We start from the raw sequence: 53,918 nt of genomic DNA on the forward strand, positions 1-53,918 counted from the left end.
AACGCTTATCCCCGGAACGGTGCTTATCTTCGTGTTTCCTAAGACCAGCAGGAAGAGGCTCTTCATGACATCACCGCTGGAGTTTTTATCCAAGGATTTATATGTCCTTCGGCCAACTCCGAACAGTGGGAGAATGGGAGAGTCGTTGATGGTACTCGGGACCTCATCCGGTGCCGGCAAGTCACTCCTCGTTACTGCCCTATGCAGGATTTTCTCGAACCTCGGCTATGACGTCGTTCCTTTCAAGAGCCAGAACATGAGCCTGAACTCCGCGCCGAGCATCGAAGGCGGTGAGATAAGCAGGGCGCAGTATTTACAGGCGATAGCTTGCAGGAAAAGGCCGAGCGTGAGGTTCAACCCGATTCTGCTCAAGCCGGAGGGAAACATGAGAAGCCAGGTCGTCTTCATGGGGAAGCCTATTGGGAGCGTTTCGGCAAGGGACTACATGCTATCGAGGAAGGAGGAGCTCTTCAGGAAGGCGATGACTGTTCTGGACGAACTTAAGGAGAAGCACGACTTGGTTATAATCGAGGGCGCGGGAAGTCCGGTTGAGATTAACCTGAAGGACTACGACATAGCCAACACGAGGGTCATGCTTTACGCCGGAGCCAAGGGGATCCTCGTTACCGACATATACCGTGGTGGAAGCTTCGCGAGCATAGTCGGCACGATGGAGCTCTTGAAGCCAGAGGAGAGGGAAGCGATAATCGGCTTCGTCTTCAACAAGTTCCGTGGAGACCCGTCTCTCCTCGGACCGGGCTTTGAGTATCTGGAAGAGCGTTACGAAAAGCCGACCCTCGGCGTTATCCCCTACGTGGAGCACCGTTTACCCGAAGAGGATTCACTCACGGAATTCCCCAAGGTTAGGGGAGAGCTTCACATCCAGATAATCAGGCTTCCCCACATCAGCAACTTCACAGACTTTGAGCCCCTCCACTGGGCAAACGGCGTTGATTACGTGACAAGAGCCGAGGAGATCAAGGGCGACGTGGTGATAATACCCGGGAGCAAGAACACGGTCGAGGATTTGCTCTGGTTGCGTGAGAACGGCTTTGAGGATGCCATCCTCGAAGCACACAGAGACGGCTCTTTCATCGTTGGACTCTGCGGCGGCTTCCAGATGCTCGGTGAGAAAATCCTTGACACCGTCGAGTCCAAACGCGGAATCGTTAAGGGAATCGGCCTCCTGCCAGCTAAGACAGTTTTCGAGAGGGTTAAGCGGACGAACCACCTCCGGGCGGAGGTCCTCTGGGAGCCAGCTCGCGGAATGGCCGTTGAGGGCTACGAGATACGCTTTGGCCGGAGCGTATCGGAGAGACCGTTCTCCGTTATACGGGCGATTAATAGCGCCAAAGCTTTCGAGCCTGAGGGGGCCGTTGGTGAGAGGGCTTTCGGCACGTACCTCCACGGCATCTTCCACAACTTCGCCTTCACCGAGCGCTTCCTCAACCTCCTGAGGGAAGAAAGGGGGCTCGAACCAATATCCATTGAGGACTGGAGCATCGAGGAGGAGATAGAGGGGTTCGCGAAGGTCGTTGAGAAGAACCTCGACGTGGAGAGGATTTTAGCGAAGCTGGGGATTTAAAAATAATCCTCTGGACTCTCAAGCTCCTTAGGGGGATGCTTCTTCCTCCACCATCCCTTAACGGCACCCACTATGAGGAGGATTATTATTAGCGGGATTAAGACCACCAGGAAAGCGGCCGCGAAGAGGAAGAACCCCAGTATTATTATCACGCCGATTATTGCCAGTATTATGAACATCACGAAGCCGCCTAGGGAAGAGCCCGCATCCTCCATCAGACCACCACCCTTGAGTTTTCCAGACGGCTTAAATCATTTTTCCACAAGCCTCGCTATCTTCTCCGCGAGCTTTAACTCTTCCGGCGTGTTCACGTTCAAAGCCAGAAGAGGGTTGCTCAGCTCGAATAACCGCTCACCTTCGGTCCCAACGGCGTTCAGGCCAACTATCGCGTATCCCCGATACACGGTGGGGTTCAGGTCTTGTGGGATTTTTTCGAGGGACAGAACCCCGGTCAGACTCGTTCTCCCATCGAAGGCCTTCTCTATAATTTGAAAATCGCTCGCCTTTATGAAGGGCAAATCCGCGGAGACACTGATGAATGGCCCAAACTCCCTCAGGAGCCATTGAATATCCTCAACGTAGCCCCTTCCGGGCGTTTCAACGGAGGGAATCCCCTCGCGCAGGCAGAGCTCCTTCGTTCTGGGGGTATTCCTTGAGAGGGCCACCACGACATCGTCCACGACCTTCGCCTGCCCGTAAACCCGGAGAAGCATTGGTTTTCCACCCACCCTGATGACGGGCTTCTCAACACCCATCCGCCTAGAACGGCCTCCTGCCATGATGACTATCATTGGCTCACCTCACCAAGGCCAGTGTGAGGAGCGTCCCTGCCCGTGTGATCTCCGCTACAGCCCCAATGCAGTCGCCATTAAGACCCCCGAAGTTTCTCAGCGAGAGGTAGATGACGTAAGCCCCGGTAAGTAGCCCAAGGAGAGACACGAGCGAGCGCGGTTCGATGAAAACTATAGGCAGGAGCAGGAGAACGTAGAGGGCCGTTCCAATAACCAACTGCCCTTCCTTCATTCCTCCCATGAAGTACGCCCCGAGACCATCTCCCAGCGGCCTCTTCGTCGCCAGGGCGAGGAGCATGGCGAACTTGGAGTTCAGCTCCGCCAGGAAGAGGGCATAGAAAGGAACGAGCTGAAGGGAATAGACCTGGAGGAAAAGAACTATCACGACCGCAAAAACTCCGGCTATACCGGTGTTGAGGTCCTTCATTGCCTTTACCTTCCTCTCCCGGTCGCCCTTGACCATCATCCCGTCCGCCCAGTCCGCCAAGCCATCAAGATGAAGGAGCCCTATCGTGAAGTAGAGCGCAAGAACCGCTAAAACATTCCCGAGGGGAAGGTTAAGGTAGAGAACTGCGGTTGGAAGGGCCGAGCTTAGGAGGGCAACCAGCGGAAGTGCCCAGAGCTCTCCTCTGGCCTTCTCGAAGTCTCCCTCAACCGGCAGGCGGGTAAAAAAGGGAAGGATGTTTTTCATGGCATCTCCCCCGTCCCCTGGAAGAGCCTCGTCATGCAGCCGGCTATGAAGCCGCCTATCGCATCGTCGAGGAACGGCGGAAGCTCGGCTAAAATGCCGGGCTTTCTCGTGTCGTAGTAGAAGAAGTTGAAGAGCCCCATCTTGCCGCCGATGTATTCGGCGAGGTTTATTCCGATCAGCTCATCGGCAACTAAGTTGACGGGGTCGCCCTCGACCTCAAAGTTCTCTTCGAGAAGGAAGGCCGCCATCAAGAGGGCTCCGACGTTGATGTCCTCAAGGTAGTGGAGCATGAGCTTATGCAGTTCTTCCTTGACCTTCTCGCGATCTTCTCCTATGTAGAGCTCCAGCGCTGTGTCGAGCATGGAGTCGAAGGTTATCCCTTTAGATTCGAGTAGCTGAGGGATGTCCGCTCCCCTCATATTCCCACCAGCCCGAACCTGAGCCAGTAATAGGCTTCGCTCTCCTCCTCGGAAGTGACATCAATATTGAACCTCCCCTTAAACAGCGGTGAAGCCAAGACTACCGTATGGAACTCGGCAAACTCACCAAGGGGATCAACGCTGGGATTTTCATCGAGGAAGAACTCCAAATCGTCTATTGAAGCGAAAGTGTAGCCGAGCCACTCCCGGCCGAGCTTCTCTTTATTCACCGCGATTATCGCGTACTCGAAGCCCGCCTTTAGAATTTCCTCCGCGAGCTTTCTCGTATCCCTTCCCCAGAGGGGCTCGAGGGGCTTGAGCCCGGCTTCATCCGCAAGGCGCTCAATCCACTTCAAGTGATCTTCCAGCAGAACGTCTCCGGCTATGAGGTAGTCCACATCGAGCGAGGAGATGAACTCCCCCAGCGCCTCACTGCCCTTGGCCATATCGAATGTGAGAAGTTCTTTCCCCATAGCTCTGGCGAGAGTTTTTAAAGCCCCGAAATTCTCCCAGTGGGGCGAGAGGCCTATCGTCGTTTTCAACGTTAGCAGGTAGGGAATATTGATCCCACTCTTTTCCGCCAGATAAACGGCATAGAGACCGTCCTTGCCCCCGGAGAAGAATGCAACACCTCTCACACCTTTCCCTCCGTTCTGAGTACTTCAAACTCCTCCCGCAGAATCGAGAGCTTGGTTTTGCTTACATAAGGTATTAAGGCTCCGCAATCGAGACAGAGCCACACCCTGCCGTACACAGCCTTGTTAAGTATTCCAGTGACTTTGCTTTTCCAGGGTGGGACCCAGAAGTACGTCGAGTATCCATACCTTTCAACTTTACTCGGCACCATCGTGCCCCCGCAGAGGGGACACTTCTTCGTCTCAACCATGGGAACCACCAAACCTATAAACCCCCTGGACTTTTTATCCATTATGCTCTTAAACCTGGAGAACCTCAAAAGGGTGGGCGAGCTCTACATAAACCCGGCCAACTTCAAGGTCGTCCCGTTGGTCCTCCGTGACTGGAGGGACTTCCTGAGCCTGGACGAGAGGACCTACGGAATCTACGCAAGGACGATATACAACCCCGGTGAGCGCTTCCTCGTCGTGAACGAGGGGGATGAGAGAACCGCCCGGGAGCTTGAAAATCTCTATCTCGAGCTTCTCAAAGACCCCCTGAGGTTCTGCCGCGAGGAGTACCACCGCTATCAGCTCCAGGTGGGCGAGTTCGAGGGACTGCCCTTCGCCAATGGCTGGGCTGGCTCAGGGATTGTTCTCGTCGGGGAGGCTCCGGGGAGAAAGGGCTGCGGAAAGACGGGAATATGCTTCTACCGCGACGCCTCGGGTACCTTGCTTAGGAAGACGCTCTTCACCTTAGGCATCAATCCGGACTTCGTCTACATGACTAACGTCGTGAAGTGCAACCCGCCCGATAACAGGCTGAGGGGCTTCGGTGAGGGTGAGCTTGAGCTTCTCGGGAGGGAGCTTGAGGTTGTGAAGCCGAGGAGTATCTTCGCCATCGGCAGAACGGCCGAGAAGGCCCTGAGACGGCTCGGCTTTGAGTTCATATACCTCAGACACCCGGCATGGTACGTGCGGAGGGGGCTGAGGGAACCGAACGAGGAGATGCTGGAGGAGTACTCGGCGATAAAGGAGGCCTTTGGGAAATGGACGTTCTGACGGTCTTTCTCCTCGCCCTGCTCTGGGACATACTCTTTGGGGAGCCACCGGCATTAGTCCATCCAGTGGTGTGGTTCGGAAGGATAGCGGGCTTTCTCGACGGGAGATGGGCGAGAAAAGGTCCCCTCCCCGATTTCCTCGCGGGAACTCTAACGGCCCTGCTCGTGGTTGCCTTTGCATTGGTCCTCTCGCTCATACCTTCTTGCCTTCCATTCCCGCTGAACTACGCTCTGATGGTTTATCTCCTCAAAAGCTCCTTCGCCATAAGAAGTCTCCATGAGCACGTCGCGAGGACGGTAACTGAGGACATCGAGGAGAAGAGGAAGGCCGCCTCTATGATAGTGAGCAGAAACACCGACCCCCTCGATGAGGCCCATCTAAATTCCGCCTCGGTAGAGAGCCTCGCCGAGAACCTCAACGACTCCGTAATCGCTCCTCTGTTTTACTTCCTCCTCTTCGGCCTCCCCGGGGCTTTAATCTACCGCGCGGTGAACACGCTCGACGCGATGCTCGGCTACAGGAACGAGCGATACGAATTCTTCGGCAAGTTTTCGGCGAGGCTTGATGATGTCCTCAACTTCATACCTGCTCGCTTAACGGTTCTCCTGTACCTCCCGTTCGGAGGGAGGAAGGTTCTCAGACACTGCCGCCTCGCGAGGTTCAAGCTCAACTCGGACAAGCCGATAGCCGCGATGAGCGCCGTCCTTGGCGTCTGGCTTGAGAAACCCGGCGTTTACCGCTTTCCCGGCAGGGCTCCGGGGAACGAGGATATAAGGCGAGCGTTGAGGGTTTACTGGCTTGTGGTTGTCGAATGGGTGGGAGTTGTCACCGTGCTCCTGCTGACGGGGGTGGTTCCATGCTTGAGCCCGTGAAGTTCTCAACCTATCACGGTGGTGCGAGGGAAGAGGGATTGCTCGACTTCTCGGCGTCTCTCAACCCCTATCCCCCGGAGTGGCTTGACGAGATGCTTGAACGTGCCAAAGAGATAAGCAACCGGTATCCCTACTACGGGGGGCTTGAGGAGGAACTGGCCGAGCTAGTCGGTGAACCGCTGACGGTAACGGCCGGCATCACCGAGGCGCTCTACCTTCTCGGAATCCTCGCGCTTCGCGGGAGGAATGTCGTAGTCCCTCGCCACACCTACGGCGAGTACGAGAGGGTCGCGCGGATTTTTGGCGCGAGAGTAATTAAAGGCCCAAACGAACCGGCGAAGCTGGCCGAACTCGTTGAAAGGGGCTCGGTCGTGTTTTTCTGCAACCCCAACAACCCGGATGGGAGGTTTTACCGCCTCAAGGAACTCAAACCCCTCCTCGACGCGGTGGAGGACAAAAACGCCCTCTTAATCCTCGATGAGGCCTTCATAGACTTTGTGGAGAGACCAGAAAGCCCGGAAGGGGAGAACATCGTAAAGCTCAGAACCCTCACCAAGAGCTATGGACTGCCGGGGATAAGGGTCGGCTACGTCCTCGGCTTTGAAGATGCCTTCAGGAGCGTTAGAATGCCCTGGAGCATCGGCTCGACGGGGATTGCCTTCCTCGAGTTTCTCCTCAAAGATGACTTCGAGCACCTCAGGAAGACGATGCCCCTCATCTGGCGCGAGAAGGAGAGGGTTGAGAAGGCTTTGGGCGTTAAGAGCGACGCCAACTTCTTCATCAAGCGCGTTGGGAATCCGGGAGAGTTCGTTGAGGCCCTCAAAAAGCATGGAATCCTCGTGAGGGACTGCACGAGCTTTGGACTGCCTGAGTACGTCCGCTTCTCCGTGAGAAAGCCCGAGGAGAACAGCGTTCTGATCAGGGCCTTCAAGGAGCTGGGAGAAGGGTTTTAAATCTGAAGCCCACTTCATTTTTGGTGATACCATGCATGAGCTCTACACGGCCCTGGCTGAGTACTACGATGCAATTTATAGGAGAAGGGCCGAGCGGGTTTCCCGTGAGATAGACTTCGTGGAGGAGCTCTTCAAGAATGAAGCCGAGCGAGAGGTAAGGAGAATCTTAGATCTCGCCTGCGGAACTGGGATTCCGACGCTCGAACTCGCGAGGCGCGGGTATCAGGTTACCGGCCTTGACCTTCATGAAGAGATGCTCGCGGTCGCGAGAAGAAAGGCCGAAGGGAAAGGGCTTAACATCGAGTTCATCCAAGGAAACGCGCTCGAAATTGATTTTGATAAGGAATTTGACGCCGTAACGATGTTTTTCTCGTCCATTATGTATTTCGATGATTCGGCAATTCAGGAATTATTTAATTCGGTAAACCAAGCACTGAAACAGGGTGGGGTTTTCATAGCCGACTTTCCTTGCTGGGACTACTCGTACTACTATAAAGGGCAAAACAACGTTGTCTGGGACGAGCGGAAGGGCGATGAGCGGCTGGTTATAACGGACTGGCGCGAGGTGGAGCCGGCGACACAGAAACTCCACTTCAAGAGACTCGTGCAGATAGTGAAGCCCGACGGGAGCGTTAGGGCCTTCATGGTGGACGACGAACTGAACATTTACACCGTAAGAGAGATGAGGCTCTTGGCCGAGAAGCACTTCAGGCGGATCAAAATCTACGGGGACCTCCACGAGCTGAGGCCCAGCGACAGGAGATACTGGCTGGTGGCGGTGAAGTAACCCCAAACTTTTTAAACCTCGGGCTCATTTCTATACCCTGGTGGTGCCTATCGTCCACCGTAACGCTGATTTCAACCTTTGAATCCCATGCGTTCCGCGCTTCTTGGTTAGCCCTTACTCCGGCACCACCGGCGTTGCTAAGATTTTTAAGTCGCCCTTCTGAGGGTAACCCATCTTCAAAAAACCGAAAAGGTGATGCCCATGCTTCCTAAGACCTACGACCCGAACGAGATTGAACCGAAGTGGCAGAAGTTCTGGCTGGATGAGAAAATCTACAAGTACGAGCTCGACGAGAAGAGACCGAGCTACGCGATAGACACCCCGCCCCCGTTCACGAGCGGAACGCTCCACCTAGGTCACGTGCTCAGTCACACCTGGATCGACATCATAGCGCGCTACAAGAGAATGACCGGTTACAACGTGCTCTTCCCGCAGGGCTTCGACAACCACGGTCTGCCGACCGAGCTCAAGGTGGAGAAGGAGTTCGGAATAAGCAAAGACCAGCCCGAGCTCTTCCTCAAGAAATGCGTTGAGTGGACCTGGCAGGCCATCGAGGCCATGCGCAACCAGTTCATAAGGATAGGCTACTCAGCCGACTGGGACTTGGAGTACCACACGATGGACGACTGGTACAAAGCTGCCGTGCAGAAGTCCCTCCTTGAGTTCTACGAGAAGGGCATGCTCTACCGCGACAAGCACCCGGTCTACTGGTGCCCGCGCTGCAGAACGAGCCTCGCTAAAGCCGAGGTTGGCTACGTTGAGGAGGACGGCTTCCTCTACTACATCAAGCTCCCGCTGGCGGATGGAAGCGGCTACGTCCCCATAGCCACCACGAGGCCCGAGCTTATGCCCGCCTGTGTTGCCGTCTTCGTCCACCCGGAGGACGAGCGCTACAAGGACGTTGTGGGTAAGAAGGTTAAGCTCCCGATATTCGAGAGGGAAGTGCCGGTTATAGCTGATGAAGACGTTGACCCAGAATTTGGAACCGGTGCGGTCTACAACTGTACCTACGGTGACGAGCAGGACGTCGTCTGGCAGAAGCGCTACAACCTGCCGGTTATTATCGCAATCAACGAGGACGGCACGATGAACGAAAACGCCGGGCCATACAAGGGACTGAAGACCGAGGAGGCGAGGAAGGCGATAGCCGAGGACCTCGAAAAGATGGGCCTGCTCTATGACAAGAAGAAGGTCCACCACCGCGTGCTGAGGCACACCGAGAGGAGCTCCTGTATGGCCCCAATCGAGCTGCTCCCCAAGACCCAGTGGTTCATCAAGGTGAAGGACTTCACGGACGAGATAGTGAAGGTGGCTAAGGAGATAAACTGGTACCCCGAGGACATGTTCCTCCGCCTGAAGGACTGGGCGGACTCAATGGACTGGGACTGGGTTATAAGCAGGCAGAGGGTCTTTGGAACGACGCTCCCGTTCTGGGTCTGCAAGAACGGTCATGTGGTTCCTGCTAAGGAGGAAGACCTGCCTGTCGACCCGCGCTTCGACAAGCCGCCCGTGGAGAAGTGCCCGGTCTGCGGTGCCGAGCTCGAGCCCGTAACGGACGTCCTCGACTGCTGGATAGACTCCAGCATAACCCCGCTCATCATAACCCGGTGGCACGAGGCCATCGAGGGCGACGAGGAAGCGAAGCGCTGGTTTGAGCACAACTTCCCCACCGCGCTCAGGCCGCAGGGAACGGACATCATAAGGACGTGGGCATTCTACACGATATTCAGAACTTACGTTCTCACCGGCGAGAAGCCCTGGGACGATGTCCTCATCAACGGAATGGTGGCCGGGCCGGACGGCAGGAAGATGAGCAAGAGCTACGGCAACGTCGTAGCTCCGGACGAGGTTATTCCGAAGTACGGCGCCGATGCGCTCCGCCTCTGGACTGCCCTCGCTCCGCCCGGAGAGGACCACCCGTTCAAGTGGGAGACCGTCGACTACAACTACCGCTTCCTCCAGAAGGTCTGGAACATCTACCGCTTCGCCGAGAGGCACCTAAGCGATTTCGACCCGAGCAGCGCTCTGGGGGAGCTTGAGCCGATCGACAGGTGGATACTCTCAAGGCTGCACCGCGTCATCAAGTTCGCCACAGAGGAGATGGAGCGCTACCGCTTCAACCTGCTCACCAGGGAGCTGATGACCTTCATCTGGCACGAGGTGGCCGACGACTACATCGAGATGATCAAGTACCGCCTCTACGGCGACGACGAGGAGAGCAAGCTCAAGGCTAAGGCCGCCCTCTACGAGCTGCTCTACAACGTCATGCTCCTGCTCGCTCCGTTAGCTCCGCACATAACCGAGGAGCTCTATCAGGAGATGTTCAAGGGCCACGTCGGTGTCAAGAGCGTGCACCTCCTCGAGTGGCCGAAGTACGACGAGGGCAGGATAAGCGAGGAGGCTGAGAGGCTCGGCGAGCTCGCCCGCGAGATAGTCGGTGTCATGAGGCGCTACAAGAACAGCCACGGCCTTGCCCTCAACGCCAAGCTCAAGCACGTGGCCATCTACGCCACCGACTCCTATGAAGCCCTGAAGGCCATCGAGAAGGACATCGCGGGAACGATGAACATCGAGAGGCTGGAGATAATCCAGGGTGAGCCCGAGCTCGAAGAGCGCATCACCGAGATAAAGCCCAACTTTAGAACGGTCGGGCCGAGATACGGCAAACTCGTGCCGAAGATCGCTGCCTACCTCAAGGAGAACGCGGAAGAGGTTGCAAGGACCCTCAAGGAGGCCGGAAAGGTCGAGTTTGAGGTGGAAGGCCAGAAGGTCGAGCTGAACAAGGAGGACATAGTGCTCAGGAAGGCCGTGTTCAGCGAGGGTGAAGAGGTCGAGACGGCAGTTGTTGGAGATGCAGTGGTAGTGTTCTTCTGACCCCCTTTCTTTTCATTCTCCGATTTCTACACAGGATAAAAGAAAGCCTCAGCAGTTATAGCACAGCATCGCGGCCTTCTTGAGGAGAATTACCCTGTAGAGCTTTCCGTTTATTATCCTCGCGTTGGAGATCTTGTTGAGGTGGTGTATCCTCTTCCTTTCAAGCGCTATCAGGTCAAGCTCCCGCAGCACCTTCACGAAGTCCTCCCAGCGGATTTTTAGCCATTTAGAGTACTCATCGAACAGCTCCTTCTCAACCACCCTGTAGGTCTTGCCGTTCACTTTGTATCTGATCGCGCGCTTGGGGAGCTCCTTCCTCAGGCGCCAGCGGGCGTGTAGCGGCTCCTGAAACTCGTAAACCGCTTCATCCATGGACTTCCCTTCCACCATCATCTTGAGGATTATGCCAAGGATGCGGTTTATCCTGTCGGGGACGCCAACGATGTCGCCTTTGAGAACGATCTTCCTTCTGCGTACCCTTATTCCGGCCCTCTCAAGCTCCTCGCCTATTTTGGGCGTAGTCTTCTTCTTGTTCCCGCCGGTGTCCACGATACCGCCGATTATAAAGGCCCCGACGTCGAAATCCTTCTCACCCAGAACTTCCTCCGCCCAAGGGTCGAGGAGAACAACCTCTTCAATGCCGTTTTCCCTTAAAAATTCCGCCGTCGGCCCGGCGTAGGTCGTTATTCTCTCGATGGGCCCGTTGAACATTCTCTCAAACTCATCGCTAGCCCACGTTACGGCAAGCTCTCTCCCAGTGAAATAGTCCCTCAGCAGGCCGTAGCTCTGGCTCACCTGCAGGCAGACCTTGCCCTTCTCCTTCTGGGTGTGCTTGTCCCAGTGGTATAGGTCTATTATGAAGTAGGGCCACTCTGGGAGCTTTGAGCGGAGCTCTTCGGGCGTCAGAACCGGCTCGAACTTCTCCTTCATGCACAGCGGGGCGTAGGCGTAGTAAGAGCCCTCGACGCGGTTGCCGTTTAAGTCCCACGCAACGGCGGTTTTTTCGGGAACGCGAAATATTGCCCCTTTTCCGTTGATTATCTCCACCGCTACGTCCTGGAGCTTGTTCTTTGACTTCCTAAAGCGCTTTGAGAGCACCCCGAAGCTCTCGATCCCCTTCTCCCTCAGCGCTTCCCTGAAAACATCGGCGAGCGTCTTCATGGCCATCGGTTGAGGGTCGGGATGGGAGTTAAAAGGTTTTCGCGGAGGACGGAGGAAAAATTAAATACCCGAAAGTGTACATGAGACTGCCACTGCGTAGCTTATTGGGGGCAAACTCATGAACAGAGGGCTGCTTTATGCCATATTCTCTGTCCTTTTGACCATGGCTTTTGTGGGTAGTCTGAAGTCTATTCCAGGCCCCCCGTACGGGGGCGATCTGTATTTCCACAACGGCATCGCCGAGGCGATATTTCACGGCACTTCCGTCTTTAGGGACCCAACGAACTATGAAGGCTACGCTTTTTACCCTTGGCTCTACCATTCCATCGTTGCACTCTTCGGGCATGTTGCCGGAGGTGTAATACCCGTAACAGTCTATGTAATGCCTGTTTTCATACTTCTACTGTCTATGATCACGGTGTACTTTCTCGTAGGTGAGCTGACAACAGAAAGCGTGGCGATGCTGGCTCCTCTCCTCCCCCTCGCGCTTCATTTTCCAGATCCCCATCCCCATACCCTCATGCTGATGGTATTTATCCCCCTCTTCTATTTCGCGCTTGTTCGTTATTTAAAGGCTCCATCAACCAGAAACGGGATCTTTCTGGGCATCTCCTGGGCCCTTGCGGGCCTAACTCATGTTCTAGGAACTTTCGGGATTGGGGCAGTGATTCTTTCGAACGTGGCTTGGGACGTTGGTCGGAACAGAGAGCTATCGGCAGTGAAGAGATGGATTACACCGTTCCTTGTTGCCATTCCACTGTTGCTCCTCTACTGGGGCCCACTTCTATTTGTTTACCATGCTCGAACCCCAAATCCCTATCAGAGCTTAGTCTGGGCCCATTATACAATCGTCAGCTTCACGGCTGATATGATAACATTTTTTGTCTCTTATTCCTGGAGGGGGATGCTTTCCCTTCTCGCCCTTGCTGGCCTGTATGTCGTTGTAAAAAGCAGACCGTATCCTGCGTTTAGAATTGTTATATCATCGCTCCTGGGTATGTACGCAGCGGGAATCGTGTTCATACTGCTCGGAAATCCCCTGATTGCAAAGAAACTGAGCCTGTATTTCTTCACGCTGGATGTTATACTGGTCTCCCTAGGGATCACATATCTCATCTCTAAATTCCCCCAAAGGAAGTCACTGGCCGTAGTGACTGCTATACTCCTGGTGTTCTCTGGGGTCACTGTGGTGGGGTTTGCGTCCAGCCCATGGGTCCAGGTCGGTTTCCACGAGTTTCCCTTCTCAAGTCTTCAGGCATGGCTCCTCGAGAACACGAACGTTAACGATGTCATTCTCAGCAACTACGAGGCCTCTTTCATGCTGTTCTCAATATCGGGCAGAAAAACCGTACTATTTAGAAGAACTCACGCGTCGCCCTTTGTTGACTACGATAAGAGAAGCGCCGATATAATGGTGGCACTGTTGGGGAACAACAGCACAAAAGCGCTTCAAATCCTGGAGAAATACCATGTAAAGTATATCTACGTGGATAAAACCGCTTCGATTGATCCCCTCTGGGTTCCGGTTTCCTACAAGGACTACCTTGAGGGCAATGGTGTCCCCTGCCACGTTGAGTGGGTGAGATACGACCCTGCCGACCCCAGTAGTGTAAAGATTGAAGCATGCGTTGCACAGTTTAACATCTCCCAGTTGACCCCGTACCTCCGAGAGACGTTTAAGAAAGGAAACTCCGTACTTTTCAGGGTATGTTATCCCGATGAATTTGGAGAATCATGAACTATTAGATTTCTGTAGTAGAATTCTGGTGCCCCGGCCGGGATTTGAACCCGGGGCGCGGGCTCGAAAGGCCCGCATGTTTGACCGGGCTACACCACCGGGGCCCGATACTAGGGAAGGGCGAGCGTTTAAAAATCTTTCGTCGGGGCAATTCTTTTTAACCCCACAGTCCATCTTCCCCCGATGCTCGCCGTAAAAGTCCCCAAGCGAGAGGCCGAAAAAATCCGCAGGAGATTAATTGAACTCGGCGTTCTGGCCAGAGGATATGTCCCCAAGCGGGAGGGCGAGTTCGTACTCTTCCCTGTCACAGAGCCAGTAGAGGGCTTCGAGCTCGTTGAAACAGACTTTGAGAGGCTTGAGAGAAGGCCCCACAGCTATCGTGAGGTCGTCGAGGTTCCGGACGAGGTTAGACCGCTCCTCCCGAGCTCCTTCGACATAATCGGTGACATTGCTATAATCGAGCTTCCCGAGGAGCTGATGCCCTACGGAGAAGCAATCGGAGGGGCCATCCTCAGGGTTCACCGGCACATAAAGGCCGTCTTTGCCAAGGGGAGCAAGGTCTCCGGGGAATACCGTGTAAGGGAGCTAATTCACCTCGCCGGCGAGAGTAGGACTGAGACCATCCACCGCGAGAACGGAATAAGGCTGAAGCTCGACGTTGCTAAAGTCTACTTCTCCCCCCGCCTTGCAACGGAAAGGATGAGGGTTTTCAAGAAGACTCAACCAGGAGAGGTCGTCTTTGACATGTTCGCCGGCGTCGGGCCGTACGCGGTGCTTCTGGCCAAGAAGGCAAAGCTCGTCTTCGCCTGCGACATCAACCCCTGGGCGATTCGCTACCTTGAGGAGAACATCGGGCTGAACAAGGTTAACAACGTCGTGCCTATCCTTGGAGATGTTAGGAAGGTCGCTGGAAAGCTCGAAGCCGACAGGGTGATAATGAATCTCCCCAAGTTCGCTGACCGCTTTCTTAAGGAGGCCATGCTGAGCGTCAGGGACGGTGGCGTGGTCCATTACTACGGCTTCGGTCCGGAGGAGAACCTGTTCTCCGAGCACGAAGCGAAAATAAAGGCGGTCTCAAAAGAGCTCGGTTTCAAAGTTGAGTTCCTGGAGGAAAGGAAAGTCCGCCCCTACGCGCCGAGGCAGTTCAACATCGCGATTGACTTCCGGGTTCTAAAGTAGTGTTTCGTGGGGAGAACAGGCTTTAAAAAGAAGTTATTTCCCCCGGTAAAACACCCAAAAGGTTAGAAAAAGGAAAATCACTTCCCCGCTATCTTCACGTTCTCGAACTTCACGAAGGGCGTTATGATGGTCGTCATGAAGGGCATTACGATTTGCTCCTTCGAAACTTCACTCGCCTGCTTTAGCAGTTCATAGACGTTGCCCGCAACGAGGAAGACGCTCGCCCCTTTGACCTCTCCGTCCTCGATGAGGAAAGCCGGGTTTGCAGTTACCGCGAAGTTTCCGTTGTCCGGGTTGCTCGAGTGTGCACCCTGGAAGCCGTCCACGAAGTAGCCGTGCTCGATTTCCGCTATGATGTCCTCCAGCGAGCGCTTTCCGTTCTCGATTACCATGCTGTGGAATCCGATGTTTATGCCGCCACTTCTGAGGTCGCGCTTCCCGTTTCCGGTGCTCTCGGTGCCATAAACTTTGGCCCAGTAGTTGTCCCACACGAAGCCCCTGAAGGTTCCGTTCTCGATGAGGACGTTCTTTCTCGTTGGAACCCCCTCTCCGTCGGCTATAATGGGCTCGATGGCCAACTCGTGGAACGGGTCGTCGTATATCGTGAGCACGTCGCTGGCTATCTTCTCCCCCACCTTTCCTGCAAGAGGCGTCGTCTCCTTGACCAAGCGCTCACCGCTGAAGGCTGGGAAGAGTGCATAGCTGAAGAGACCCGCTATCGCCCATGGGCCGAGTATTATCGGAACCTCCTCGTTTTTGCTTGCCTTGACGTCGTACGCCCACTTGACCTTCTGAACCGCTCTCTCGACGACCCCGTCAACGTCCAGTTTGAGGTCCCTTCTGGCATCGAAGTCGAAGATTCCGGGGGTAACGGTGCCCTCCTTCCTTCCCACCAGCTCGAGGAAGAAAAATGCAGCACCGCCTTCCTGGAAGACGTCTATTCCGTGGGAGTTGACGATGTGGCGCTCCTCCCACGAAACGCCGCCCTCTCCTCCTGCCACGATGACGTTCTCATCCTTCTCGCGGGCGAGCTTTATGCCGCGGACGAGCATCTCAACGAGCTGATCTGGGGAGGCCTCCTTCAGCTCGTAGTTGGGCTTCGGCTTCTCCCTGTATTTACCCGGCTCGGGAAGAGAGACCCACTTCTCGTCCCTGCTGTTCAGCTTTGCCATCTTCGCCGCCTGCTCTATGGCCTCCCTTATCCTGGCGGGTTCATCGCTGTCTATTATGGCCAGCCCGAGGCGCTTGTCCTTTATTCCGCGTAGTATCGTGACCGCCCCGCTCCTCGCGGATGCCATTGAAATCTCGTTGAGCTCGACGTTGGCGCTCACATCCTTGGAGCGGTAAACGGCAATCTCAAGCTCGTCGAAAAACTTCTCGCCGTATCTTATGAGTTCCTCCATCTTCACCACCTCACCCGATGAGGATTCCTCCGTCAAAGCGCATGTGCGGTCCACCGGAGCTAACATAGGCAGTCTGTCCCTTTCCGCAGAAGCCGACCTCAAGGCCGAAGTCTTTGCCGACCGCGCTTATCTTCTTCAGTGCCTCGATGGCAACGCCGGTAATCGATGTGTCCCTTATTGACTCGGCTATCTCGCCGTTTCTAATCACGTAGCCCTCCTGAACGCCGACCTGGAAGGCGCTGTTGAGCTGGGCCTGGCCGCCGCGGAAGTCAACGACGTAGTAGCCGAACTTGATGTCCTCGATGAGCTCCTCGAAGCTGTGGTCGCCGGGCTCGAAAATCGTGTTCCTCATCCTGATTATCGGTGGGTGGCGGTAGCTCTCGGCCCTCGCGTGGCCGTTCGGCTCCATGCCCCACTTTGCGGCGTACTCGCGGTTGAGCATTATCTCCTTGAGAATGCCGTTCTCGATGATGCGTATGTCCCTCACCGGAACACCCTCGTCGTCGTACTTGTCATTTCCAAAGCCGCCCTCGACGTAGCGCTCGCTCATCGTGACGTACTCCGGGGCTATCTGCTTGCCGATGAGGTCCTTGAAGGGCGAATTTATGGTTAAGTCAGCCTCCGCGAGGTGGCCCAAAGCTTCGTGGGCGATTATGCCGACGACTATCGGCCCTGCAACGATGGGGAACTCGCCGCGCTTCGGGGCAACGCCCTTGAGCTGGCTGTGCATCTTTCTCAGCAGTCTTTCAGTGACCTTCTCGTTTGGTTCGTGCTCCGTCATGAGCTCCCAGCCGTAGTCCACAGCGCCTATGCTGTCCCTGGCCATGGCCAGCTTTCCATCGGCCTTTCCGGTGACGTAGGTCCCCTGGTAGAGGTAGTTGTAGTCCCACTCTATGCGCGTTCCCTCATTGGTGAGGAGGATTTTTTGCCCACCGCCATCCTCGTAGCGAACCTGGACGCTCTTAACGGCCTCGTCCTCTTTGAGGAGCCTCTCCAGCTCCCTGAGGTGTGCGACCTTCTCCTCTATGTCGACCTCCCTCGGTTTGACCCTCATCCTGCTCTTCACGAAGTCCTCAACGGGTTTTATCTCTGCCAGCTCTATCTTCTCCCTCTTGGTCTTGGCGGCTGCCTTCGCCAGCTTGTAGGCGCCCTCGATGGCCTTCTCGAGGTTGTTGAGGTCACTCGTTGAAGAGAATCCCCAGGCGCCATCAGCCAGGACCCTTATCGCAACGCCCTGGTGAAGTTTCCCAGTGAAGCTGGTAAAAACGCCGTCCTTGAGGGCAAGTGTTGTTTTCTTCAGATCCTCATAGCGAAGCTCTACATAGTCCGCTTTCAGGTTCTCCTCCGCCCATCGGAGGGCCTTTTCCAGTTTCTCCATAGCCATCACCGCCTGTAGTTGTCCATCAGTGTCTGGGTTCCGGAACTATAAAAGTCTTTTGAACATTTCGATGGAAGTCGAAAGGATAAAGCTTTTCAACTTTGGGTACCATCTATCCGGGGGATGGGGCATGAAGGCCGAAATCAAAAACCTCATAGACAGGGGCACCTACCGGAAGCTTCCGCTCTTCGAAGGCGAACTGCCCGAAGGCTCGTACGTCCAGATAGTGGAGGTCAAGCCCGGACAGACCGTCGGGAAGCACTATCATCTTCACCAGTACGAGCTGTTCTACATAATGGACGGAGAGGCAAGGCTCGGCATCGGTGAGACCGAGTACCCCGCGAGGCCCGGCGACATATTCCTCGTCAAGCCCAAAACCGTCCACTGGGTGGTCAACGAGCGTGATGAACCCTTCAGGCTCTTCGTGGTGAAGCTGAACTACCGCGGGGATGACTCCGTATGGCTGGAGGAGTGAGGGAGAGAACCATCGGCATCCTCGGCGGCATGGGGCCCCTGGCGACCGCCGACCTCTTCAGAAGGATAGTCGAAAAGACTCCTGCGAAGAGGGACCAGGACCATCCCAGGATAATCATCTACAACGACCCCAAAATTCCGGACAGAACGGCGTTCATCCTGGGGAACGGGGAAGACCCGAGACCTGCCCTTATAGAGGGGGCGAGAAAGCTCGAGAGCTGGGGGGCGGACTTCATAATAATGCCCTGCAACACCGCGCACTTCTTCGCCGAGACCATCCAGAGAGCGGTAAAGATTCCGCTCGTCAGCATGATCGAGGCGACGGCGGATGAGATAGAGCGCCTCGGCCTGCGCAGGGTCGGCCTCCTCGCAACGGACGGCACCATAAAGGGGCTCGTCTACCACCGCGCGCTCCTCGACAGGGGCGTCGGGATAGCCGTCCCAGGAAAGAACGACCAGGAGAAAGTTATGCGGGCGATCTACGGGGGCGTGAAGGCGGGGAACATCGAGCTGGGAAGGAGGCTCCTCCTGGAGGTTGCTAGGAAACTCGAACGCAGGGTGGATGGAATAATAGCCGGCTGCACCGAGGTCAGCGTTGCCCTTAGGGCGGAGGACCTGAAGGTTCAGCTGATCGACCCCCTCGACGTGATAGCCGAAAAGGCCGTGAGGCTCGCCCTCGGCCTTGAGGAGCTCTAAATCCACCCCTTCTTTCGGAAGTACGCGAGCATTCCCATGGCTATTGCCAGCATCGCAAGGAGTGATGCAGGATATCCATAGCGCCAGTAGAGCTCGGGCATGTAACGGAAGTTCATTCCGTAGAGGCCGGTGATGAAGGTCAGTGGAATGAATATCGTCGAGACGACCGTTAGTATGCGGATTATGTCGTTGGTCTTCATCGAGATCGTTGAGTAGTAGAGCTCGACGAGGCTGTTGGCGAGTTCCCTCTGCCCCTCGAGTATCTCCAGCACCTCGAGGACATGGTCGTGGAGCTCCCCCATGTAGCTCTGGGTCTCCTCGGTGAAGAACCTCTCGCCCTCAAGCTCAAGCTTCCTGAACGCCTCCAGCAGGGGAAATATCGTGCGGCGCATGAAGAGTATCTCTCTCCTGAGGCCGTGTATTCTGTGGAGAACCCCCTTCTCGCCCTTCGAGAGTATCTGTGCCTCGAGGGATTCCATCTTCGAGCTGATCCTCTCTATTATTGGAACGTAGTTTTCGACTATCGCTTCGAGAAGGGCGAAGAGCAGGTAATCCGCGCCGCGCTCTCTGAAGAGGCCCTCCCCCTCACGGATGCTCTCCCTGATGGGGTCAAAGACGTCCCCTTGTATCTCCTGCACCGTCACCACGAGGTTGTCCTTGAGCAGGAGGCCTATCCTTTCCCTCTTCAGCCCACCGTCTATCTCGTAGACCTGGTGGAGAATGAGGAACAGATAATCCGGAAACACGAAAACCCTGGCGTGTGTACTCGCCCTTCGCAGGACCTTCATGGGCCTATCGTGGATGTTGAGGGCCTCCATTATCTCTGGAACTGCCTCGACAGTGTCCACGTTTGCCCAGACGACGTCATAGCCCTCGATTTCGAGGACTTCTTTCATGCTCGAGACCTTCCTGCTGAGGAAATCGTCCCTCGAATAGGCAATAACGGTTATCCTGGGCTTTTCCTCGGCTTCCTCTGCCATGCTATCACCTCAGAATTCCACGACCATTCCGGAGTGCAGCTTATGGAAGCGCTCGCCGTAGGCCTCCTGGAATGCCGCCTCGGCCCTCAGCCCGGTGCAGTGCCCCGTGTAAACCTCCTCCACTCCGAGTTCCTTGAACTCCTTCACAGTTCTTTCGATGCGTTCGTCGCCTGCGTCTATGAGGTGGAACCCGCCTATGACCGCGCGGACGCGTCTCTCCCCGGTCATCCGTATCGCATGCTTTACTATGCTCACTATACCTGCGTGGCTGCAGCCGCTCACGATAACCAGACCCTCAGACGTTTTAGCCACGACGCTCATGTCGTCCATAATGCTGTCCTCCATTACCTGGCCGTCCTTCAGCGTGTAGACCCCTATATGCCCCTGTTCGAAGTCCTCGCGGTTGCGGATCTCCCCCGTGGAATACAGGCCCTCAACTATTTCGAGAGGCTTCGGGGCGAGGTATAGGTCAGCGAGTTCCTCAACCTCCTCCCTCCTGAAGGGAATCCCAACGTCCCTGAGGTAGGGCTTCATAACGAAGTGCCTTCTGAAGATACTCGGATGCGCTATAACCAGAACCCGCCTTCCGATGGCCTTTAGGATGCCTAAGAGTCCACCCGTGTGGTCGTAGTGGCAGTGGCTCAGAAAGATGTAATCGATGTGTGAACTCGGATCGAGGCCGAGGAGCCTCATGTTGTGGAGTATCGGCTCGGCGCTCTGGCCGGTGTCGAAGAGGATTCCCTTTCCGGCCTTCTCTATCAGGAAGCTTATCCCGTGCTGGGCCAGAAAAGGGCTTTCGTAGCCAGAATAGTCCTCGACAAGGACGTATATTCGCATGGGTTTCACCGGAAGAATTAGGAAAAAGGTGAAGTTATAGTTTTCGGCCGAAACCCCTTAAAACCCTCCCGCGAAGTTAGGGCGGTGGTGAGTATGGAGATAGGTGTCGTTGGAAAGCCAAACGTTGGAAAGTCGACCTTTTTCTCGGCCGCTACGCTCGTTGACGTTCAGATCGCCAATTATCCGTTCACGACGATAGACGCGAACGTTGGGGTCACCTACGCGATAGCCGAGCACCCCTGCAAAGAGCTCGGCTGTCAGCCAAACCCCCAGAACTACGAATACCGGGACGGAAAGGCGCTAATCCCGATAAAGATGATTGACGTTGCGGGTCTCGTGCCCGGGGCGCACGAGGGGCGCGGTCTGGGCAACAAGTTCCTCGATGACCTGAGGATGGCCTCGGCCTTAATCCACGTCGTTGATGCCACCGGAAAGACCGACGAGGAGGGACAGCCCACCGACCACCACGACCCGGTGGAGGACATAGAGTTCCTCGAGAGGGAGATAGACTACTGGATATACGGCATCCTCAGGAAGAACTGGGAGAAGTTCGCGAAGAGGATAAAGCTCCAGCACCTCAAGCTCGCCCAGGCAATAGCCGACCAGCTGACTGGAATAGGTGTTACCGAGGAAGATGCGTTTGAGGCCATCCACAAGCTCGGCCTCGACAACGACCCGACGAAGTGGAGTGATGAAGACCTCTTCTCCTTCGTCCGCGAGCTGAGGAAGATAAACAAGCCGATTATTATAGCGGCCAACAAGGCCGATGCCGCCGCCGATGCCCAGATAGAGCGTTTAATAAAGAAAGGCAAGAGCAGGGGATACATAGTCGTTCCGACGAGCGCGGCGGCTGAACTGACGCTGAGGAAGGCCGCCAAGGCGGGCTTCATCGACTACGTTCCTGGTTCGAGTGACTTCAAAATCCTCAAACCGATGAGTTCCAAGCAGGAGAAGGCGCTCCAGCTGATAAAGGAGAAGGTCCTCGACCGCTTCGGCTCCACGGGAGTCCAGGAGGTAATAAACAGGGCGACCTTTGAGCTGCTCAACCTCGTGCCCGTTTATCCAGTTGAGGACGAGCACAAGCTCACCGACCAGTTCGGCAACGTTCTGCCCCACGTTCACCTCCTCCCCAAGGGTTCAACGCCCCGCGACCTGGCCTACAAGGTGCACACAGACCTGGGAAGGACCTTCCTCTATGCAGTCAACGCGAGAACCCACAGGCGCGTTGGAGAGGACTACGAGCTGGGCTTCAACGACATAATCAAGATAGTCGCGACGGCTCGCTGAGGCCTTATTTCTTTTTCTCCATTTCCCTGATGAGCTCCTGGTAGAGCCTCGGCTCCACGTCCTTTTCGCTCAGGCCAAGTTTTCTGGCGGTGTCCCATATCTTCCGCTTCGCTTCATCGATATCGTCGGAGATGACCTCGATGTCCAGAAAACCGCCGAGCCCCTCGACCTCGCTCAGCTCGAAGGTAACCTTCCCCAGGCGGTAGACCAGGCGCCGCTTCTTGACCCAGACATCCTCCTTGAAGCCGAGGCGCCTCAGAATCTCCAACGTGGTCTCGAAGTCACCCACCTCGACCTCAACCTCGTCGAACTCCTCGTTCCTGCCGGGGTCGGCTATGCGCTTGTACGTCATAAAAGAACGGTTTAGGTTGCTTATCCTCCTCACCCGGAGGAGTTCGGGTAGGGGAACGGAGAGGTAAACATCCTCCTGTATCTCCTCCCTGATGAACGTCGCTCCGAGGGATTCTATCGCCCTTCTGGCGGAGTTGAAGTCAACGCGGAACTTGACCTCTATCTCCATTCAAACCCCCACTAGGAAGCCCACCAGACCGTCGCCCTTGCTGAATTCATCGAGGGTGAAGACCTCGACCCTCTTGAGCGTTGGGAGAACCCTGATGGTCTCATCAACGAAGCGGTTGAGCTTTTCGGGCGTGTCTTCCCCGATGAGTGCAACGACCCCGTCCTTTCCACTCCTGGCAACAGCAAGAACGTTGGGGAGCAGGGAAAGCGTCTTCATGATGTGGCGGATGTATCTCTCGAGGAAGTCTTCGATTATCGGGGTCTCGGCCTGGATGTAGACTATCGCAAGGCTCTTCGGCTGGAGGTTTTCGCCGAGAACTATGGTGTACTTATCAATTATGTTTCGCTCTTGGAGCTTTTTTATCCTGAAATGGATTGTAGATTCGGGGCGGTTGAGCCTGTCGGCGATTTCTGATATTGTTAACCTTGCATCCTCCTTCAGGATGCGGAGGATAGCCCTATCAAGGTCATCGAGCTGGACCATGTTAACTCCTCCATCGAGGGTATATCTCGTTCTCAATCCCAAGAAGGTCTAAGATTTTTCCAATTATAAAGTTTACCATATCGTCCAAAGTTTTGGGCTTTGTGTAAAATCCTGGGGAAGCTGGCATAATTATCCCCCCAGCTTGTGTAACCCTTACCATGTTTTGGAGATGTATCAAGTTCAGAGGAGTCTCTCTGACGACCAGGATGAGTTTTCTGCGCTCTTTCAGCGCCACGTCGGCCGTTCTGGCTATCAGGTTATCGGCGTAGCCGTTGGCTATCGCAGCGAGGGTCTTCATGGAGCAGGGGACTATGACCATGGCGTCGAACGGATTTGAACCAGATGCTATTGGGGCGAAGAGGTCATCCTCCATGTAGTCGGGCTTGAACTCAACCCCGGTCTCGTGCCTCATAACCGCGAGGCCGGTTCTGGAGGCTATGGTGACGACCTCGTGGCCAAGCTCCCGCAGGACATCAACCAGCCGCAGGCCGTAGATTGAACCGCTCGCGCCGGTGATTGCGACAACTATCCTCATCTCTCACACCAAAAAGGCTTCGTCGGGTTATGTTTTAACGTTTTCTAAGGACGGTAGGTTTTTATACCTGCTGGAGTTACTCTATCAACGGTTGGTGAGAGTATGGGGAAGAAAGTTCCCGAGGTTCTGATAAAGGGTGCGGTGGACGTCGTTGAGGCCCTCGACGGGAAGGCCCTCGTTATTCTGGAGGATATTGAGCCCGAGAGGGTCCCCGATGTGGACGTCACCGTTGTAATCGTTAGTTCTTCCTTCGATGTGGAGAGCGATAGGGTAAAGAGGGTCTCGATCCCGCAGAACCTCGACATCAACAACGTTCTCAACCTCATCTCCGCCTTCCTCTTGGAGCACGACATACTCAGGGAGGGCGACTCCTTTGTCTACGTCACCCGAGAGCTCATTGGAATCAAGACGGTTAAAAAGAGCATCTCCGCGATGAGGGGATTTTTCGCCCAGAATCAGAACGTCCTGCAGAGGCTCCTTGAGATAACGATAGAGTTGAGCATCGAGGGCAGGGAGGGCGTTCCCGTTGGAACCATCTTCGTCATAGGCGACACGAGGCGAGTTCTCAGGCACTCCCACCAGCTCATACCCAATCCATTCAAGGGTCACAAGGTAAACGTCCTCGACAGGAACAGCAAGGAGATAATAAAGGAGTTCGCCCAGCTCGACGGGGCCTTTATAGTCAGGGACGATGGCAGAATAGCCGCGGCCGGGAGGTATCTCGAAGTCGAGCCAAAGGTGATAGACCTAATGCTCCCTCCGGGCCTCGGAAGCAGACACATAGCCGCCGCCGGCATAACCCGACTAACAAAGGCGATAGCGATAACACTCTCGGAGAGCGGCACGATAAGGATATTCAAAAACGGCCTCATGCTCCTGGAGTACAACCCGAGGATAAGGTACTGATTCTTTGGTATCATGCTAGGTTTATTCGTTTTTTGATTTCCTGCCCCATTAGGGCGATTTGTCCCGAAAGGAGACTTATTTGGACTTGGGAACTCGATTTCCATCGTTATATAAATGTAACCTTCCGTTTTGGATCATGTGGAGAACATAACGAATTTTATTCGGAGAACGTAACAGGAGTTCTAGGAGCGCGATATACGCTGTCATTGTATAGAAACCGATTCTTTTTGAGATTTCACGGATGAGAGGGGAACTAAAGCGATTTTAAGAAACCTCAATTGCCGGGAACTCGTGTGTACGCATATTGACATTTTCTAATGGCTGGTTATAATGGGTGTTCTCCCGATATCCACCTCCAAATTGGCCCCTTTAACAGTGTTCTCGTGGGTTCTAAAAGGGGGCTTCGTCAAAAAGGTTTTATATCGGAGCATGCATTAGAGTCTACTGAGGAAACGGGGCAAAAATGTGCCCTGTTGCAATAAGACTCTAGGAGAATTGAAAGCAGGCTCCGAAGCCTGACCGAGGCGCCAGGTCACCACGTTGCAATAAGACTCTAGGAGAATTGAAAGAAGAAGATCAACGTGGTCTACGATCCGTCGTTCTACAGTTGCAATAAGACTCTAGGAGAATTGAAAGCTATCGTATCGTGTCTAACAGGGGCGTATTCGTGCGCGTTGCAATAAGACTCTAGGAGAATTGAAAGCCGAACTTTGCCCCTCCTCGGGAGCCTCACACGGCCGTTGCAATAAGACTCTAGGAGAATTGAAAGCGGTTAAATGGGCGAAAGCGGATAAAAGGGACGTTGGTGTTGCAATAAGACTCTAGGAGAATTGAAAGTCGTCGTTTACCCGGCGATAAAGTGAGAGGTGGGTTAAGTTGCAATAAGACTCTAGGAGAATTGAAAGTACGTGCCAAAGCTCGAAAAGCCCAAGTGGCCAAGGGTTGCAATAAGACTCTAGGAGAATTGAAAGATATTTCCATGCCTTTATTTGGGCGTCCATACTCGTTGCAATAAGACTTTAGGAGAATTGAAAGGGACAGGAGGTGCTCAGGGAAACGGCGTTCGAAATCGTTGCAATAAGACTTTAGGAGAATTGAAAGAGATCGAACCGGAGGAGATTCTGAATCTCATCGAGGAGTTGCAATAAGACTTTAGGAGAATTGAAAGCGAAGAACATCCCCTCGTCAAAGTCTCCCTGCTGTCCGTTGCAATAAGACTTTAGGAGAATTGAAAGTGGGATGTGAATGAGCCTGTTTGATGAGACCCTGACGAGTTGCAATAAGACTTCAAGAGAATTGAAAGAATTTCGACTTTTTCATGGCTATGGCTGAGGACCCGGTGTTGCAATAAGACTCCAGAAGAATTAAGAGGCAAAAATCAAAGGGAACTCACTCCCACTCCCCCATATCGAAGGGATACTTCGTCTTCAGCACCGCTATCGTCATCAGCCCTGCGCCGATGTACTCCATTATGATGTCCCTGATCTTGTTGTTTATCGGTTCGTCCACGTGGGGCAGTATCGTGAGCGAGGCAGCGAGCTCTATAAACTCCCACAGAATGCCAATGACGAGCAGGGCACCCATCGAGTACTTGACGATTGTCTTCGCGGTCCAGCCCTTGTTGTTGATTTTGGAGTATTCCAGGGCCGTCTTGGCGAATATCGTCCACATCATCAGGCCGCCGAGGGAATGGCCGATTATGTCACCGTTCTCGTAGACGTTGTAGAGGTCAACGTTGAGTATCGGGACGTTGAGGAGCGTCACGTGGAAGAGGAAGAACACCGCGACTATTATCATGACGCCGTTGTCGTATATCGAGCTGATCCACGGCCATACCTTTTTGCTCGGATTGGGATAGAACTTTCTGACTGAGAGGGCGAACAGGAGAACCACCAGCGCGAATATCGAGGTTCTGAGCTGGGTATCACTGTTGTGCACTATGGAGTTGACGAAATCGAGGAACACGACGAATATCGCCAGCGCCAGCGCAACGTCTTCCCTGCAACTGAGCTTTCTCTTTTCGTAGAATTCCGCCATGAGTTTTCACCTTCGATTAACTACGAGGTTCGAGAATAAAAACCTATTGCCCGAAGGTCGGGAAAAGGAGTATGAAAAAAGAACTCAGAAGAGCCACTGGTTCTCTATGCACTCGTCGCACGGCGGCTTCTCTCCGGCAATGGCCTTGAACTTGGTGTAGATACACTCGGGCAGGCCGAGCGGGCAGCGGTCCGGGGTGACCCCCGGCCTCACCTTGGTCGGGTCGAGCTTTATCTTGATGTAGGCCTCGTACTCCTCGACCTTCTTCCATGGGAGAACCTTGGCACCGTAGATGACCAGGTTGTCGTATATCCTAGCGTAGTCGCCGACGACGGCGTTCTCCTTGAGGATGACGTTCTTTCCTACGACGACTCCCTCGCCGAGGATGCTGTCCTTTATCTCGGAGCGCTCCTTGACGATGTCGTTGCCTATGAGGATGGCGCGCTTGAAGTAGGCCTTGTCCTCGACTATGGTGTTCGGCCCGATGTAGGTGTAGGCCTTTATCTTGACCCCGTGTCCTATCTTGGCGCCCTCGTCGATGTACGCCGGACCCTGTATCTCGACATCCTCAGGAACCTCCGCGCCTTCAGCGATGGTGTAGTAGCCGTTCTGCTTGGTTATCTCGTCCATGGCGAGCTGGTGCGCGTAGAACAGGTCGTCGGGCGTTCCAAGGTCAATCCAGTAGTACTCACGGGGTATCTTGTGCGCGTACACGGCCTCCTGACCCACGAACCTGGGGAGAACCTCCCTCTCGAAGTAGACCTCCTTGCCCTTGGGTATGGCCTCCAGAACCTTCTTGTTCACCATGTATATTCCGGCATCGACGAGGTTGGTCTTGGGCCTTTTCGGCTTCTCCTCGAAGTGCACGATCTTTCCGTCCTCGTCCATCTCAACGACGCCGTATTTTTCCGGGTCGTAGACCTTGGTGACGGCCACCGTTATGAGGCCATCGTTTCTCTTGTGCGCCTCTATGAGTTCGCCGAAGTCAAAGTTCGTGAAGACATCACCGTATATGACCAGAAAGTCCTCGCCCACGTAATCCTCAACGTTCTTGAGGGCTCCTCCGGTCTCTAGGGGCATCGGGTCGTTGACGAACCTTATGCCCTTCGGGTAGTCGCTCATCTTCTCGTCGATGAACTCCCTTATCTCGCCGCGCATGTAGTGAACGGACAGGATTATCTCGTCGATCTCCGGTATCTTCTCCAGGCTCTCCAGGAGGTACTGGAGGTTGGGCTTTCCGAGAACTGGCACCATTGGTTTCGGTCTGGTCGATGAGAGTGGCCTTAACCTGGTACCAAAACCACCAGCAAGAATAACAGCTTTCATGGTATCACCGTTTAACATTCCGGTGGGAAACTTATATATTTTACGGCCATTAAATATGCCCAACGATGAACCGGAAGGAGGACGCGCTCATTTCTGTGCATCAACCCGAAATTCGGTCACCGTGTACACCTTTCCCTTGAACCTGAAGCACGACCCTGGGCAGACGCTTTTCAGCGGACAGCTTTCGCAGGCAGAGCTGCCGAGCTCCACCCGCTCAACGTATCCCATGCTCTCCAGAACGCTGAAGGCTCCCTCGACCTCCTCCCGGGGGATCGAAAGCTCCCGCGCTATCTCATCAACGCCCTTCCCTTCCTTTATTAGTTCCAGTATCCTCTCCAGCATCCCTACACCTCAGTATCCTAGGACGACCCCCAGGTTCCAGACGAGTATCCCCACGATGCTCGCAAGGCCTATCATGTAGACGACCGTGAAGAGTGCCCATTTCCAGTTGCTCTCTGCCCTTATTGCCCCTATCGTAGCGATGCACGGAACGTACAGCGTCGTGACGAGGGCAAGCACGAAGGCCTGAAGTGGCGTCATGGCACCGACTATTGCCTCCTCGCTGCCGTAGATTATGCCGTAGGTGGAGATGACGTTCTCCTTGGCGATGATTCCAAAGAGCAGGCTCACCGCGGCCTTCCAGTCGAGTCCCATGAGGCGCATGTAGGGCTCGAAGAAGGCCCCCAGCCTCTCGGCGTAGCTCTGCCCGGTTCCTATCTCGACCGGGTAGGTGCTGAGGTACCAGATGACCACCGAACCCAGCAGGATTATGGTTCCGGCCTTCTTGACGAACTCCTTGCTCCTCTCCCACGAATGGAGCGTTACGGTCTTCCACGATGGTATGAGGTACTCCGGCAGCTCTATTATGAATGGACTCTCCTCTCCCCTGATCACGAAGCGGCTGAAGAGCCATGCCATGAGCAGTGCCAGCAGTATGGCCGTCGCGTATATGCTCACCGCGATTAGCGCTTGGTTCCCCACGAAGAAGGCCCCCGCAAGGAAGCTTATAACGCTCAGCCTGGCGCTGCACGGTATGAGCGGGTTGACCAGCATCGTTATCAACCTGTCCCTCTCCTCGTCCAGGGTTCTCGTTGCCATAACCGCCGGAACGTTGCAGCCGAAGGCAAGAACTAGGGGAATGAAGCTCTTTCCCGGGAGGCCGAACTTCCTCATGATGCGCTCCATGACGACCGCGGCCCTCGCCATGTAGCCTACGTCCTCGAGGATCGACATGGCGAGGAACAGCAGGAAGACCAGCGGGAAGAAGCTCAGGACCGAGCCGACACCAGCGATGACACCGTCAACGAGGAGACCGCGGAGCGTTTCGTTGGCGATGTGAGGTGCCAGCCACTCGCCGAAGGCGGAAAAGGCTTCATCCAGCAGGCCCTGCAGGGGCAGTCCAAGGGCGAAGACAAACTTAAACAGGACGTAGAACACGCCGAAAAGTGCGAGGAGGCCGTAAACCGGGTGCGTGAGGAACCTATCCAGCTGGTCGCTGAAGGTCTCGCCCTGCTCGTGGGAGTACCTCACGAAGCGGTGCATGAGGCCGTCTATGAACTCGTACTTCTGGCTGGCTATGATTAGGTCCATCGCCCTCTTGTAGCGCTCCTCCACCTCGGCTATGTGCCCCATAATCTCGTCGAGCTTCTCCTTTCCGAGGTGCCTGAGGATGAGTTTTATCACACCATCGTCCCTCTGGAGGAGCTTCACCGCGAGCCAGCGGAGGTTGTACTCCTCGGCGAGCTTGGTGTGCTCGAGGGCCTCGATTATGTGCCCTATCTCCCTCTCGACCTCGGGGTCGTAGGTGGGGACGGTGGGCTTGGTCTCAATCTCTCCGTTCGCCATCCTGTGTATCTTGTCCTTGAGCTCGTCCAGGCCGACTCCTTCCTTGGCGTTCAGCGGGACAACGGGAACCCCTAAGAGCTCCTCCATCTTCCTGGCGTTTATCTCGATGCCTCGCTTCTCGGCGAGGTCCGTCTTGTTGAGCGCTATTATAACGTTCTTCAGGCCCATCTCGAGTATCTCCATCGTCAGGAAGAGGTTCCTCATGAGGGCGGTCGCGTCAACGACGTTCACAACTACATCGGCGCTTCCCTTGAGAAGGAAATCCCTGGCGACCAGCTCGTCAACTGAATGAGCCGTCAGGGAATATATTCCGGGGAGATCAACCACGAGAAACTTTTGGCCTTTGTATTCGAGGATTCCTTCCTTCTTCTCAACGGTCACGCCGGGCCAGTTGCCAACGTGCTGGCGCATTCCCGTGAGGGAGTTGAAGATTGTGGTCTTTCCAACGTTGGGATTCCCTGCCAGAGCCACTACCTTCATCATGGTGGGCACCTCACAGCCTTCTTACCATGACCTTGCTGGCCATTCCCCTACCTATGGCGAACCGCACACCGCCGACGGAGATTATTATAGGGCCTAGAGGATGCGACTCCAGCACCTGAACCGTCGCTCCAGGGGTCAACCCCATTGAGACGAGCCTCTGTCTGGCGTTATGGCCGCCGATGATGTTAACGACAACACCCCTCTCGCCGGGCCTCATACTGTTTAAAGGTACAATCATGAGCATCACCGTTAGGCTCTCCTAATTCGATATTCCAATCTCTCGATGACCTTAAAAAGCTTTGGTGAGCCTAACAAAACTCAGGGGTTCGAGATCAGAAATGGGTGGGTTCTGAGACGTTAAACGCACGGCGTCGGTCACGGAAAGTCGTGTTAAAACTTTGGAAAGGTATTTAAGGGATTGGAGAGAATACAACTGATTGAAGTTCGGAGGTGCATCGATTATGGAAGAGATTCCACCTGAAGAACCCAAGAAGACTTCCTTGGGTATGGATGAGAACGTCGAGGGATTGCTGGCATACGTGCTTGGATGGCTTACTGGGATAATATTCCTGTTGCTCGAGAAGGAGAGCGACTTCGTCCGTTTCCACGCTATGCAGTCAACGATAACGTTCCTGGGACTAACGATACTCAGCTTTATCCTCGGGTTCATACCAGTGATCGGAGCCGTCCTTGGAGGCCTGCTCTGGATCGTCGGCCTGATATTCTGGATACTCGGAATGGTCAAGGCCTACCAGGGCGAACGCTACAAGTTCCCGGTCTTTGGAAACCTGGCTGAGCAGTGGGTCGGTAAGGTCAACGTCTGAGGCTCATATTTTTAAGCCTCCCCAATTATTTTTTTCTATGATAACTGAGGCGGTCAGGGAAGTCAGGGAATTCTCAAGGCGGGCCGGTATTGACAAGAAACGGATTCTCGTCCTCTTTTCGGGCGGGAAGGACTCAAGCTTAACCCTGTACCTCCTGAGGAAGGCGGGCCTTAACGTATCGGCGCTGACGTTCTTCCACAGATGGAGCTGGGAGGAGCCGCTGAGGTGGGCCATGGGATTCACCCAGGAGCTTGGAGTGGAGCACTACCTCGTGGACATCACGGACGGTCTTCTCAGAGAGGTCACCGGGAGGAAAGGGCCTGTATGCATTAACTGCAAGAAGGTCATGCTCTGGAACGCCAAGTGGTTTGCCCTCAACAACGGCTTTGATGTGCTGGCCAAGGGCGACAACGCCAACGACAAGGTAATCGGCGCCCTCCTCGACCAGTGCGAGGGTGACATTAGGCTCTGCGGGCTTCCGAGGATGGGGATTCCATTCTTCCGCCCGCTCATAAAGTACACCGCAGAGGAGATCGAGGCGCTCGCCGAAGAGGCTGGAATAAGACCTTACCGCATGTACGAGCACTCACGGAGGAGGCAGTGGCGTGAGGGCTGTCCCCTCCAGTACATTGACCGGGAGGAGATAGTAACGCCCGCACTGATGGATTTGACCTACCAGGTCAACGTTGAGGTGAGTGGGCTGGCGAGAAAGAGGAGAATTCGCATGAGCGTTCGCGTGCCGAGTTTCGAGGTCATGTGCTGGGGCTGCGACGGGGAAATCCTCCGAGAGGTGAGGGAAATTATCTCGAAGTTTGGAGGGAATGAAGGTGAAGCTTCCGCTCGGAAAACTTAGAAACGATGTCCTGAGGGACGTTGTGTTCCCCAACCTGGGAGTAGAGGACATGAGGGTGGTGTACGGACCCAGGGAGGGGTTTGACTCGGCAGTTCTCGAATACGACTGCGACCACTACCTGGTGGTTGCCACCGACCCCACCCTCGGCGTCCCCGGAGAAACCTTCGGGTTCTTCTCGTACCACTTCGCGGCCAGTGACGTGGCCGTTTTTGGAGCGAGACCGAGATGGCTGGTAGTTGACATCCTCCTTCCTCCGGGGAGCGAGAGGGCTTTTATTGAGAAGGCGATGCGTGACTTGAACGCCGAGTGCAGGAAGTACGGGAGCTCGATAATCGGGGGACACAGCGGTGTTTACCCAACGATCACCGAGCCAACTTCAACGACCACCGCCATGGGACTGGTAAAGAGGAACGAACTGAGGCTTCCGCTGGCGAAACCGGGCGACAGAATTGTGGTCACGGGCAAGGTTGGCCTTGAGTTCGCCGTTTCTGCTGCATATTTCCGCGAGAAGGAGCTGAGAAAGCTCCTGAGCTTCAGGGAGATAGCCAGACTCAAGAGATCCTTCAGGTTTGAAACCGTCGTTCCGGATGCCCTCACGGCAAAGCCTTTCGTGAGGGGCATGCACGATGCCACCGAGGGTGGTTTAACCGCTCTCCACGAAATAGCCGACAACTCTGGGGTCGGATTCAGGGTCTACGCCGAGAGACTTCAGCTCGATCCGATGGTGGGAAAGGTCCTCGATTTCTACGGCCTCGATCCGTGTAGTGTCTCCTCAACCGGCACGCTGATAGCGATAGTCCCTCCCGAGAACGTCGGTTCCTTAATTGCAGAATTCAACAAAAATGGAATTATTGCGTTCGAGCTGGGCGAGTTCACCGCAGATAAAAAGCGCCTTTTAATCGAAAACGGGGAAGAGAAGGAGTTCCCAACGTTTAAGAGCGACCCCTACGTGGAGCTTTACGGGGAGGGGTTCACTTCACCCTAAACCTCAGCAGCGCCGCCAGACCGCCCAGAGCCTTCAGCTTGTCGCCTCCCTCGTGCTCGGAGCTGACCACAACGACCTCGCCGCGGGAGTAGCGAACCGAGTCCATAAGCTCCTCTATCTTCTCCCTGTGCTCGCCCTTCAGGAGCTCGTCGAGAACCAAGAGAGTCTCGACAGCCCCGTAGTTCACGGCCTCTTCAACCTCCCTGAGACCGTAAGCGGCCAGGCCGTTGTTCCTCGCCACGTTCTCAAGCACCTTCTCGACGAGCTGGACTTCCTTGGCCACGCGATTCTCGTGGTAGACCTTGTCAACCGTGCCGCGCCGTATGACCTCGTAGATGCCCGTCCTCCCGGTCACGCTCGTGTCCTCGATTACCACCTTCTTTGCCAGCTCGGGGTAGTTCTCGCGCAGGAACTTGTAGAAGTCCTCCTTGACGAAGCCCGGGCCTGCGACTATTGCCCTCTCTATGCCCTCACGGCTGATTATCTCCTCCATGCTCTTCGCCACGTCGTGGAAGAACTTCTTCTCCTCGCTCTCGCGGTTGGTGTTGTAGCGCTTCCCGCCGAGGTTGTAGCGTATCCCCTTGAGTATCTCGACGCCGTACTCCCTGATTATCGCCATGTCCGCCTCGCCGTCGTCTATAACGACTATCATGACCCTTGCCCTCTTGGAAGCCTCGACGGCCTCCTTGAGGCGCTCGATGTGGTGCTCCTTCCAGCGGGACTTCTGGATCGTGACCACCGTGCCTTCTTCGATCGCTATCGTGTGGTACTTGCCTAGGGGAACGTCGTCTCTGCTGGCGTACACTATCGGCCCGGTAACGCGGACTTGGTTGGCGAACTTGTGGAAGTTTATCTTCTCGGCCTTGACTCCGAGAAAGACGGGAATTACCTCGACTTTCTCAGCCCTCAGCGAGTCCGAGCGCTGGGCCTGCTTTCTAAGTGTTTTCGCGTAAACGGTGTCGCCGGGGTCTATGATGTGGTAGAGGTGCCAGAGGTCGTCGAGCGTTTCGGCCTTGACCTTTATCTTGCCCTCCTTGACGTCCTGGTGGATTATCTGCACTCCCTCACCCCCAGAGAAGAGTATGCGATGGCCTTTAAAAAGTTGTTAGGAGGGGCCTAAATCAGCTCCCTCTCGGTCTTGGTGAGCCTCAGTGCACCGTCCTCCGTTATGAGCACGGTGTCCTCTATCCTGACGCCGCCAAACTTGGGGAGGTATATCCCGGGCTCGATCGTGATGACCATCCCGGGCTTGAAAACCGTCTCGTCGTGCTGGCTCACGCCCGGCCACTCGTGAATCTCCAGGCCGACGCCGTGTCCCGTGGAGTGTATGAAGTAGTCGCCGTAGCCGTACTCCTTGATAACGTCCCTGACGATGGTGTCCAGCTCTTTGGCGGTCATTCCCGGCCGTGCCACCTCGACTCCCTTCTTCTGGGCCTCGAGGACCGCCTCGTAGATGTCCCTCTGCTTCTCGTTGGGACTGCCAACGACTATCGTTCTGGTCATGTCAGAGTGGTAGTGCCTGTAGAGCGCTCCCTCGTCGATGACGACTAGGTCGCCCTTCTCTATCCTCTTGTCGCTGGCTACCCCATGCGGCAGGGCGGCGCGCCAGCCGCTGGCTATTATCGTGTCGAAGGCGGGCTTTTCGGCACCGTTCATCTTCATGACGTACTCCATCTTGGCCGCTATTTCCCTCTCGCGCTTGCCCTCGCTTATCTCCTCCAGGGCTGCCATCATCGCCATGTCCGCTATCTCGCAGGCGGCCTTTATGACCTCGATTTCCTCGGGGGTCTTAACTATCCTGAGCTCTTTGATGACGTCGTCGACCACAACGAAGTCCTCGACGCCGAGCTTTTCCCGGTAGGCCTGAACGGATGAATAGCTTATCCTGCCCTCTATTCCAAGGCGCCTGAGGCCGAACTCCTTGAGCTTCTCGTAGAGTTCGCCTCCCCTCTTGAACTTGTCAACCGGAACGCGGGAAGTTTCCCTCGCCTCCTCGTACTCCAGCTCGGGAACAAGGAAGATGGTATCGTCCGGGGTCACGAGCAACGAACCCCCGAGGACGGGCGAACTCCCCGTGAAGTAAAAGAGGTTCGGCTTTGATGTGATTAGAACACCGTCGAGTTCCTTTTCGGCTATGAACTCTTTGAGCTTTTCAATCCTCATTCGACAACCACCCGTTCCCTGTAACCCCGCCGAGAATAAAACCCTTTCGGGCAACCCGCCGGTCGGGCTGGAAAAAGTTATAACCCCGTCAGTGATACATTATGGCATGGTGACGTACCTCTTTGACTTCGATGGAACCCTCGTTGACAGCACCGAGGCCGTTGAGAAGGCCCTTCGGATAGCCATCGAGAAGACTGTGCCTGCGGTTATAGAGAGCGACCTCTACGACGACTACTACAAGGCCCTGTTCCTCTTCATCAAGGGGAAGCTGACCTACCAGTACCTGGGGGTCATACACGAGCTGGTGGCTCAGGGAACGATACACGAGTACTACAAGCTCATGCCGCGATACATCAAGGACTTTCCCCACGCGAGGAGGGTTATCCGGGAGCTCAGAGCACGGGGGAGGCGCGTAATAAGCTTCTCTGGTGAGCATACTTACCCAGGCGGAAAGGTCATCTTCATGAAGAAGACGAACTGGTACGATGAGTTCGATGAGGTGATAACCTTCAGGGGCACGAAGGACATGCTCAAGAAGTTCCAGACCCTGAGGGAGTTCTATCCGGATGAGCCCTTCGTCTGGGTGGACGACAGCCCGAGCAGGTTCACGTACATACTGGACGAAAACACGCTTCTCGTTCAGAAGGCCTCCCCCTACAAGAGCGACGTTGCACTGCTCTTCGAGAGGCAGAACTTCCTGAAGATAAAGAGCATCAGGGAAGTGCTGGAGATAGACGACGGGCTCTCCGCCTTCGCCGAAGGGGATAAAGCTTAAAAACACCGCCGGGCGAACCCTCTCTGGTGGAGGTGGGGACGATGGCCAGGGGAAAGGCTCTCGTCCTTGCCTACGCCGGGACCAAGGAGCACCAGGACAACCACCACATGATTCTGAAGCCCCTCGGCATCGACGACAGGAGCGCTGCCTCGATGCTCATAGGCAGGAGGGTTGTCTGGAGGACGCCGACCGGCAGGAAAATGTACGGTAAAATCCTCAGGACCCACGGCAAGGGGGGCGAGGTTAAGGCCTACTTCAAGCCAGGCCTGCCGGGACAGGCGGTCGGTGACTACGTCGAAATACTCTGAGCGCAACCCTTTAAACCTCCCAACCTTTTCTTTCTCCGGTGAGAGAATGGAGTTCGTTGAGGTGCGCGAGGGTCTTGCAAGAATCCTTGTCCCGAAGGCGGAGAGGATATACGACGCTCCTGTCTTCTACAACCCGGTCATGGCATTAAATCGGGATATAAGCGTCCTGGCCGTGGGAGTACTCAAACCGCGGACCGTTCTCGATGCCCTCTCTGCCACTGGAATCCGAGGCATCCGCTACGCCCTCGAAACCCCCGTCGAGGAGGTCTGGCTCAACGACATAAGCGAAGAGGCCTTCAACCTGATTCTGAAAAACGTCCGGCTGAACCTCGGCGTCGATGGGGAGAGGATAGGCGAGAGAAGGTTCTCGTTCGAAGGAGAGAAGAAGGTTATAGCCAACCTCGACGATGCCAACAGGCTTATGGCCGAGAAGTTCCGCTACTTCGACTTCCTCGACCTTGACCCCTTCGGCTCCCCGGTGGAGTTCCTCGACACCGCCCTGAGGAGCGTCAGGAGAAGGGGAGTTTTAGCAGTCACCGCCACCGACACCGGCGTCCTCTGCGGCGCCTACCGGCACGCCTGCCGCAGGAAATACCTGGCGGAGCCGATAAGGGGCGAGCTCTGCCACGAGACAGGCCTGAGGATTCTCATCGGAACCGTTGTCAGGTACGCAGCCAAATACGACCTCGGCGTCGAGGTTCTCCTTGCCTACTACCGCGACCACTATTTCAGGGCCTTTTTGAGGCTCAAGAGCGGCGCGAGGAAGGCCGACGGGAGCATTGAACGGCTCGGCTACCTGTGGCAGGATGAAAACGGTAGGTTCGGGTACGAGAACTCCTTCCTGCCCAAAAGACCGGCCGTATACGGCCCCCTCTGGCTCGGTCCGCTGAAGAACCAGGAGTTCGTTGACGAGGTGCTGAAGCTGGCCAATGAGTACCCCCTCGCCCACAAGAAGACGCTTCCGTTCCTCGAAACCATCTCCGAGGAACTTGACGTTCCTTTCCACTACGACACCCACGCTCTGGCCAGAAGAAACAACCTCCAGGTCGGGAAGCTCGCGGAGATAATCGAGATTCTCCGCGGGAAAGGTTACTCCGCAACGAGGACACATTTCTCCCCAATGGCCATTAAGACGGACGCGCCCTTCGAGGAGGTGCTGGAGGCGCTTAGGAGCCTTCAATGACCGACATCCATTTAACCTAGGCCGCCGTTCTTTCCAGGGGGTGAGGGAATGGACGAGATGCTGGAGCTGGCGAGGGGCTTCTACAAGGATGAATACGCCGACTCGGTTCTCTACGCCCAGCTGGCCAAGATTGAAAAAGACGAGGAGATAAAGAAGGAATTTCTGCGGCTCTCGAGTATCGAATCAAAGCACGCCAAGTTCTGGCACGACTTCATAAAGCGGCACGGTGGAGAGGTTCCGAAGCCTTCTGTGAAGAGGCTCACGATATTCAGCGTCAAGCTCCTCAGGAGACTCCTCGGGCCAGGCTCGGTCGCTTCGCTCCTTGAGATGGGCGAGAACAGTGCGATACAAAAGTACTTCAAGTACCTCACGACCTACGCGGACAGGTTCAGCGAGGATGAACTGAGGGAGATAAAGGACGTCATCCTGGACGAGCTGGAGCACGAGAAGTTCTTCTACGAGAGCAAGGAGCGCTTCCACGTCGAGAACACCCGCGACCTCGTTCTGGGCATGAACGACGGGCTGGTTGAAATCCTCGGTGCCGTCACGGGTCTCTCCGCGGTGTACCCGAGCAACCCACAGCTCGTTGGAATAAGCGGCCTCATAGTCGGCGTAGCCGGTGCGCTCTCGATGGCCATAGGCACCTTCGTCTCGGTTCGCTCCCAGAGGCAGATTAAGGAATCCATCCGCGACAGGATGGAGGTCCTCTTCAGGGTTTCGCCGGAAAGGGCGGCCGAAGAGCTTGTGGAGAAGCTCGTCGAGGGAGGAATGCCCGAGGAGGTTGCGAGGGAGGTCGCAAAGGAACTCGCAGACAACAGCGATGCGATAATGCAGCTCCTCCTTCCGGAGGCGGAGGAGAACGAGATAAGGGCGGCGCTCTACACGGGCTTCGCTTACCTCCTGGGTGTTGCCTTCCCGGTCACGCCGTACTTCCTCGCATCCAGCTCGCTGACGGCCCTTCCCTTCTCGATACTGCTGGCGGGCTCTGCCTTGGCGATAGTGGCGACCCTGATATCGCTCCTCTCCGGAATCTCGATCAGGAAAAAGGTCGCGGAGATGGTGGCGACGGGCCTGGGTGCGGCATTCCTGAGCTATCTCTTCGGCCGGCTCATGGAGGCTCTCTTCAACGTCTCGGCGCTTTGATCTGTTTTTACACCTTCACGTATTTCCATTTTCCTCTCTTGAACGCCCACCAGAAGAGGGCCGCCGTGGTGAACGTTTCGAGGCTCATCGCTATCCACGCGGCTATGACGCCCAGTCCCTCAAAGTGTATTGGGCCGATTGTAAAGCCGAAGCCGAGAAGATAAGCCGGAACTATGCGGAAGAGGAGCTTGCTGGTGGCGGTGATGTACATCGGAGTCTTGGTGTCTCCCGCTCCCCTCAGTGCACCGCCGAGGACGAAGAGCCAGCCGAGGGGAACTTCGCTTATTCCAACTATTATGAGGTATATGCTCGCTAGCCTCATAACCTCGCTGTAGTTCGGGTCGCTTGGGTTTATGAAGGGCATGACGAGGTAGCGCGGGAAGACTATCAGGATAACCGCCATGACGCTCATGAAGAGGCCCACCATCTTCAGAGCCTCGTAGACCGTGCGTTCCGCCTTCTCCGGGTTTCCCTCCCCGAGTCCTTGGCCCACCAGGGCGGAAGTTGCGACGTTGAAACCGAAGGCGGGCATATAGGCTATGCTCTCGACGCGCAGTCCTATCTGATGCGCCGCCAGGGCAAGGGTTCCGAAGCGGGTCACGATACTCATGTAGAGGAGATTGTAGAAGCTGAATATACCGCGCTCGACCATCGTGGGAACTCCCACGCGGAGGATTCTCTTCGCCATGTCGAGATGGAAGCTCCAGCTGGGCCTAAACCTGAGGACGAGCCTCCCGCTCCAGAGGAGGTAGAGGCCGATGAGGAACGAGGTCGTTATGCCCAACCCGGAGGCCCAGGCAGCGCCGACCGGGCCGAGCTCGGGGAAGCCGAGCTTCCCGAAGATGAGGAGGTAGTCAAAGACCGCGTTGATTATGTTCATCAAAATGCCCAGCTTCATGGGAGTTCTCGTGTCCCCCGCCCCCCTGAGGGCTGCGAAGGCCGTGAAGCCCGCGAACCGTATCGGATAGAACGCGAAGATTACCTTGATGTACTCATAACCCAAGGCAACCACGTCGGGCTTGGCCCCCATTATCCGCAGGATGTCATCCCCCAGGAACCAGCCGAAGAACATAACCGGAATTCCGAGGAGGAACGCCAGGTAGAGGCTCTGTTCCAGCGCGAGAGTGGCGTTGGCATCGTCCTTCGCTCCAACGAACCTCGCCACCAGCGCAAGTGTTCCTGTTGCAACCGCCGCCATTATGGGCATCATGAACCAGCTCACCTGGCCGCCAAGGCCGACGGCGGCCAGAGCCAAAGCGCCGAGCTGTCCGACCATCATCATGTCCACTAGGTTGAGAAGCGTCTGGGATATGTTGCCCATTATCGCGGGCCAGGCGAGCTTCCAAAGGCGGCGCTGATCCTCGTTGAGGCGAATCATTAAGACGTCCCTCTAAACGATGAAGTGGCTGTAGAAGTTAATAAGGATTGTGGTTCGGTAGAGTCTCAAAACCTCAACCTCGCCAACTGAGAAGGACTCAAATCAAAGGAAAAGAAAAGGGTTCAGAGGAGGTTCCTCTTCTTCTTCCACTTGTGGGACCAGCTGTACTTCCTCATGCGCCTGCTTCTGCCGAAGCCGCAAGCGGCGCAGTAGCCCTTCTTGATGTTGTAGGCGCGCCTTCCGCAGCGCCTGCACTTAATGTGAGTTGGAGTGTGGTTCCTCCTGCCCTTCGGTGCAGTCCCGCTTCCCATGCTATCACCCCTCTAAGGTCTCACTTCACTCAATCTCGACAGGGGAAATGGCCAGAACGTTGTCTCCCCTGATGACGATTTTACCGTACTTCTTAACGACCTCGCCGTCCTGAATGAGGGCAGCATCGGCGAGGACGACGTTCAGGTGGATGTCGTAACCAATGAGCTTACCCCTGAACTCGGAACCCCTCTTCAGGAGCACGAGCACGTCCTTGTCGAGCGACCTGTGAATAACATCGAGTGGTCTTTCCGCCATTTTCACGCACCTCCAAATAATCAAAGCTCGTAACGATAACGAGGGAAACGGTTTATAACTCTTTCCGTCCCCTGGAGAGGAAAAGGTTCACGGTTAGACGACGCCCCTCCCAAAAGCTTTTTATGAAATGGCCTTACTCCAGTTTCAGGTGGTGAGTGATGGGAGAGAAGCCCGATAAGTACGAGGTTCTTCAGGATTTGATGAGGAGAAGAGGCTTTGCCTGGGGCAGCTTTGAAATCTATGGCGGTGCGAGGGGTTTTTACGATTACGGTCCTCTTGGAGCGACGATAAAGAGAAAAATCGAGCAGAAGATACGCGAGGCCTTCCAGAGGGAGGGCTTCTTCGAGCTTGAAACGCCAGACATCACGCCGGAGAAGGTCTTCATAGCGAGCGGTCACGTTGACAAGTTCGTTGACCCCCTCGTCGAGTGTAAGAAGTGCGGGGCCAGGTTTAGGGCCGACCACCTCGTTGAGGAGGCCCTCGACATCGACACGGAGGGTATGAGCGCTGAGCACCTCACCCAGCTCATCCGCGAGCATGATATCCGCTGCCCGGAGTGTGGCGGCGAGCTTTCCGAGGTCTGGTACTTCAACCTCATGTTCGAGACTAAAATCGGTCCCTACGGCGACCAGAAGGGCTACTTGAGGCCTGAAACGGCCCAGGGCATTTTCGTGAACTTCAGACGCCTCAACGCTTTCGCGAGAAACAAGCTTCCCTTCGGTGTCTTCCAGATTGGAAAAGCCTACCGCAACGAGATTTCACCTAGACAGGGGATGCTCCGCCTGAGGGAGTTCACTCAGGCGGAGGCGGAGATATTCTTCAACCCCAAGGAGACGGAGCATCCGCACTTCGACGAGGTCAAGGACGAGGTTCTGCGCCTCTATCCGATAGAGAACCAGCTCAAGAACCTCGGAATAATTGAAATGACCGCGGGGGAGGCCGTTAAGAACGGCTACGTTCTGAACACCTTCTTCGCCTACTACATGGTCATGGTCAAGAGGACTCTCCTCGACATCGGCATTCCCGAAAAGGCCATACGCTTCCGCCAGCAGCTGCCTGAGGAGAGGGCCCACTACTCAAGTGATACCTGGGACGTCGAGATACACAGCGAGCGCTTCGGCTGGGTGGAGTGTGTGGGTATAGCCTACCGCGGCGACTACGACCTCAGCAAGCACATGAAGATGAGCGGGGCAGATTTAACTGTCCTAATCCACTACGACGAGCCCAGGATAGTCAGGCGCCTCAAAGTGAGCCTCAACATGAAGCGCGTCGGGCCTAAGCTGAAGAAGGACGCCAAGAGGATAAACGACCTCATCCAGGGCTGGGACGAAGAGAAGCTGAGGAGCCTGGTTGAAGTCCTTGAGAAGGACGGCAAAATCACCATCGAGGGCTACGAGCTGGAGAAGGACGACTTCATAATCAAGGAAGTGGAGGAGAAGATAACGGGCGAGAAGATAGTGCCCCACGTCCTCGAGCCGAGCTTTGGAATAGACAGGCCGTTCTACCTGCTTCTTGAGAACAGCCTCGTCATCGAGGAGGACAGAACCTACCTCAAACTGAAGAAGGACATGGCGCCGATTGAGGTCGCAGTCCTGCCCCTCGTCGCCAAGGAGCCTCTGAAGAGCATAGCCTACGATGTATTCAGAACCCTCCAGAAGGCAGGCTTCATAGCGGTCTACGACGAGAAGGACACCGTCGGCAGGCGCTACATGCGCTACGACGAGATAGGCACCCCCTACTGCGTGACCATCGACAACCAGACGCCCGAGGACAACACCGTCACGATCCGCGACCGCGACACGAGGGAGCAGGTGAGGGTGAAGATAGAAGAGCTACCCGAGAAGCTCAGGGAGCTTATTTTTGGGGAGTGAGTTTAGCAGAGCTCTCTTATCATTTTCTCTATGCTTTCTTTCAGTTCAGGTAACTGAAAACGGATTATTGTCCAGACGATATTCAAGTCAACGCCAAAATAATGGTGAATCACAACGTTTCTAAGTCCAATAATGCGCCTCCACGGAACATCGGCATATTTTCTCTTTATCCCCTCCGGCACGTACCTGGCGGCTTCACCTATTATTTCGAGATTTCTCAGAACCGCGTCAATGGTCTTTCTATCCCGCACGAAATCATCAAACTCATAACCTTCTGTATACTCTTCGATCCTGAGAACGGCCTCAAGTATGTCATTCAAAAACAAACAGGGGTCTCGCTTAGACATAGACAAGGTCCCCCTTTATGTGCTCCCAGAAGCGATTCCTGCTCATGGCTGCGTTTTTTGTTATCAGATCCACCTTAACTCCAAGCAAGGATTCGAGATAGTCCTTGAGGTCGACTATCTCCCAGCCGATGGGCCGTTCAAACTCCACAAGAATGTCAACGTCGCTAAGCTCGGTCTCCTCGCCCCTCGCATAGGAACCGAATATAGCGATTGAGCTAACTCCAAACCTCTCGCGAAGATCTTCTTTGTGTGCTCTGAGGATATTCTCAACTTCGGAAAGAGTAACTCTCGCCATCAATAAATCCTGAGTTGTGAAAATATAAAAAGGTTCAGTCCTACCCTCCCTGAGGTATCATGTCCGGGAAAATCCACCTCCTCTACCGCCGCCTTCCGAACAGGCTTCTTGAGCGTGATGATGAGGTAGTTGCTGATTTGGGTGAGGTTATAGTCGCCAAATCCCGCTTCTCCGGCATGCTCGCCCCCCTCAGGGTGAATGGCGTTGAGGTCATTAAAAACGGCTACCGCATGCTGTACTTCGCCTTCATCGGGGAGAACTACGACATCCTGAAGGTCTACGACGAAAACGGCAAGTTCAAGGGGCTTTACATCGATGTCCTGGCCTATACGAGGCGCGAAGGAAACACCCTTGAGATGCTCGACCTCTTCCTCGACATCTTCGTCTTTCCGAGCGGGGAGGCCTTTCTCCTCGATGAGGACGAGCTTGAGATGGCATTGAACTACGGCGTGATTGACAGGGGGACCTTTAACTTCGCCTACCGTGTTGCTAGGGAGATCCTCGAAAAGATTAAACGGAAGGAGTTCCCGCCTGATATTGTGTGGGAGTACGAATGGAGGGATCTATGATGAGCGCGAAGTTCCTGAGAGAGACTAAGGATGGAACGCTTCTCCTGGTCTATGTCCAGCCGAAGGCCAAGAAGAACGAAATCGACGGGATAGACGAGTGGCGCGGAAGGCTGAAGGTCAAGATAACGGCCCCGCCGGTTGAGGGAAAGGCGAACAAAGAACTCGTGAAGTTCCTCTCGAAGCTCCTTAAGGCGGAGATTGAGCTCGTCAGGGGAGAGACAAGTAGGGAGAAGGATTTGCTTGTTAGGGGATTGAACCCGAAAGATATAAAGGAGAGGCTTAAACTTTGAAAAACAGCCTGCCCTCAAGGCTTATCGTCGCCTCTCCACCGACCCAAGGCCTTTCACCTTCAAACTCAACGTAGACTCTGCCCTCACGCCTCAGCGCGTGCCCCTGCTCGAAGATGTATCTATCCTTCACGAGTTTCCCTGTGAGCCTCAGATAGCCAGCGAGAATTCCACTGGCCGTTCCGGTAACCGGGTCTTCAGGGACTCCGACGGCCGGGGCAAAGAACCTCCCCGCGGCGTCGAGCCGAGAATCGAGGGTGTAAACGTAGACTCCTATCACACCGTTCTCCCTGGAGAACTTTGCGAGCCTCCCCATGTCGGGCTCAAGCTCCATCAGCTCTTCAAACGTTGGGATTCCAACGATGCCCTCAGGAGTTCCCGTCGTCATTGCCAACGCTGGACCGACCAAGTTTTCTGTGCCGAGAATTACCTTCAGTGCTCCAATATCAAGCTCCCCAATTACCTCCGGCTTCAGCTGCTTGAGCCACACCCTTCCGTTCTTGATGAGAACGTCAATCTCCCCGGCCTTGGAGAACATCTTGTTGGTTCCCTCACTCGCCAGACCAAGACGCCAGAGCAGGTAGAACGTCGCAACCGTGGCGTGGCCACAGAGGGGAATCTCATCTCCCGGGGTGAAAAATCTCACCCGAAAGCCGTCCCTCTCCGGCCAGACGAAAGCTGTTTCAGAGAGGTTAAGCTCCCCCGCGATGGCTAGCATTGTTTCCCTGTCGAGCTCCGGACAGTCGAGAACAACGGCCGCAGGATTTCCCTTAAGCGGTGTGTCGGTAAATGCATCCACCTTAAATGCCCTGCACTCCACGGCGTTCACCGGAAAAAGTTGGAGAAGGAATGTAAAAGGCTTGCGGCCTCACTTCAAAATCCCGAGACTCTCGTTGGTCTTCCTTATGCTCTCCCACTTGTCGGCGAGCTCGAACATTGCCCTTATTGCGTCTATGTTCTCCGGAACCACGTCGCTCTCCTGGTGGACGGCCTGGATGTAGAAGAGCCTGTTTCCGCGGACGCTGATGCTCTCCTTCCAGACGGCAATCTCGTACAGGTTGTTCCACTCGCGGTGCAGGTCACGGGCGAACTCTATGAGCTGGGCCGTGCTGTCAAATCCCCTCTCCTTCTCGAAGAGAAGAACCCTCGTCGTGCTCTCAAAGATGTCCACAACGTCCTTGGCTTCAATCGGCTTCTTCAGCTCGACCATGATGCTGTGGACGTGCATGAGCGTGGTCGGAACGACGAAGGCTGAGGTCTCGATGTTTATCGGAATAACCGTCTGGACGTCAGGGCCGTGGTGGGACGGAACGGTAACGCTCGGCGTTATGGCATTCACCGGGCCGCGCTTGGCGTCGTTTGGATCTGCCGCACGGCGAATCATGACCGCGTAGACGTAGTCGATGTACCCCCCAATCGCCGAGAGGGTCCGGGTAAGGCCCGTCGTATTGCATGAGACGACGCGGACGTAGTCCTTTCCTAAAGCTTTTTCGTAATTGGCCTGGGCCACGAAGGAGACCTCCGCGGTGGTGGCCTTCTCGCCGCCCTGGAAAATCGCCTTAACGCCAGCCTTCTCGTAGAGGGCCTTGTTCTTAGCTCCCATCCCTCCGGGGGTGGCGTCAACGATGACATCAACCTCATTGAGAAGGTCACTGAGAGTTCCGGCGACCTCAAAGCCTACCTTCTCAAACCTTGGCAGGAATTCCTCGCTGGCGGCGTAGACCGGGATTCCGAGCTCCTTCGCGCGATACGCTTCAAAGTCCGGCTTCGTCTTGGTGACGCCTATGAGCTTCATATCGTCCTGCTTCGTGACCGCGTAGGCGACGCGCTTTCCAATTGTTCCGTATCCATTGACTCCAACCTTCACTCTCATGCTACCACCGGAGAATTTTACCGCGATAAAATACTTAAACGTTGTTTTCACTCCTGGTGAAAACTGCCGTTGAGGGAGCCCGATTTTTACATTTTTGTGCAAAGGGCTCCCGCTGGGGTTATAAGCCAGTCTGCCGGATAGTCTACCGGTGGTTGAGATGTTCGCCGAGATACTCACGATAGGCGACGAACTGCTCACGGGGAACACCGTGGACAGCAACTCCGCCTTTATTGCCCAGAAGCTTACCGAGAGGGGCTACTGGGTGAGGAGGAAGACAACCGTTGGCGACGACGTTGAGGAAATCAAGACCGCCATTCGGGAAATCCTCGCGAGAAAGCCGGAGGTTCTTATCATCTCCGGCGGCCTCGGGCCGACCCACGACGACGTTACAATGCTGGCCGTTGCTGAGGCCCTGGGTAGAAAGTTCGTCCTCTGCGAGTCGTGTCTGGAAAGGATCAGGGAGTTCTACCGCAAGCTCTACGAGAAAGGCCTGATAGACGACCCTGAGCTCAACGAGGGGAGGAAGAAGATGGCCTACCTGCCGGAGGACGCGGAGCCCCTTGAGAACACCGAGGGGGCCGCCCCGGGAGCGTACATCGAACATGAAGGGGTAAAGATATTCGTCCTTCCCGGAATGCCGCGCGAGATGAAGGCCATGCTTGAGCGGGAAGTTCTACCAAGGCTCGGCGAGAGGAAGTTCATACAGAGGAAGTTGCTGGCTGAGATAACCGACGAGAGCAAGCTGGCACCGATTCTCATAGAGGCGCTGGAGCGCTTCAATGTGAGAATACACTCATCGCCGAAGGGCTTCGGCAGATACATCGGCATCATAATCTTCGGCGAGAGCGAGGGGGAGATAGAGAGGGCCAAGGCCTTCATGGAGGAGCGGGGGGTTCGCTTCGAGGAGGGCTGGTAGCGAAACGCTGATAAGGGAAAAGGCGAATTAACCGCGTTCGTGCCAATAACGCAAGGTGTTGCCCATGCTTCCCCCCGAGGTTCGTTCAATCATTGAGGAGATGAGGGCCGAGAGGATCAGAGGCGCCAGCTGGCTGGCCAGAAGGGGCGCCGAGGCGTACCTCGTCCTTTCAGAACTCCTTGAGGGAGAAGAGCTTGAGAGCGCCCTGAAGGAGATGAAGAGGGAAATCCCGGCCGCCAACGGCACGATGGCCTCGCTCTACAACCTCGCGAGATTCATTCCAATAACCGGAGACCCCGACGTGGTGAGAACGAAGGCCGAGGAGTTCATCAGGCTCGGAGAGGAGGCGAAGCGCGAGATAGGCAACATCGGGAGTGAGCTGATAGACGAAAACGAGGTTGTAATCACGCACTCATTCTCCTCGGCAGTTCTTGAGATATTCAAGGCCGCGTGGAGGAAAGGAAAGCACTTCAGGGTCATCCTAACCGAGAGCGCGCCCGACTACGAGGGAATAGCCCTCGCGAGGGAGCTCGATTCACTTGGGGTTCCATTCGAGGTGATAACGGACGCCCAGCTCGGCCTTTTCGCGAGGAAGGCCACCCTTGCCCTGGTCGGTGCCGACAACGTTACCCGCGATGGGGCCGCGGTGAACAAGGCCGGAACCTACCTCCTCGCCCTCGCCTGCCACGACAACGGCGTTCCCTTCTATGTCGCTGCAGAGAGTTTCAAGCTCCATCCAGAGCTGAGCTCGGGTGAGGTTGAGATCGTCGAGAGGCCCTACGTGAGGCAGGGTTACCGGGTCAGAAACATGCTCTTCGACGTTACCCCCTGGCGGTACGTCAGGGGCATCATAACGGAGTTTGGGATTCTGGTGCCTCCGAAGGAAATCTGAGAGAAAAGTAGGGAAAGAAAGGCTCACTCCTGGTGAGCCAGCCAGAGGAGGACTCCCTTGACGAATGGCCAGTTGGTGTTGATGTAGTTGCCGTAGTAGGCGTCGCTTATGGCCTTGCTTGAACCGTAGGCCACTATTCTGCCCTGGCCAACCTCGACGGCGGCAGCGATAATTGGCTTGGAGCCCTTCTCGTAGATGACGTTTCCGTCCTTGTCCTCCGAATACGAGGTCTTATATCCCCTGATGAGCCAAGCCACGCCTCCGCTCACCTTGAGGGTGTCGCCGCTGTAGTACATCTGGTGGTCGGCGGTGAGGAACTTCATCGCCGGGTGGTCGAGGTTGTAGATGCCAACAAGCGGGAACCATGCCCTTCCAGTGTTTACGTCGTCGTCCATCAGCTCGTCGTTGTTGAACTCGATTTCGTACTTGGCAACGACTCTGTTGAGGCTCTTGTAGTAGACGTGGTTGTAATAGTTCTCGCCAAGGATGAAGAGACCGCCGCCGTTCTCGACGAACTGCTGTATCGCCTGCGCCTCCTCGTCGGTTATGTCCTGGCTTGGGTTGGTAATTATGAGCACGTCGTAGTCCTTGAGCTTATCGTAGGTTATCGGGTCGAGGTTGACATCGACTATCCAGCCGAGCTCGCTCTTTATGTTATCAATCAGGGTTGACATTCCGCTGGTGTCCGTCTTCGTCGGGTTGTAGTACTGCCCGTGGGATGCGTCAATGAGAACCTTGGTTATGTGGATCGTTACGTTTGTTGATGGGGTAACGTTGGTCTGGTTTGTGGGGGTCTCGTTGCCCAGTGTTGTTTCGTTGCTAGGAGCGGGCGGGTGGCAGATTGGCTCAACCTGCTCGTAGGTTCTCTGGAGGATTGGGAGTACAAATTCAATCTCCCTGAGAACGTCCCTGCTCATCATCGCGGCCTTTCTTATGTGCACCATGACAGGGTAGTAGTATGCGCTCCTGTAGGGGTTCTGCTGAACGAGCAGGCCCTTGAGGGTGTCGTAGAGGGCGTACTCCTTTTGAATCTCTGCCATAGTGGCGTTTATCCACTCCACATTGGGTTCGAGGTCGCCGAGGTTGACGCCGCAGGAGGTGAGCTCCCCAATAACCCACGTGAGGTTCTCGTACAGCGGTGTTATGTTAGCCATCTCCTTGTTGTAGAGCCTCTCGTAGTAGGGAGTGAGACCGTAGGATATCTTGTACGGATTTGGGGTAACGAAGTAGTCGTAATACCGTTCATCGGTAATATTGCCGGTTCCGTCGAGGACAATGACTGTTATGGTGAGACTACCTGTGAATCTGGGGATATAAGTGAACTCATAAACTGCAGTCTGGTTAACCCTAATAACCTGGGTATCACGTCCGATTTCATCACTGTTATCACGTAACACGACGGTGATGTTGTCGTCCAAGGTTCCGTGGTTGTATATCCTAACACTTATGTTTCTTGGGACACCCTCAAGCATTGGACCAGAAACCTCGAGGCTCTCAACGCCTATCTGGGGAATATAGGGTTTAATGTCGCTGGCATATCTAGGCTCGATCTTAAACTCATCGAAGAGATACACCACGACTCCCCTTATGTACTCGTATCTCACATAGCTTGGGGTGTAGTCGTAGAACTCGTCATCAATTATAACTGAACCACTACCATCATCAACTAACCACTGCCCATGACCGATGTCTGGATCAACAACTTTGACGTCTCTGACCTCTACGAGAACACTTTCCCACTGCTCTTGAGAGACTTCTCCAGTCTTGAGAACAACTGGTTCGGGGGATTTCAACGCTGTCATTGGAGTCAAGCTTAGTTATCGATGACACGTAGCTTATCTCGGTCAGGCCGGAGCTTTCCTTAACGGTACCAACGACTTCAACAACGTCGCCCACCTTGACGGGAGAACTGTCGTTATAGGTCGGTACTTTATCATATGTGTAGACGAATATGCCCCTCCAGGGGCCGGTGCCGTTCTGAATGAAGAATCCGTACCTGTGGGCCCCATAACTAGTTGTCCAGTGGTCGAGGGCAGTGACGAAGCCGCGGGTCTTTACAAGGACATCCACGTAGGCGGAAGCGTCGCCGTTGGTAGTGTTGCTTTGTATCTCCTGGATAGGTACTATAGCACCCACAGTAACTTCTCTGACCTCTTGAGATAAGAGGACGCCATCTTCGTCCTTGAGTATCACACTAACTTCGTGAGTGCCCAGCTCTTCTGGAGTCCACAAGATGCTTACAGTTTTTCCCTCGCTGGCCCCTATAGAGAAGGACGTGTTCTCATAAATGATACTGCCATCTACGGACACTGTTAGATTGAAGCCTGAATAATCAATTTCGTCAGAGTTATTAACGGTTACTGCAATCTCTGTTTCCTCGCCTTTCCAGGCGATTTCTGGGACTTCAATGTTGGTTATCTGGATGTTTTTGGGAGCAATGTAGGATATTTTTAGATATGGAGGATTGCCATATATTTCAGAACCTTCCATTGAGTTAAACTTAGCTGTGTCTTGTGTAGAAGGTATTAATGCAACGCTGACCACTTTATCTCCTAAGAATTGTGTTACCACGTAATTAGTTATATTCCAACAGAAGTATCCATCAGTGCTGACACTGACGGTGTCCAAAATCTCCTCCGAAAAACCTGGCTGGTCATTCCATGTAATAGCATCTTCGCTCCAACTGTCATTTGAAACAGGGTGGGCTTCTATTATGGGGCTTCCATATTGGGCATAGCTGTAGAGACAAATCTGAGCTTCAGTAATTTCAATATTTCCTGGAAGTGAGCTGAGATTGAACTTTAAGTACGTATATTTCCAACCATTATGGTATCCAACATCTAGAGAATTAACATAAGAGCCTTGTTCTCATTGCTGTCTGGATACTTCTCGTAGACGTAGACATCATCTGTAGGGTATATTGTCTCCTCAGTTATCCCTGCAACCGCAGGCTTCACAGCCCATCCCGGTACCAAACTCAAAACCAAAATCAGTGCTATTATCAGAGCCCATCTTTTCATATAGACCACCCAAAAAAGAAGGGCTTTGATGTATAAATAAGTTTTTCCAAAAATCGTTCGTTCCAGTCATCACCTTTGGTGTTCATCAACGCCCATAAAGGCTAAAAAGCGTGGGGATACTAGTTAAAGGGGTGGTCAAAATGTCCATCACTACAAAAACAGGGGATAAGGGTCTAACCGGTCTCTTCACCGGCGACCGCGTGGCGAAGTGTTCGCCGATAATGGAGGCAAACGGAAACATAGATGAACTCGACAGCTTCTTGGGGGAGGCCAAGCACTACGTTCCGGGGGAGATGGCCGAGATTCTCGAGAGGATACAGGTTCACCTATACGACCTGATGGCGGAGATAGCGAGCAAGGGGAAGTACGCGAAGGTTGGCAATGAGGAGGTTGAATGGCTTGAGGGGCTTATTCATAAATATGAAGAGGAAGTCCAGCTCCGGGCCTTCGTTCTTCCGGGTTCAACCATCGCGAGCGCCAAGCTCGACGTCTGTCGCGCGGTGGCCAGGAGAACTGAGAGGAGTGTTGCGAGGCTCGTGCTCGATTACGGCTTTGGCCAGAACGCTCTCGTCTACCTAAACAGGCTCAGCGATCTGCTCTTTATAATGGCGAGGGCGATAGAGAAGAGGGAGGGAAAGCTGAAGGAGGTCAAGTAACCCCTTCACTCTCCCCGTATTTCTGCTCCTTGAGAAGAACCTCCCGATGTCTGGCCCAGAAATATGCGACGACAGCCGCCATGCCTGCCCATATGACCACGGTGACCTCCCAGGCGGGGAATCTGTCGAGGAGCGGTCCGACGGCGATCAGGCCGAGCGGGCTTGAGAGGTGCATCAGGACTGCCATTGCCGACATCACCCTGCCCCTGAGCTCGCTCGGTATCGCGCGCTGTATCTTCGAATTGAGGGGCACGTCTATGAAGGCCTCTATGCTGCCCCACAGGATGTTTATCCCTGCGAGGAAAAAGAACGCCCCGTTTCTCCCCAGGCCTGAGAAGGGGCTTATCGCCCACGTAAAGGCGAGTATCATCACCCCGTCCAGGAGGAGAGTGTGGAAAAGGTACCTCCCGGCTCTCTTCCCGAATTTAATCGCTATCAAACCGTTTCCGATGAGCGCCCCTCCCATGAAGGCACTCTCCAGAAGACCGAACTGGTAGCTCGAGAACTTCAGCACCTCCCTGTAGGAGTACGGCATAATAACTGCCCCAAAGGGCTGGCCGAGGGCTATCATAAAGAGGGCGAAGAACATAAGGGTCGAGAGGTATCTGTTGGAGCGGAGAAATCCGATGCCCTCTTTAAGGTCCTCGATAACCTGGGAAAAGCTCTCCAATTCCTTCGTACGCCACTCGTACTTTATCAGCATCTCAAACAGGCCAGAGCCGAAGAAGCTGACCGCATTTATGAGGATGGCCAGCCTGATACCTCCGACGGCGTAGATGAACCCTCCGAGGGCAGGACCAACGAGGCGGGCGAGTATTGTGAATGACGAGACCGTGGAATTGGCCTTCTCGAGCTCATCGGGTTCCACGAGGTCGGGGAACATCGCTCCGGTCCCGGCCGAGAAAAACGCTCCCATGGAGGCCATTATCACCTGGACGACCAGAAGCTGGTAGATGCCCAAGAGGTCGAACGCGATGACGCCGAAGAGAAGGGCTCCCCTCGCAAGATCAAAGCCGACCATCAGGTGTTTTCGGTTGTAGCGGTCGCCCACCACACCGGCGAAGGGCATGATTATGAGAACGGGTATCATCTCGGCGAGGATGAAGGCAGTCATCATCGAGCCGCTGTGGGTCTGGTCAAGGACATAGAGGGGCAGTGCAACGTCCTGCACCGCCCAGCCGAGCTGACTTATGAAGCGGCCGATCGCAAAGAGCCAGAAGTTCCTGTTGAGGCTCACGGCACCACCTCCGCGTTTTCTGAGCCGATGTTTATAACGGTTTCCCTAAAGCGGAGGTAATAATACAGGGTTATCATTACACTCGGGACGGTGAGGGTGAGGATTATCACCGTGGTTCCCGCGACGTCGATGAGGGGCCCAACGAGGGCCATGCCCAGCGGGGTAGTTGCCATCATTACCGTCTCAAAAGCCGTGAAAAATCTGGAGCGGACCTCATCTGGGACTGCCTTCTGGAGCTTTGTGAAGAGCGGGATGTTAACCAGAGTGTTGAAGAGCCCTATCAGGCCGATTATCCCAAGCAGGGACGGATAGGCCAGTTCTCCAAGGATGGAGCGCGTCACGAAGGCAAGGCCCGTCAGGCAGAGGAGCTGGGCAAACAGCGCCCCGAAGAGGAAGTCCTCTGATCTCTCGCCGAGCTTCAAGGCGATGAGCATGTTTCCGGCCAGTGCTCCTAGGGTCGCCGCCGTCTCGACGCTGCCGAACTTGACGGCGGAGAGGCCCAGTTCAATCCTGGCAAGGTAGGGAAGGACCACCGCAAACACCGGGTTGAGGAGGGTGTTGAGCAGTATCCCGAAGCTCACTAGCACCATGAGGTTCTTTGAGCTCTTCATGAAGCGGAAGCCTTCGAGCATGTCGTCCCAGACCTCGTGGAGGCTTGAGAGCTCCCGCGTTTCCCTGCGGTACTCGATCAGGATTTCAAACAGTCCCGAGCCGAAAAAGCTCACAGCGTTCACCAGGAGGGCCAGTTTGATTCCGCCGAGGGCGTAGATTAGCCCGCCGAGAATGGGGCCGAGTATCCTTAGTATCTGGCCACCGCTCTGCAGTATCGAGTTCGCCCTCGCAAGCTGCTCCCTCTCCACCAGATCGGGAAACATCCCGACTATGCCGGCCGAGAAGAACGCCCCCATAACGCTCATCGCCATCTGAATGGCCAGGAGTTGGTATATCCCCATCAGATTGAACCCTATGACTGCGAAGAGGAGGACTCCCCTCGCTATATCGAGGCCGTACATGAGCTTCTTCCTGTCGTAGCGGTCACCGATAACCCCGGCTATCGGGTTCACCAGCAGTCTTGGAATTAGCTCGGCCATTATGAAGAGGCTCATCATCGCCCCGCTGCCGGTCTGGTCGAGCACGTAGAGCGGAACGGCAACATCCTGCACGACCCATCCGGCCTGTGATATCCACCTGCCCACGGTGTAGAGCCAGAAGTTCCGGCCCATCCCCCGGAAATCCTCGAACATCCCCGCTAACCCCCATGCATCTCTCATTTAATTGCCGAATTGAGTAATTAAAGAGTCAAAGAATCAAATCAGCTCGACCCTCACGTCGCCGTTCACAGTGCTGGCCCTGACCTCAAACTCACCCGTCCCTATAACGGGGTCGTCAGGGTTTATGCCGACCAGCTTGACGTCTCCATTGACCCTTTTGCTGACTATCCTGGCATCGCAGAACTCTGTCAGGCGAAGCACGATGTCACCGTTGACGCAACTTACCTCGACGTCCCCCTCGAGCTCCTCGATGGTGAGCTCGATTTCACCGTTCACTGTGGAGGCCTTCAGGGGGCCGGCAACCGTTAGGTTGGCCCTTATCTCACCGTTCACCGTGCCCAGTTTTTCGGCCTCGCAGTCCTTCAGGCCTATCTCGCCGTTAACCGTCGTGACTTCCTCAAAGCGCACACCCCTGGCCTTAAGCTCGCCGTTCACGTTCTTCGCGCTCACCGGGACGCTCCGCGGAACCTTCACCTCTATCTCAGCCCAACCGTTCTCCCTGAGCAGGTTCAGGAACTTTTTCTTCGGCTCCTCCTTGATGACGAGCCTGCTTCCCTTTTGCTCGACTTCAACGTTTACCTCGCCGTGT

General features: G+C 55.0%; 60 protein-coding genes, 1 tRNA gene, 1 pseudogene and 1 CRISPR repeat array (2 of these 63 only partly in view). Of the genes and pseudogenes, 25 read left to right on the forward strand and 37 right to left on the reverse strand.

Features of this window, described 5'->3' with window-relative positions; all coding sequences use genetic code 11:
* A protein-coding gene (cobT, locus tag A3L10_RS02395) for a nicotinate mononucleotide-dependent phosphoribosyltransferase CobT (RefSeq protein ID WP_088866231.1) crosses the window boundary here: on the reverse strand, positions 1-66 show its 5' portion. The gene continues 948 nt to the left of window position 1, outside the view; only the first 66 of its 1,014 coding nucleotides appear in the window; the start codon lies at positions 64-66; the stop codon falls past the left edge of the window.
* 67 nt (positions 67-133) lie between these two features.
* Here cobT and A3L10_RS02400 point away from each other — a divergent pair, with 67 nt between their 5' ends.
* Entirely contained in the window at positions 134-1,585 is a 1,452-nt protein-coding gene (locus A3L10_RS02400) for a cobyric acid synthase (protein WP_088866232.1), read from the forward strand.
* Here the strand turns inward: A3L10_RS02400 and A3L10_RS02405 are convergent.
* Genes A3L10_RS02405 through A3L10_RS02430 form a run of 6 tightly spaced genes read right to left on the reverse strand, consistent with a single transcriptional unit; the run spans position 1,582 to position 4,372 of the window.
* Positions 1,582-1,800, reverse strand: a complete 219-nt coding sequence (locus A3L10_RS02405) for a hypothetical protein (RefSeq protein ID WP_088866233.1) — start codon at positions 1,798-1,800, stop codon at positions 1,582-1,584. The two genes, A3L10_RS02400 and A3L10_RS02405, sit on opposite strands and share 4 nt — an antisense overlap.
* Before the next feature lie 36 nt (positions 1,801-1,836).
* The gene (locus tag A3L10_RS02410) at positions 1,837-2,376 is read right to left on the reverse strand and encodes an NTP transferase domain-containing protein (protein ID WP_088866234.1); all 540 of its coding nucleotides are present in this window, start codon (positions 2,374-2,376) and stop codon (positions 1,837-1,839) included.
* A 4-nt stretch (positions 2,377-2,380) separates the two neighbouring features.
* Entirely contained in the window at positions 2,381-3,067 is a 687-nt protein-coding gene (gene cobS / locus A3L10_RS02415) for an adenosylcobinamide-GDP ribazoletransferase (RefSeq protein WP_088866235.1), read from the reverse strand.
* Positions 3,064-3,486: an alpha-ribazole phosphatase CobZ gene (cobZ, locus tag A3L10_RS02420; RefSeq protein WP_088866236.1), complete on the reverse strand. Its 423-nt coding sequence runs from the start codon at positions 3,484-3,486 to the stop codon at positions 3,064-3,066. The genes cobS and cobZ overlap by 4 nt, the downstream gene beginning before the upstream one ends.
* Positions 3,483-4,124: a PAB0415 family putative ATP pyrophosphatase gene (locus A3L10_RS02425; RefSeq protein ID WP_088866237.1), complete on the reverse strand. Its 642-nt coding sequence runs from the start codon at positions 4,122-4,124 to the stop codon at positions 3,483-3,485. The genes cobZ and A3L10_RS02425 overlap by 4 nt, the downstream gene beginning before the upstream one ends.
* The gene (locus tag A3L10_RS02430; protein WP_088866238.1) at positions 4,121-4,372 is read right to left on the reverse strand and encodes a hypothetical protein; all 252 of its coding nucleotides are present in this window, start codon (positions 4,370-4,372) and stop codon (positions 4,121-4,123) included. Before A3L10_RS02430 ends, A3L10_RS02425 begins: the two co-directional genes overlap by 4 nt.
* Positions 4,373-4,415: 43 nt before the next feature.
* On the opposite strand from A3L10_RS02430, the gene A3L10_RS02435 reads away from it, so the two are divergent.
* From A3L10_RS02435 to A3L10_RS02455, 5 genes are all read left to right on the forward strand, one after another.
* On the forward strand, positions 4,416-5,162 hold the full coding sequence (locus tag A3L10_RS02435; RefSeq protein WP_088867528.1) for a uracil-DNA glycosylase family protein: 747 nt from the start codon (positions 4,416-4,418) through the stop codon (positions 5,160-5,162).
* Positions 5,150-6,034, forward strand: a complete 885-nt coding sequence (cbiB, locus tag A3L10_RS02440; protein WP_088866239.1) for an adenosylcobinamide-phosphate synthase CbiB — start codon at positions 5,150-5,152, stop codon at positions 6,032-6,034. The genes A3L10_RS02435 and cbiB overlap by 13 nt, the downstream gene beginning before the upstream one ends.
* Positions 6,019-6,987: an aminotransferase class I/II-fold pyridoxal phosphate-dependent enzyme gene (locus A3L10_RS02445; protein ID WP_088866240.1), complete on the forward strand. Its 969-nt coding sequence runs from the start codon at positions 6,019-6,021 to the stop codon at positions 6,985-6,987. Before cbiB ends, A3L10_RS02445 begins: the two co-directional genes overlap by 16 nt.
* Before the next feature lie 31 nt (positions 6,988-7,018).
* A complete protein-coding gene (locus A3L10_RS02450) occupies positions 7,019-7,774 on the forward strand; it encodes a class I SAM-dependent methyltransferase (RefSeq protein ID WP_088866241.1) in 756 nt (251 codons plus the stop codon).
* Between the two features lie 201 nt (positions 7,775-7,975).
* Positions 7,976-10,648 (forward strand): valine--tRNA ligase, encoded by a 2,673-nt coding sequence (locus A3L10_RS02455; protein ID WP_088866242.1) that lies wholly within the window; start codon positions 7,976-7,978, stop codon positions 10,646-10,648.
* 48 nt (positions 10,649-10,696) lie between these two features.
* Here A3L10_RS02455 and trm10 read toward each other — a convergent pair whose 3' ends face one another.
* Positions 10,697-11,809: a tRNA (guanine(9)-/adenine(9)-N1)-methyltransferase gene (gene trm10, locus A3L10_RS02460; protein ID WP_088866243.1), complete on the reverse strand. Its 1,113-nt coding sequence runs from the start codon at positions 11,807-11,809 to the stop codon at positions 10,697-10,699.
* A 118-nt stretch (positions 11,810-11,927) separates the two neighbouring features.
* Between trm10 and A3L10_RS02465 the strand changes: the two genes are divergently transcribed.
* Positions 11,928-13,547, forward strand: coding sequence for a glycosyltransferase family 39 protein (locus tag A3L10_RS02465; protein ID WP_088866244.1), 1,620 nt, complete (start codon positions 11,928-11,930; stop codon positions 13,545-13,547).
* A gap of 26 nt (positions 13,548-13,573) precedes the next feature.
* Here A3L10_RS02465 and A3L10_RS02470 read toward each other — a convergent pair.
* Positions 13,574-13,651: transfer RNA gene (locus A3L10_RS02470), tRNA-Glu, on the reverse strand.
* Between the two features lie 79 nt (positions 13,652-13,730).
* On the opposite strand from A3L10_RS02470, the gene trm5b reads away from it, so the two are divergent.
* On the forward strand, positions 13,731-14,726 hold the full coding sequence (gene trm5b / locus A3L10_RS02475; protein WP_088866245.1) for a tRNA (guanine(37)-N1)-methyltransferase Trm5b: 996 nt from the start codon (positions 13,731-13,733) through the stop codon (positions 14,724-14,726).
* Positions 14,727-14,803: 77 nt separating this feature from the next.
* On the opposite strand, the gene A3L10_RS02480 is transcribed toward trm5b, so the two are convergent.
* Both A3L10_RS02480 and A3L10_RS02485 read right to left on the reverse strand, forming a co-directional pair.
* The gene (locus A3L10_RS02480; protein WP_088866246.1) at positions 14,804-16,129 is read right to left on the reverse strand and encodes a TldD/PmbA family protein; all 1,326 of its coding nucleotides are present in this window, start codon (positions 16,127-16,129) and stop codon (positions 14,804-14,806) included.
* A 10-nt stretch (positions 16,130-16,139) separates the two neighbouring features.
* Positions 16,140-17,507 carry a TldD/PmbA family protein gene (locus tag A3L10_RS02485; protein ID WP_088866247.1) on the reverse strand — a complete coding sequence of 456 codons (1,368 nt, stop codon included), beginning with the start codon at positions 17,505-17,507 and terminating at the stop codon, positions 16,140-16,142.
* 130 nt (positions 17,508-17,637) lie between these two features.
* Here A3L10_RS02485 and A3L10_RS02490 point away from each other — a divergent pair, with 130 nt between their 5' ends.
* Both A3L10_RS02490 and A3L10_RS02495 read left to right on the forward strand, forming a co-directional pair.
* Positions 17,638-17,982, forward strand: a complete 345-nt coding sequence (locus A3L10_RS02490; RefSeq protein WP_088866248.1) for a cupin domain-containing protein — start codon at positions 17,638-17,640, stop codon at positions 17,980-17,982.
* Positions 17,967-18,677: a cysteate racemase gene (locus A3L10_RS02495; RefSeq protein WP_088866249.1), complete on the forward strand. Its 711-nt coding sequence runs from the start codon at positions 17,967-17,969 to the stop codon at positions 18,675-18,677. The genes A3L10_RS02490 and A3L10_RS02495 overlap by 16 nt, the downstream gene beginning before the upstream one ends.
* Here the strand turns inward: A3L10_RS02495 and corA are convergent.
* Positions 18,674-19,657, reverse strand: a complete 984-nt coding sequence (gene corA, locus A3L10_RS02500; protein WP_088866250.1) for a magnesium/cobalt transporter CorA — start codon at positions 19,655-19,657, stop codon at positions 18,674-18,676. The genes A3L10_RS02495 and corA overlap by 4 nt on opposite strands.
* A 9-nt stretch (positions 19,658-19,666) precedes the next feature.
* Positions 19,667-20,494 carry an MBL fold metallo-hydrolase gene (locus A3L10_RS02505; protein WP_088866251.1) on the reverse strand — a complete coding sequence of 276 codons (828 nt, stop codon included), beginning with the start codon at positions 20,492-20,494 and terminating at the stop codon, positions 19,667-19,669.
* Positions 20,495-20,587: 93 nt separating this feature from the next.
* On the opposite strand from A3L10_RS02505, the gene A3L10_RS02510 reads away from it, so the two are divergent.
* Positions 20,588-21,781: a redox-regulated ATPase YchF gene (locus A3L10_RS02510; RefSeq protein ID WP_088866252.1), complete on the forward strand. Its 1,194-nt coding sequence runs from the start codon at positions 20,588-20,590 to the stop codon at positions 21,779-21,781.
* A 4-nt stretch (positions 21,782-21,785) separates the two neighbouring features.
* On the opposite strand, the gene cyaB is transcribed toward A3L10_RS02510, so the two are convergent.
* Genes cyaB through A3L10_RS02525 form a run of 3 tightly spaced genes read right to left on the reverse strand, consistent with a single transcriptional unit; the run spans position 21,786 to position 23,319 of the window.
* A complete protein-coding gene (gene cyaB / locus A3L10_RS02515; protein ID WP_088866253.1) occupies positions 21,786-22,301 on the reverse strand; it encodes a class IV adenylate cyclase in 516 nt (171 codons plus the stop codon).
* Positions 22,302-22,784, reverse strand: a complete 483-nt coding sequence (locus tag A3L10_RS02520; protein ID WP_088180376.1) for an Lrp/AsnC family transcriptional regulator — start codon at positions 22,782-22,784, stop codon at positions 22,302-22,304. It abuts the gene before it with no gap.
* A gap of 1 nt (position 22,785) precedes the next feature.
* On the reverse strand, positions 22,786-23,319 hold the full coding sequence (locus A3L10_RS02525; protein WP_088866254.1) for a UbiX family flavin prenyltransferase: 534 nt from the start codon (positions 23,317-23,319) through the stop codon (positions 22,786-22,788).
* A gap of 102 nt (positions 23,320-23,421) precedes the next feature.
* On the opposite strand from A3L10_RS02525, the gene A3L10_RS02530 reads away from it, so the two are divergent.
* Positions 23,422-24,225, forward strand: a complete 804-nt coding sequence (locus A3L10_RS02530; protein ID WP_088866255.1) for a DNA integrity scanning protein DisA nucleotide-binding domain protein — start codon at positions 23,422-23,424, stop codon at positions 24,223-24,225.
* A 472-nt stretch (positions 24,226-24,697) separates the two neighbouring features.
* Positions 24,698-25,596: direct repeats of the CRISPR family, unit length 30 nt; unit sequence GTTGCAATAAGACTCTAGGAGAATTGAAAG.
* 18 nt (positions 25,597-25,614) lie between these two features.
* Here the strand turns inward: A3L10_RS02530 and A3L10_RS02535 are convergent.
* From A3L10_RS02535 to A3L10_RS02555, 5 genes are all read right to left on the reverse strand, one after another.
* Positions 25,615-26,262 (reverse strand): hypothetical protein, encoded by a 648-nt coding sequence (locus A3L10_RS02535; RefSeq protein ID WP_088866256.1) that lies wholly within the window; start codon positions 26,260-26,262, stop codon positions 25,615-25,617.
* A gap of 84 nt (positions 26,263-26,346) precedes the next feature.
* Entirely contained in the window at positions 26,347-27,588 is a 1,242-nt protein-coding gene (locus A3L10_RS02540; RefSeq protein ID WP_088866257.1) for a sugar phosphate nucleotidyltransferase, read from the reverse strand.
* Positions 27,589-27,675: 87 nt separating this feature from the next.
* Entirely contained in the window at positions 27,676-27,930 is a 255-nt protein-coding gene (locus A3L10_RS02545) for a DNA-binding protein (protein ID WP_088866258.1), read from the reverse strand.
* 9 nt (positions 27,931-27,939) lie between these two features.
* A complete protein-coding gene (gene feoB, locus A3L10_RS02550) occupies positions 27,940-29,916 on the reverse strand; it encodes a ferrous iron transport protein B (RefSeq protein WP_088866259.1) in 1,977 nt (658 codons plus the stop codon).
* 10 nt (positions 29,917-29,926) lie between these two features.
* Positions 29,927-30,154 (reverse strand): FeoA family protein, encoded by a 228-nt coding sequence (locus A3L10_RS02555; protein ID WP_088866260.1) that lies wholly within the window; start codon positions 30,152-30,154, stop codon positions 29,927-29,929.
* A 223-nt stretch (positions 30,155-30,377) separates the two neighbouring features.
* Here A3L10_RS02555 and A3L10_RS02560 point away from each other — a divergent pair, with 223 nt between their 5' ends.
* From A3L10_RS02560 to A3L10_RS02570, 3 genes are read left to right on the forward strand one after another with little or no spacing between them, the layout of a single operon-like run.
* On the forward strand, positions 30,378-30,740 hold the full coding sequence (locus A3L10_RS02560) for a DUF4870 domain-containing protein (protein WP_088866261.1): 363 nt from the start codon (positions 30,378-30,380) through the stop codon (positions 30,738-30,740).
* Positions 30,741-30,777: 37 nt separating this feature from the next.
* Complete coding sequence (locus A3L10_RS02565; protein ID WP_088866262.1) at positions 30,778-31,593, forward strand: 7-cyano-7-deazaguanine synthase; 816 nt, start codon at positions 30,778-30,780, stop codon at positions 31,591-31,593.
* Positions 31,568-32,578, forward strand: a complete 1,011-nt coding sequence (locus A3L10_RS02570; RefSeq protein ID WP_088867529.1) for an AIR synthase family protein — start codon at positions 31,568-31,570, stop codon at positions 32,576-32,578. The genes A3L10_RS02565 and A3L10_RS02570 overlap by 26 nt, the downstream gene beginning before the upstream one ends.
* Here the strand turns inward: A3L10_RS02570 and A3L10_RS02575 are convergent.
* The gene (locus A3L10_RS02575; protein WP_088866263.1) at positions 32,565-33,638 is read right to left on the reverse strand and encodes an mRNA surveillance protein pelota; all 1,074 of its coding nucleotides are present in this window, start codon (positions 33,636-33,638) and stop codon (positions 32,565-32,567) included. The two genes, A3L10_RS02570 and A3L10_RS02575, sit on opposite strands and share 14 nt — an antisense overlap.
* Before the next feature lie 56 nt (positions 33,639-33,694).
* Positions 33,695-34,741 (reverse strand): Xaa-Pro dipeptidase PepQ, encoded by a 1,047-nt coding sequence (pepQ, locus tag A3L10_RS02580; protein ID WP_088866264.1) that lies wholly within the window; start codon positions 34,739-34,741, stop codon positions 33,695-33,697.
* Between the two features lie 106 nt (positions 34,742-34,847).
* Between pepQ and A3L10_RS02585 the strand changes: the two genes are divergently transcribed.
* From A3L10_RS02585 to A3L10_RS02600, 4 genes are read left to right on the forward strand one after another with little or no spacing between them, the layout of a single operon-like run.
* A complete protein-coding gene (locus A3L10_RS02585; RefSeq protein ID WP_088866265.1) occupies positions 34,848-35,516 on the forward strand; it encodes an HAD family hydrolase in 669 nt (222 codons plus the stop codon).
* Positions 35,517-35,557: 41 nt separating this feature from the next.
* Complete coding sequence (locus A3L10_RS02590) at positions 35,558-35,824, forward strand: 50S ribosomal protein L35ae (protein ID WP_088866266.1); 267 nt, start codon at positions 35,558-35,560, stop codon at positions 35,822-35,824.
* Between the two features lie 46 nt (positions 35,825-35,870).
* Positions 35,871-37,007 carry a tRNA (guanine(10)-N(2))-dimethyltransferase gene (locus A3L10_RS02595; protein ID WP_088866267.1) on the forward strand — a complete coding sequence of 379 codons (1,137 nt, stop codon included), beginning with the start codon at positions 35,871-35,873 and terminating at the stop codon, positions 37,005-37,007.
* Between the two features lie 48 nt (positions 37,008-37,055).
* Entirely contained in the window at positions 37,056-38,150 is a 1,095-nt protein-coding gene (locus A3L10_RS02600) for a VIT1/CCC1 transporter family protein (protein WP_088866268.1), read from the forward strand.
* 7 nt (positions 38,151-38,157) lie between these two features.
* Here the strand turns inward: A3L10_RS02600 and A3L10_RS02605 are convergent, their stop codons facing one another.
* From A3L10_RS02605 to A3L10_RS02615, 3 genes are all read right to left on the reverse strand, one after another.
* Positions 38,158-39,528 (reverse strand): MATE family efflux transporter, encoded by a 1,371-nt coding sequence (locus tag A3L10_RS02605; RefSeq protein WP_088866269.1) that lies wholly within the window; start codon positions 39,526-39,528, stop codon positions 38,158-38,160.
* Positions 39,529-39,650: 122 nt separating this feature from the next.
* The gene (locus A3L10_RS02610; RefSeq protein ID WP_088180357.1) at positions 39,651-39,839 is read right to left on the reverse strand and encodes a 50S ribosomal protein L37e; all 189 of its coding nucleotides are present in this window, start codon (positions 39,837-39,839) and stop codon (positions 39,651-39,653) included.
* 25 nt (positions 39,840-39,864) lie between these two features.
* Positions 39,865-40,095 carry an LSm family protein gene (locus A3L10_RS02615; RefSeq protein ID WP_088180356.1) on the reverse strand — a complete coding sequence of 77 codons (231 nt, stop codon included), beginning with the start codon at positions 40,093-40,095 and terminating at the stop codon, positions 39,865-39,867.
* A gap of 158 nt (positions 40,096-40,253) precedes the next feature.
* Between A3L10_RS02615 and glyS the strand changes: the two genes are divergently transcribed.
* Complete coding sequence (glyS, locus tag A3L10_RS02620) at positions 40,254-41,966, forward strand: glycine--tRNA ligase (RefSeq protein ID WP_088866270.1); 1,713 nt, start codon at positions 40,254-40,256, stop codon at positions 41,964-41,966.
* Between the two features lie 2 nt (positions 41,967-41,968).
* Here glyS and A3L10_RS02625 read toward each other — a convergent pair whose 3' ends face one another.
* Positions 41,969-42,313, reverse strand: a complete 345-nt coding sequence (locus tag A3L10_RS02625; RefSeq protein ID WP_088866271.1) for a HepT-like ribonuclease domain-containing protein — start codon at positions 42,311-42,313, stop codon at positions 41,969-41,971.
* Positions 42,306-42,608: a nucleotidyltransferase family protein gene (locus A3L10_RS02630; RefSeq protein ID WP_088866272.1), complete on the reverse strand. Its 303-nt coding sequence runs from the start codon at positions 42,606-42,608 to the stop codon at positions 42,306-42,308. Before A3L10_RS02630 ends, A3L10_RS02625 begins: the two co-directional genes overlap by 8 nt.
* A gap of 59 nt (positions 42,609-42,667) precedes the next feature.
* On the opposite strand from A3L10_RS02630, the gene A3L10_RS02635 reads away from it, so the two are divergent.
* Positions 42,668-43,177 (forward strand): DUF402 domain-containing protein, encoded by a 510-nt coding sequence (locus tag A3L10_RS02635; RefSeq protein WP_088866273.1) that lies wholly within the window; start codon positions 42,668-42,670, stop codon positions 43,175-43,177.
* A complete protein-coding gene (locus tag A3L10_RS02640) occupies positions 43,177-43,467 on the forward strand; it encodes a DUF167 domain-containing protein (protein ID WP_088867530.1) in 291 nt (96 codons plus the stop codon). Before A3L10_RS02635 ends, A3L10_RS02640 begins: the two co-directional genes overlap by 1 nt.
* Here the strand turns inward: A3L10_RS02640 and A3L10_RS02645 are convergent.
* Together A3L10_RS02645 and A3L10_RS02650 are read right to left on the reverse strand one after the other, a co-directional pair.
* Complete coding sequence (locus tag A3L10_RS02645) at positions 43,457-44,293, reverse strand: PhzF family phenazine biosynthesis protein (RefSeq protein WP_088866274.1); 837 nt, start codon at positions 44,291-44,293, stop codon at positions 43,457-43,459. The genes A3L10_RS02640 and A3L10_RS02645 overlap by 11 nt on opposite strands.
* 39 nt (positions 44,294-44,332) lie before the next feature.
* Positions 44,333-45,337 (reverse strand): phosphorylating glyceraldehyde-3-phosphate dehydrogenase, encoded by a 1,005-nt coding sequence (locus A3L10_RS02650; RefSeq protein ID WP_088866275.1) that lies wholly within the window; start codon positions 45,335-45,337, stop codon positions 44,333-44,335.
* A gap of 157 nt (positions 45,338-45,494) precedes the next feature.
* Here A3L10_RS02650 and A3L10_RS02655 point away from each other — a divergent pair, with 157 nt between their 5' ends.
* Both A3L10_RS02655 and A3L10_RS02660 read left to right on the forward strand, forming a co-directional pair.
* On the forward strand, positions 45,495-46,253 hold the full coding sequence (locus A3L10_RS02655) for a molybdopterin-binding protein (RefSeq protein ID WP_088866276.1): 759 nt from the start codon (positions 45,495-45,497) through the stop codon (positions 46,251-46,253).
* A 64-nt stretch (positions 46,254-46,317) separates the two neighbouring features.
* The gene (locus A3L10_RS02660) at positions 46,318-47,145 is read left to right on the forward strand and encodes a translation initiation factor eIF-2B alpha/beta/delta subunit family protein (protein WP_088866277.1); all 828 of its coding nucleotides are present in this window, start codon (positions 46,318-46,320) and stop codon (positions 47,143-47,145) included.
* A gap of 23 nt (positions 47,146-47,168) precedes the next feature.
* Here A3L10_RS02660 and A3L10_RS02665 read toward each other — a convergent pair whose 3' ends face one another.
* From A3L10_RS02665 to A3L10_RS02670, 4 genes and pseudogenes are all read right to left on the reverse strand, one after another.
* Positions 47,169-48,947 (reverse strand): DUF4350 domain-containing protein, encoded by a 1,779-nt coding sequence (locus A3L10_RS02665; protein ID WP_088866278.1) that lies wholly within the window; start codon positions 48,945-48,947, stop codon positions 47,169-47,171.
* Positions 48,841-49,620, reverse strand: coding sequence for a CARDB domain-containing protein (locus A3L10_RS10285; protein ID WP_449353733.1), 780 nt, complete (start codon positions 49,618-49,620; stop codon positions 48,841-48,843). The genes A3L10_RS02665 and A3L10_RS10285 overlap by 107 nt, the downstream gene beginning before the upstream one ends.
* A pseudogene (locus tag A3L10_RS10360) lies at positions 49,600-49,950 on the reverse strand (CBM96 family carbohydrate-binding protein); the annotation flags it as partial. The gene A3L10_RS10285 and the pseudogene A3L10_RS10360, both read right to left, overlap by 21 nt.
* 35 nt (positions 49,951-49,985) lie before the next feature.
* Positions 49,986-50,174, reverse strand: a complete 189-nt coding sequence (locus A3L10_RS02670; protein ID WP_198362081.1) for a hypothetical protein — start codon at positions 50,172-50,174, stop codon at positions 49,986-49,988.
* Between the two features lie 131 nt (positions 50,175-50,305).
* Between A3L10_RS02670 and A3L10_RS02675 the strand changes: the two genes are divergently transcribed.
* Positions 50,306-50,821 (forward strand): cob(I)yrinic acid a,c-diamide adenosyltransferase, encoded by a 516-nt coding sequence (locus tag A3L10_RS02675; RefSeq protein ID WP_088866280.1) that lies wholly within the window; start codon positions 50,306-50,308, stop codon positions 50,819-50,821.
* On the opposite strand, the gene A3L10_RS02680 is transcribed toward A3L10_RS02675, so the two are convergent.
* The 3 genes from A3L10_RS02680 to A3L10_RS02690 all read right to left on the reverse strand — a co-directional run.
* On the reverse strand, positions 50,814-52,058 hold the full coding sequence (locus A3L10_RS02680; protein WP_088866281.1) for an MFS transporter: 1,245 nt from the start codon (positions 52,056-52,058) through the stop codon (positions 50,814-50,816). The genes A3L10_RS02675 and A3L10_RS02680 overlap by 8 nt on opposite strands.
* Entirely contained in the window at positions 52,055-53,302 is a 1,248-nt protein-coding gene (locus A3L10_RS02685; RefSeq protein WP_088866282.1) for an MFS transporter, read from the reverse strand. Before A3L10_RS02685 ends, A3L10_RS02680 begins: the two co-directional genes overlap by 4 nt.
* A 63-nt stretch (positions 53,303-53,365) precedes the next feature.
* A protein-coding gene (locus A3L10_RS02690; RefSeq protein ID WP_088866283.1) for a DUF4097 family beta strand repeat-containing protein crosses the window boundary here: on the reverse strand, positions 53,366-53,918 show its 3' portion. It continues 101 nt past the right edge of the window; only the last 553 of its 654 coding nucleotides appear in the window; its start codon lies off the right edge, out of view — the gene reads right to left on this strand; it ends in the stop codon at positions 53,366-53,368.

This window comes from Thermococcus radiotolerans (assembly GCF_002214565.1).
GTDB classification, from domain to species: Archaea; Methanobacteriota_B; Thermococci; order Thermococcales; family Thermococcaceae; genus Thermococcus; species Thermococcus radiotolerans.

Coding starts and splice junctions, on each gene's coding strand:
- A3L10_RS02405 (WP_088866233.1), bottom strand. CDS start 1,800: ATGGAGGATGCGGGCTCTTCCCTAGGCGGCTTCGTGATGTTCATAATA.
- A3L10_RS02490 (WP_088866248.1), top strand. CDS start 17,638: ATGAAGGCCGAAATCAAAAACCTCATAGACAGGGGCACCTACCGGAAG.
- A3L10_RS02610 (WP_088180357.1), bottom strand. CDS start 39,839: ATGGGAAGCGGGACTGCACCGAAGGGCAGGAGGAACCACACTCCAACT.
- pepQ (WP_088866264.1), bottom strand. CDS start 34,741: ATGAGGATTGAAAAGCTCAAAGAGTTCATAGCCGAAAAGGAACTCGAC.
- A3L10_RS02465 (WP_088866244.1), top strand. CDS start 11,928: ATGAACAGAGGGCTGCTTTATGCCATATTCTCTGTCCTTTTGACCATG.
- A3L10_RS02685 (WP_088866282.1), bottom strand. CDS start 53,302: ATGTTCGAGGATTTCCGGGGGATGGGCCGGAACTTCTGGCTCTACACC.
- A3L10_RS02635 (WP_088866273.1), top strand. CDS start 42,668: ATGTCCGGGAAAATCCACCTCCTCTACCGCCGCCTTCCGAACAGGCTT.
- feoB (WP_088866259.1), bottom strand. CDS start 29,916: ATGATGAAGGTAGTGGCTCTGGCAGGGAATCCCAACGTTGGAAAGACC.
- cobZ (WP_088866236.1), bottom strand. CDS start 3,486: ATGAGGGGAGCGGACATCCCTCAGCTACTCGAATCTAAAGGGATAACC.
- A3L10_RS02640 (WP_088867530.1), top strand. CDS start 43,177: ATGAGCGCGAAGTTCCTGAGAGAGACTAAGGATGGAACGCTTCTCCTG.
- A3L10_RS02495 (WP_088866249.1), top strand. CDS start 17,967: ATGGCTGGAGGAGTGAGGGAGAGAACCATCGGCATCCTCGGCGGCATG.
- A3L10_RS02505 (WP_088866251.1), bottom strand. CDS start 20,494: ATGCGAATATACGTCCTTGTCGAGGACTATTCTGGCTACGAAAGCCCT.
- A3L10_RS02625 (WP_088866271.1), bottom strand. CDS start 42,313: ATGTCTAAGCGAGACCCCTGTTTGTTTTTGAATGACATACTTGAGGCC.
- A3L10_RS02605 (WP_088866269.1), bottom strand. CDS start 39,528: ATGATTCGCCTCAACGAGGATCAGCGCCGCCTTTGGAAGCTCGCCTGG.
- A3L10_RS02525 (WP_088866254.1), bottom strand. CDS start 23,319: ATGAGGATAGTTGTCGCAATCACCGGCGCGAGCGGTTCAATCTACGGC.
- A3L10_RS02655 (WP_088866276.1), top strand. CDS start 45,495: ATGTTCGCCGAGATACTCACGATAGGCGACGAACTGCTCACGGGGAAC.
- A3L10_RS02545 (WP_088866258.1), bottom strand. CDS start 27,930: ATGCTGGAGAGGATACTGGAACTAATAAAGGAAGGGAAGGGCGTTGAT.
- cyaB (WP_088866253.1), bottom strand. CDS start 22,301: ATGGAGATAGAGGTCAAGTTCCGCGTTGACTTCAACTCCGCCAGAAGG.
- A3L10_RS02400 (WP_088866232.1), top strand. CDS start 134: ATGGGAGAGTCGTTGATGGTACTCGGGACCTCATCCGGTGCCGGCAAG.
- A3L10_RS02615 (WP_088180356.1), bottom strand. CDS start 40,095: ATGGCGGAAAGACCACTCGATGTTATTCACAGGTCGCTCGACAAGGAC.
- A3L10_RS02430 (WP_088866238.1), bottom strand. CDS start 4,372: ATGGTTGAGACGAAGAAGTGTCCCCTCTGCGGGGGCACGATGGTGCCG.
- A3L10_RS02450 (WP_088866241.1), top strand. CDS start 7,019: ATGCATGAGCTCTACACGGCCCTGGCTGAGTACTACGATGCAATTTAT.
- A3L10_RS02600 (WP_088866268.1), top strand. CDS start 37,056: ATGGACGAGATGCTGGAGCTGGCGAGGGGCTTCTACAAGGATGAATAC.
- A3L10_RS02510 (WP_088866252.1), top strand. CDS start 20,588: ATGGAGATAGGTGTCGTTGGAAAGCCAAACGTTGGAAAGTCGACCTTT.
- A3L10_RS02595 (WP_088866267.1), top strand. CDS start 35,871: ATGGAGTTCGTTGAGGTGCGCGAGGGTCTTGCAAGAATCCTTGTCCCG.
- A3L10_RS02455 (WP_088866242.1), top strand. CDS start 7,976: ATGCTTCCTAAGACCTACGACCCGAACGAGATTGAACCGAAGTGGCAG.
- A3L10_RS02590 (WP_088866266.1), top strand. CDS start 35,558: ATGGCCAGGGGAAAGGCTCTCGTCCTTGCCTACGCCGGGACCAAGGAG.
- A3L10_RS02410 (WP_088866234.1), bottom strand. CDS start 2,376: ATGATAGTCATCATGGCAGGAGGCCGTTCTAGGCGGATGGGTGTTGAG.
- A3L10_RS02435 (WP_088867528.1), top strand. CDS start 4,416: ATGCTCTTAAACCTGGAGAACCTCAAAAGGGTGGGCGAGCTCTACATA.
- trm5b (WP_088866245.1), top strand. CDS start 13,731: ATGCTCGCCGTAAAAGTCCCCAAGCGAGAGGCCGAAAAAATCCGCAGG.
- A3L10_RS02650 (WP_088866275.1), bottom strand. CDS start 45,337: ATGAGAGTGAAGGTTGGAGTCAATGGATACGGAACAATTGGAAAGCGC.
- A3L10_RS02485 (WP_088866247.1), bottom strand. CDS start 17,507: ATGGAGAAACTGGAAAAGGCCCTCCGATGGGCGGAGGAGAACCTGAAA.
- A3L10_RS02560 (WP_088866261.1), top strand. CDS start 30,378: ATGGAAGAGATTCCACCTGAAGAACCCAAGAAGACTTCCTTGGGTATG.
- cobS (WP_088866235.1), bottom strand. CDS start 3,067: ATGAAAAACATCCTTCCCTTTTTTACCCGCCTGCCGGTTGAGGGAGAC.
- A3L10_RS02675 (WP_088866280.1), top strand. CDS start 50,306: ATGTCCATCACTACAAAAACAGGGGATAAGGGTCTAACCGGTCTCTTC.
- A3L10_RS02520 (WP_088180376.1), bottom strand. CDS start 22,784: ATGGTCCAGCTCGATGACCTTGATAGGGCTATCCTCCGCATCCTGAAG.
- A3L10_RS02555 (WP_088866260.1), bottom strand. CDS start 30,154: ATGATTGTACCTTTAAACAGTATGAGGCCCGGCGAGAGGGGTGTTGTC.
- A3L10_RS02530 (WP_088866255.1), top strand. CDS start 23,422: ATGGGGAAGAAAGTTCCCGAGGTTCTGATAAAGGGTGCGGTGGACGTC.
- A3L10_RS02630 (WP_088866272.1), bottom strand. CDS start 42,608: ATGGCGAGAGTTACTCTTTCCGAAGTTGAGAATATCCTCAGAGCACAC.
- A3L10_RS02535 (WP_088866256.1), bottom strand. CDS start 26,262: ATGGCGGAATTCTACGAAAAGAGAAAGCTCAGTTGCAGGGAAGACGTT.
- A3L10_RS02660 (WP_088866277.1), top strand. CDS start 46,318: ATGCTTCCCCCCGAGGTTCGTTCAATCATTGAGGAGATGAGGGCCGAG.
- trm10 (WP_088866243.1), bottom strand. CDS start 11,809: ATGAAGACGCTCGCCGATGTTTTCAGGGAAGCGCTGAGGGAGAAGGGG.
- cbiB (WP_088866239.1), top strand. CDS start 5,150: ATGGACGTTCTGACGGTCTTTCTCCTCGCCCTGCTCTGGGACATACTC.
- glyS (WP_088866270.1), top strand. CDS start 40,254: ATGGGAGAGAAGCCCGATAAGTACGAGGTTCTTCAGGATTTGATGAGG.
- A3L10_RS02540 (WP_088866257.1), bottom strand. CDS start 27,588: ATGAAAGCTGTTATTCTTGCTGGTGGTTTTGGTACCAGGTTAAGGCCA.
- A3L10_RS02565 (WP_088866262.1), top strand. CDS start 30,778: ATGATAACTGAGGCGGTCAGGGAAGTCAGGGAATTCTCAAGGCGGGCC.
- A3L10_RS02665 (WP_088866278.1), bottom strand. CDS start 48,947: ATGACAGCGTTGAAATCCCCCGAACCAGTTGTTCTCAAGACTGGAGAA.
- A3L10_RS02445 (WP_088866240.1), top strand. CDS start 6,019: ATGCTTGAGCCCGTGAAGTTCTCAACCTATCACGGTGGTGCGAGGGAA.
- corA (WP_088866250.1), bottom strand. CDS start 19,657: ATGGCAGAGGAAGCCGAGGAAAAGCCCAGGATAACCGTTATTGCCTAT.
- A3L10_RS02480 (WP_088866246.1), bottom strand. CDS start 16,129: ATGGAGGAACTCATAAGATACGGCGAGAAGTTTTTCGACGAGCTTGAG.
- A3L10_RS02585 (WP_088866265.1), top strand. CDS start 34,848: ATGGTGACGTACCTCTTTGACTTCGATGGAACCCTCGTTGACAGCACC.